Below are 55,261 nucleotides of genomic sequence, written 5' to 3'. Positions count from 1 at the left end.
CGGTGGCCACGTCCCGCATCCAGCCCGACGTCACGCCGAAGTACCGGTCGACGGCCACACACGCCACCCCCAGCAGCAGCGCCAGACACCCCCAGGGCGCGATCCCGCCCGCGACCCCGGTCAGATCCAGCAGGGGAAGCGCGACACCGGTGATCGCCCCCACCGCGGCCCCGCAGCGCAGCACCCGCGCGCACCGCCGCTTCCACACCCGGTCCTCGAGATACCAGGCCGCCGTCCGGAGCGCCCCGCGCTCCACCCACCGGTACAGCTCGTCCAGCCGGACCGCCGGCTCCCCCCAGTCCCCGAGCGGGAAGGCCCGCCCGGTCAGATCGCCCGGCCGCAGCCGGGCCGCCCCCTCGCCCCGTCCGTCCTGAAGCGGCCCCTCGGGCTGCATCTCCGGCTGACCCACCCGGCACTCCCTACTGACCACGCTGCGTGACAAGTGGCACACACGACGCACACGCGCCGGACCCTTCCTACCCCCCAACGCGTGGCGAAGATGTAGCTTTCGCCGCTTTTCCGCCCGGAAGTATTCCTTGATCAGTTATAGGGCGCGAGGGAAACTCACTCGAAAGAGTGCTGGAGCGACGGCAGGCCCGACCACGTAGGCTCGTGCCGAACGGGAAAACGCGTACCGAGCAAGGAGCTGATCGTGATCCCCGGTGGTGGCCAGCCCAATATGCAGCAGCTGCTCCAGCAGGCCCAGAAGATGCAACAGGACCTGGCACAGGCGCAGGAGGAACTGGCGCAGACGGAGGTCGACGGCCAGGCGGGCGGCGGCCTCGTGACCGCGACCGTCACCGGCGCCGGCGAGCTGCGCAACCTGAGGATCGACCCGAAGGCGGTGGATCCGGAGGACACCGAGACCCTCGCCGATCTGGTCGTGGCGGCGGTGCAGGCGGCCAACGAGAACGCGCAGGCGCTCCAGCAGGAGAAGCTGGGCCCGCTCGCGCAGGGTCTGGGCGGCGGCGGCATCCCCGGTCTGCCGTTCTGAGACGCCTACCGCTTCCTCGGACGGGCGGCTGACAACTACGGTACGTACGGGAAGGCCGTACGGCGCGAACGACCTCGATGATCCACGAAAGGCAGTCCGTTGTACGAAGGCGTGGTCCAGGACCTGATCGACGAGCTGGGGCGGCTGCCCGGCGTCGGTCCCAAGAGCGCCCAGCGGATCGCCTTCCACATCCTCCAGGCGGAGCCCACGGACGTACGACGGCTCGCGCAGGCCCTCATGGAGGTCAAGGCGAAGGTCCGCTTCTGCGCGACCTGCGGCAACGTCGCGCAGGAGGAGCTGTGCAACATCTGCCGCGACGTCCGCCGCGACCCCGCCGTCATCTGCGTCGTCGAGGAACCGAAGGACGTCGTGGCGATCGAGCGCACGCGGGAGTTCCGGGGCCGCTACCACGTCCTGGGCGGCGCGATCAGCCCGATCGACGGGGTGGGGCCGGACGACCTGCGGATCAGGGAACTCCTGGCGCGCCTGGCCGACGGCACGGTCACGGAGCTCATCCTGGCCACGGACCCGAATCTCGAAGGCGAGGCCACCGCCACGTACCTCGCCCGCATGATCAAGCCCATGGGCCTGAAGGTCACCCGCCTGGCCAGCGGCCTCCCGGTGGGTGGCGACCTGGAATACGCGGACGAGGTGACCCTCGGTCGCGCCTTCGAGGGGAGACGACTCCTAGATGTCTGACGCCACGCTGCACGCGACCGACCAGAACCCGGATGACTTCGCCGTCCAGATCGCGGACCAGGTCGAGAGCTTCCTGGTCGCCGTCACGGAGATCGCGAAGGGCGACGAGCCGGAATCGGCCGTCCCCTTCCTCCTCCTGGAGGTCTCCCAGCTGCTCCTGGCCGGCGGCCGCCTCGGCGCGCACGAGGACATCGTGCCCGACGACCGCTACGAGCCCGACCCGGGCCCCGAGCCGGACGTCGACGAGCTCCGCGAGAACCTGGCGCGGCTCCTCGACCCCGTCGACGTCTACTCGGAGGTCTTCGACCCCTACGAGCCCCGCAAGGCGCCGGTGCCGGCCCGGATCTCCGACGACCTCACCGACGTCATCACCGACCTGCGCCACGGCATGGCCCATTACCGGGCGGGCCGCACCACGGAGGCCCTGTGGTGGTGGCAGTTCTCCTACTTCTCCAACTGGGGCTCCACCGCCTCAGCGTCCCTCCGGGCCCTCCAGTCGGTCCTCGCCCACGTCCGCCTCAACCAGCCCCTGGCCGCACTCGACGGCCTGGACACGGACCAGGACATGGGCGACGACACGCTGGAGATCGAGGCGGGCAGGGTGATGGCGGAGGAGATCGCGGAGCCGCTGGGGCTGCGCCCGGCCAAGTAGCCACCGACCCGCCGGGGCTGCCGCTGCCGTGACCTCACCGTCCCACGGCGGCGGCCAGCGCCCGTGCGTCGACGTACGGAGCGGTCGGCGTCGGCTCGCTGTACCACCTGAGCGGCCAGGTGTTCCCCTCCAGGGCCGGGATCCCGATGTAGGTGACGGTGACCGTACGCGGATCCCGCCCGCCCAGTTGCTGCACGCCGAGCGGCCAGTGCTGTCCGCGTACCGCCCCGGGCGCCAGCAGGAAGTACACCCACCGCGGCCCGCTCGCCTCACACACGATCGGCCCCGCGTCCCCGTCCGCCGCCTCGATCAGCCACTCGGCGACCAGTTCCCCGCGCAGGCCTTCGACCCGGACCGCGTCGAAGTGCACACCCGCGACGTGGAGTTGATGACCTGCCGCCGGGACCCACTCAGGGCGGTGAATTGCGTTCGTCATGGCCACACACTCGTACTCATGCGGCTACTTTCGGTAGCGACTGTTGTGGTACACGCCGTGGTGTAGCCGTCGGAGGTGGGCGCTGTGTCGGGCCAGTACAACTCCAATTCCCAGCCGCCAGTCGCCTGGCGATACAGCGGGAACCAGATGAAGCGCTGGCGTACGAAGGCGAACGTCAGCCGGGAGGAACTGGCCGCCGCCGCCAACTACTCCCTGGACACCATCAAGTCCATGGAGCAGGGCGTACGTATGCCGACGCCACGCGCCCTCGACGCGGCCGACGAGTTGTGCGGGGCCGAGGGCTTTCTGAGCGCGGCCAAGGAGTACCTACAGCGGGAGAAGTTCCCGGCGCGGGCGCAGGACTTCATGGAGAGGGAGCGGGAGGCCATCAGTATGTGGTGGTACGAAGTCTCGCTCGTCCCCGGGCTGTTGCAGACGAAGGAGTACGCGCGAGCGCTCATCGAGAACCGCATCCCGCCCTTGGACGAGGAGACGGTGGAGGAGCGGATCGCGGCTCGTATGGAGCGGCAGGCCATCCTGACCGAGCGGAAGCCGCCCGTGGGGCTGAGCTTCGTTCTCTACGAGGCCGTACTACGCAGCCCTCTGGTGGACACTCATCAACTGCGTCACCTTCTGGACGTTTCCCGTCTGCGGAACGTCGTGGTGCAGGTGCTTCCCTTCGAACGGGCCACCTCAGCCGCGCTCCTGGGGCCCATGGTTCTGCTGGAAACTCGTGATCACGAGCGATTCGCCTTCACAGAAGGCCCACTGGCCAGTGAACTTTCGGCTGATCCGGGGGCTGTCAGCCGAGTTACCGAGCGAATTAGCATGATCCGTACGCAGGCTCTCGACCCCGACGGGTCGGCCCGTTTCATCGAACGGATGGTGGATCAGTCGTGAGCGACCAGCTGAAGTGGTTCAAGTCCAGCTACAGCGACGACGAGGGCGGCGCCTGCGTCGAAGTCGCCCTGTCCGCCGCCGTCCACGTCCGCGACTCCAAGACCCCCGCCGGCCCCGAGCTCCACGTCACCGTGCCCGCCTGGGCGGCGTTCGTCTCCGCAGTTCAGCCCGAGGCTTGAGCCTCGGGCTTCGAGCCCTTCCATGGGCTTCTGGGCTGGGAAAATCCAACCCAACCAACCAAGCGTGTAGGTGAGTTGCAGCAGCCTACCTCGAACGGGTGACGTTCCGTGACCAGCTTGCGCCGCAGCGTGAAGCACCTCTAGGTTCGCGGCAATAGATCGGCCCCGGTCGGTGCGCCAACACCGGCTCCGGGGCCTGGACCTACGGATCGAAAGCGACTCGATCGTGGCTTGCTCCCACCCTAGTCCCGCCCTGCCGTCCCCGTCCCACCCGATGGCCAAATCGGGCTACGGCAAACGCCCCGCGGGTGACGAAGACCCGCACGCGGACCCGGACTTCGTACACTTGAGCCCACGCGACCGCGAGATCGCCGTCTTCGTCGACCATCTCGAAGAGGGCCACGCGATGGGCTACAAGGCGATCGCGTCCGTGCACCCCCGCTACGGCCAGCAGGCCGTGCGCACCTCGCTGAAGAGTCTGAGCGAGGCCGGCCACTCGCGGCAGATCCGGGAGCACATCACCGTCGAGGACAACTCGATGCGGTGGGTGACCCGGACGTACTGGTCCCGTACGCGCAGGTCACCGGAGTGGTGGGCGGAGTTCGCCCGGGAGCGTAAGGGCAGGATCGTGCCCGACGACTACCGGCCCGGGCTGGCCAGGACGGACGAGCCCGAGTCGCCCGCCGAAGAGCCCGCCCCGGAAGCCGAACCTCAGCCCCGCACTGCCTACCGCACCCTCGCCGACGTCCGCGAGGCGGACCCCCGTATGTCCCTGTCCGAGTCCGACTGCCGGTCCCTCGAATCGCTCGTGGGGGAGTGGCTGTCGCGTGGCTCGACCCCCGAGGACGTCACCAAAGCACTGACCGACGGGCTGCCGCCCGCCGTGACCAACCCGGGCGGCCTCGCCCGCAGACGACTGGAGGACAAGATGCCCCCGAAGAAGGCGAAGATCCGGCAGAAGGCCGCACCGCGCCGGGCCCGCGTGGATCGCGTGGTCATGTGCTGCATCACCTGCGACGCGGACGAGCTGACCACGAAGATCGAGGGCGGCATGTGCCCGGACTGCCGCGCCGAGTACGAGGCGGACCTGGCGGCCGAGGCGGCCGGTGAGCTGGACGCCGGATACGTCCCCGACACGTTTCTGGCCAACCCGGATCCCGTGTACGAGGTCGTGGACGTCGCCCGCCGCGCGGCCGAGGTACGGGCCGCGGGCGGCCTGCGCTCGAAGGCCGAGAGGGCGCTGTGAGCGTGCAGGAGGCCCCGGCCAGGGCACCATGGAGTCGAGGAGGCGACGCCATGACCCCCAGGACCGAGCACCGGCCGCAGATGACCGTCGAGGAGTTCGAGGAGCTGGAACGCCATGCCCCGGAGACCGTGCGGCTGGAGTTCATCAACGGAAAGGTCGTGGTCAAGCCCATGGCGGACGGCAACCACCGCGAGATGATCGCGTGGCTGCAACGCGTGTGCATGCAACATCGCCCTGATCTGTGGCTGCACGCGGAGAGCGGGCTGAAGACGGAGCGTTACCGCAAGGGGCGCGCTCGTGCCGACGGAGTGCTCGTCCGGGTGGGTGGCCTCAAGGGCCAAGGGGAGTGGTCGGAAGCCGACGGCGCACTGATGGCGGTCGAGATCACGTCGTACGACTCCGACACGAACCAGCGCGACCGCGTCGAGAAGCCCGACGGTTACGCGGCAGCCGGCATCCCCGTCTACCTCCTCGTCGACCGGGACGACGCGTCGGTCGTCGTGTTCAACCAGCCCGAGAACGGCCGCTACCGCCACGAGGAGAAGCTGCCCTTCGGCGCCACCCTCAAGCTCCCCGAGCCGGTGAACTTCACCCTGGACACCGAGCCGCTCAAGGAGTTCGTCGACTGAGGCCGAGGCCTCTCAGAGCCGTACGGCCGCGCCGGTCACGCCGATGCCCGTGTCCGCCTCCGCCGGTACCGTCACCGTGATCGTGCTCGGCCGTCCCATGTCCACACCCTGGTGAATGGTCAGTGTCGCGGGGACCGGGACGAGCCCGAGTTCCCGCAGGTAGCCGCCGAACGCGGCGGCCGCCGCCCCCGTGGCCGGGTCCTCGACCACACCGCCGGGCGGGAACGGGTTGCGGGCGTGAAAGACCGTGGGGGACTCCCGCCAGACCAGGTCGATCGTGGTCCAGTCCCTGCGGGCCATGAGGGCGCCGAGCGCGGCCATGTCGTAGTCCAGGCCGTCGGCCAGCCGGTCCCGGCCCGCCGCGGCGATGACCGGGTGCCAGGCTCCGCCGAAGGCCGCCCGGGGCGGCAGCGCCGGGTCCAGGTTCCCGGCGGACCAGCCCAGAATCCCCAGCAGCTCGGCCAGGTCGGCTTCCCCGAGCGGTGCCGTACGCGGTGTGACGCTCACCAGGGTCGCCACGAGCGTGCCGTCGGCCGCCCGGTCGGTGGTGACGGTGACCGGGCCCGCCGCCGTGCGCAGCCGCAGGCGCCCGGTGCCGTGCCGCTCCGCGTGGGCGACGGCCGTGGCGATCGTCGCGTGGCCGCAGAAGGGCACCTCGGCGAGCGGGCTGAAGTACCGCACGTCCAGGGATCCGTCGCCGGACGGCACCACGAACGCCGTCTCGGAGTAGCCGACTTCGGCCGCCGTCGCCAGCATCGTCGCGTCGTCGGCCCCGGTGGCGTCGAGCACGACACCCGCGGGGTTGCCGCCCTTGGGATCCGTGCTGAACGCCACGTAGCGCAATATCTCCATGGACGGACAGTAGCGTCCGGCTCGACGCTCACGCTGTGAGTTTTGGGGGCACCTTGTACGGCCCCTGTACGTGGGCTGCACGGCCGCTAACCGGTGACAGGCGAGTCTGGAGTCACTTCCACCGCAGAAGAAGCGGAGGCAAGTCAACTCCCCTCGATGTCACTGGAGATGTCATGAACCGCCGCCCCGTACGCCGTCGCATAGCCGTCGCCACCGCCGTCGCCGCCCTGGCCGCCGGTACCTTCGCCCTCGGCGCCGGGGCCGCCGGAGCCGACTCGCGCGGCACGTCCGGGAAGAACTCCGCCAAGATGGCCACCGAGGCGCAGGTGCTCGGGCTCTTCGACCAGTGGAACGCGGCGCTGAAGACCGGCGATGCGCAGAAGGTCGCCGACCTGTACGCCAAGGACGCGGTCCTGCTGCCGACGGTCTCCGACAACGTCCGTACGGACAGAGCCGAGATCGTCGACTACTTCGAGCACTTCCTCCAGAACAAGCCGGTCGGCACGAAGATCGAGTCGGTCGTCAACGTCCTCGACCGTGACACCGTCATCGACACCGGGGTGTACGAGTTCGCGCTGACCGACCACGAGACGGGCGCGAAGAACACCGTCAAGGCCCGCTACACGTACGCCTACGAGAAGCAGGCCGACGGCAAGTGGCTGATCGTCAACCACCACTCCTCGAAGATGCCCGAGAGCTGACCGCCCGGAGGGTGATCGTCACGCACAGGCCGCCGCCGGGAGCGTCCGTCAGGGCCACGGTCCCGCCGTCGTCCGTCGCCAGTTGCTTGACGACGGCGAGACCGAGGCCGGAGCCGCCCTTGCCGGTCAGGCCCTGGCCCCGCCAGAAGCGGTCGAAGGCGCGGGACTTCTCGGCGTCCGACATACCGGGTCCCTCGTCCAGGACCGACACCCCCACCACGTCGCCCAGGGGGTCCACCCGAACGGTGATCGTCCCGCCGTCCGGTGAGACCTCCAGGGCGTTGGAGAGCACGTTGTCCAGCATCTGATCCAGATGACCGGGGCTGGACAGCACAGACGGCCGGCCGTCGGTACTCCCCCTGAGCGCGATGGTGACTCCGCGCTCGTCGGCGGCCGGCCTCCACACGGCGAGCCGCTCCCGCAGGATGTCCAGCAGCGGGAGCGGCTCGGCCGCCGTCACCTTCGCCTCGGCCCGGGCCAGCACCAGCAGGCCGTTGACCAGCCGGTTCATGCGTACGACCTCGGCGGTGGCCTGCTCCACGTCCTCCCGTACGAACTCGTCGTCCACACCGTCCGCGATGTTGTCCAGGGACAGCCGCAGGGCCGTGAGCGGGGTGCGCAACTGGTGCGAGGCGTCCGCCACGAAGATGCGCTGGGCCGCGATCAGCGTGTCCAGGCGTTCCGCGCCCTGGTTGAGGGTGCGCGCCAGCGTCTGGGTCTCCGGCGGGCCCGTCACGGGGGAGCGGGCGGTCAGGTCGCCGTCGCTGAACTTGCTCGCCATGTCGTTGAGCTGGCGCAGCGGGCGGGTCAGGCGCCGGGCCACCCCCACGCCGAGCAGGGCGGCCACCACGAGGACCAGCACCGCGAGGATCGCCCGGAAGCCCCAGATGGTCCACAGGCGGTCGGTCATCTCGTTCGTCGAGTAGACGATGCGCACGGCACCGACGACCCGGTCCTCGCCGGCCGTCTCGGCGGGAACCGTGATCACCAGATCGGGGCCCCAGATGAAGGAGGAGCCCCAGTCGGTCGTGGAGTCGTTCCGGTCGAGGGCCGCGGTCAGGGCCGCGTCCTCCGCGGGGCGGAGCAGACCCGGCGCGCAGCCCGGGGCGCCGGCCACCTGGACGTCGCCGGGCGTCTGGTCGGCGTACGCCTCGGCCATCTTCTGGAGCGCCTCGCACGAGGTGGAGTCGCCGTTGGCCAGAAGCAGGGCCATGGTCCTGGCCTCGCGCAGCACGGAATCCTCGGTGTCGCCCCGCAGCTGGGAGGTGAGCGAGAACGCCACCGGCACCGTGAACAGGGCGATGGCGATCGCGACGAGGAAGATGTAGCTGCGGACGAGCTGGCGGATCATGAGGCGTCGCTGCCCGTTCCGGTGCTCGGGTCGCCGCCGCCGTCCTTGTCGCCGCCGTCCTTGACGATCTCCAGCCGGAAGCCGACCCCGCGCACCGCCTCGATCGTGATCGCGCCCGCCAGCTTCCGCCGCAGCGCCGCCACGTGCACGTCGAGCGTCTTCGTCGGCCCGAACCAGTTCGCGTCCCAGACCGCTTCCATGATCTGCTCGCGCGACATCAGCGCCCCGGGCTCCTCGGTGAGGAAGGCCAGCAGGTCGTACTCCTTGGGCGCGAGGGCCACCTCCTCGCCGTCGAGCCGCACCCGGGCCGCCTTGCGGTCGACGGTCAGGCGGGGGCCGTAGCGGTCGGGGCCGTTCCCGGGCGCCCCGGCGGCGGGGCTGCGGGGCTGGGCGCGGCGCATGACCGCACGGATCCGGGCGATGACCTCGCGGACGCCGAACGGCTTGGAGACGTAGTCGTCCGCGCCGATCTCCAGGCCCACCACCCGGTCCGTCTCGTCGCTGCGGGCGCTGATCACGATGATCGGGACGTCGCCGCGCTCGCGCAGCGCCTTGCAGACGTCGAGGCCGTCGGTGTCGGGCAGGCCCAGGTCGAGCAGGACGACGTCGTAGGGGCTCGTGCGGTCGAGTGCCGCCCGGCCCGTGGTGACCCACTCGACCTCGAAGCCGTAGCGCTTCAGGCCGCGTCTGAGGGACTCGGCGACCGGTTCATCGTCTTCCACCAGGAGTACGCGCACAGGCGAACCCTAGTGCTTGAAAGTTGGGGCACAGGGTTCGGGGCGCGTGCAACTGTGACGCCGGGCACTTTCTCGCGTGGCCGGTGCCGAGATGGGCATGAGCAGCTCTGAGCGAGTACCCCGGAAGTCTCACCATGCGATATCGCGGAAGGGATTTTCGGACGCTCGTTAGACTGAGCCGACCGCGGTACGAATGCGTATGAGCGGATAGAGACGGATTGAGCGAGGAGCGCACGTGGGCCTTGTCGTGCAGAAGTACGGAGGCTCCTCCGTAGCCGATGCCGAGGGCATCAAGCGCGTCGCCAAGCGAATCGTGGAAGCGAAGCAGAACGGCAACCAGGTGGTTGCCGTCGTTTCCGCGATGGGCGACACGACGGACGAGCTGATCGATCTCGCCGAGCAGGTTTCCCCGATGCCTGCCGGGCGCGAGCTCGACATGCTGCTGACCGCCGGAGAGCGGATCTCCATGGCACTGCTGGCCATGGCGATCAAAAAGCTGGGCCACGAGGCCCAGTCGTTCACCGGCAGCCAGGCAGGTGTCATCACCGACTCGGTCCACAACAAAGCCCGGATCATCGACGTCACGCCGGGCCGGATCAAGACCTCGGTGGACGAGGGCAACATCGCGATCGTCGCCGGTTTCCAGGGCGTCAGCCAGGACACCAAGGACATCACCACCCTCGGCCGCGGCGGCTCCGACACCACGGCGGTGGCCCTCGCCGCCGCCCTCGACGCCGATGTGTGCGAGATCTACACCGACGTCGACGGCGTGTTCACCGCCGACCCGCGTGTGGTGAAGAAGGCCCGGAAGATCGACTGGATCTCCTTCGAGGACATGCTCGAACTGGCGGCATCCGGGTCGAAGGTGCTGCTCCACCGCTGCGTGGAGTACGCCCGCAGGTACAACATCCCGATCCACGTCCGGTCCAGCTTCAGCGGACTTCAGGGCACCTGGGTCAGCAGCGAGCCGATTACGCAAGGGGACAAGCAGGTGGAGCAGGCTCTCATCTCCGGTGTCGCGCACGACACCTCCGAGGCCAAGGTCACGGTCGTCGGCGTGCCGGACAAGCCGGGCGAGGCGGCCGCGATCTTCCGGACGGTCTCGGACGCCGAGATCAACATCGACATGATCGTGCAGAACGTGTCCGCCGCCTCCACGGGTCTGACGGACATCTCCTTCACGCTCCCCAAGGCCGAGGGCCGCAAGGCCATCGACGCCCTGGAGAAGAACAAGGGCGGCATCGGCTTCGACTCCCTGCGCTACGACGACCAGATCGGCAAGATCTCCCTCGTCGGCGCCGGGATGAAGACCAACCCGGGTGTCACGGCCGACTTCTTCAAGGCGCTGTCCGACGCCGGTGTGAACATCGAGCTGATCTCGACCTCCGAGATCCGCATCTCGGTCGTCACGCGCGCCGACGACGTGCCCGAGGCCGTCCGTGCCGTGCACACCGCGTTCGGGCTCGACTCCGACAGCGACGAGGCCGTCGTCTACGGAGGCACCGGCCGCTGATGACCGGTCTCCGACGGGCCGACCGGCCCGGCCGGTCCGAGCGCCCGACGCTCGCCGTCGTGGGAGCGACCGGGGCCGTCGGCACGGTCATGCTCCAGATCCTGTCCCAGCGGGCGGACGTCTGGGGCGAGATCCGACTGGTCGCCTCCCCGCGCTCGGCCGGCCGCAAGCTGGCCGTGCGCGGCGAGGAGACCGAGGTCGTGGCGCTCACCGAGGAGGCCTTCGACGGGGTCGACGTCGCCATGTTCGACGTCCCCGACGAGGTCGCCGAGCGGTGGGCGCCCCTGGCCGCCGCCAAGGGCGCGGTGGTGGTCGACAACTCCGGCACGTTCCGGATGGACCCGGACGTGCCGCTCGTCGTGCCCGAGGTCAACCCGCACGCCGTACGGATGCGCCCGCGCGGCATCATCGCCAACCCCAGCTGCACGACGCTCTGCATGATCGTGGCCCTGGGCGCGCTGCACGCCGAGTTCGGGCTGCGCGAGTTGGTGGTCAGCTCGTACCAGGCGGTCAGCGGCGCCGGCCGCGCGGGCGTGGCGACGCTGCGGCAGCAGCTCTCCCTGGTCGCCGGCACGGAGCTGGGGACCAGCCCCGGAGACGTACGGCGGGCCGTGGGCGACGGCACCGGGCCGTTTCCGGAGCCGGTCGCGCTGAACGTCGTGCCGTGGGCCGGGTCGCCGCGCGAGGACGGCTGGTCGTCGGAGGAGCTGAAGGTCCGCGACGAGTCCCGCAAGATCCTCGGTCTGCCCGGCCTGCCCGTGGCCGTCACCTGCGTCCGCGTTCCGGTGATCACCACGCATTCGCTGACCGTGCACGCCCGCTTCGAGGGCGAGGTCACCGTCGGCAAGGCCCGCGAGATCCTCGCCACGGCGCCCGGGGTCGTGCTGTTCGACAACCCGGCCGCCGGGGAGTTCCCGACGCCCGCCGACGTGGTCGGCACCGACCCGACGTGGGTCGGGCGGGTGCGCCGGGCGCTGGACGACCCGACGGCTCTCGAACTGTTCGTGTGCGGGGACAACCTGCGCAAGGGCTCCGCGCTCAACACCGCCCAGATCGCCGAACTGGTGGCCGCCGAACTCTCGTGACGTGCCGGGCCGGTGGCCGCCGACCGGTTTCGAGAAGTTTCGCCACGCCGGAAACCCCCGGCCGCTGTCATAGGCGGTTTGTAGGATCTGTGCACGACATGTGAGCCGGTCGATGGTCCGGACCACTTGTCCCGAACCCGATCGGCATCCGAGGATTTACCTCCCCGCCCTCCGCAACCGCGCGGAGGGCGGGGAGCGTCTTTGCGGTCGCCCTTCCGGGCCGCGGGACACATACAGGCGTGGGGACGCCTGGAACCGGGCGTGGGGACGCCCGTTCATATCTGGACATAGGGGAAGAGCGGGACGCATGAGGGCATTTGATGCACCATCGGTTGTGCTGCCTGACGCGGGTAGACCTTCGGCAGCGAAGGTCGGCGTGAAAGTGATGCCCGGCGCGTACAACCCTGACAGGGGTGAGCGTGTCCAACAGGCGTGGCAGAGGTACTCGACTTCAGCGCGGCACGCGGCACGGTCATCCGACCGCCCCGTCCGGCGGCTCTACGACCCCGCATGTCCGGTACGCCCGGCGGCATGCCGGTGATCGCGCCCGTGCCCGCAGCGCGGCCGGCCCGCATCCCGAACCAGCGTGAAGGCGCCGAGGACGGTGTCGCGGCCGGGACCACCGTCGACCACCTCACCGAGACCTACCGGGCGCACTACCGCTCGCTGCTCGGTCTCGCCGCCCTCCTCCTCGACGACACCGCCTCCTGCGAGGACGTCGTCCAGGAGGCCTTCATCCGCGTCCACTCGGCCCGCAAGCGGGTCCGCGACCCCGAGAAGACCCTGGCGTACCTGCGTCAGACGGTCGTCAACCTGTCGCGCTCGGCGCTGCGCCGCCGCATCCTCGGCCTGAAGCTGCTGTCGAAGCCCATGCCCGACATGGCGAGCGCCGAGGAAGGCGCCTACGACCAGCTGGAGCGCGACTCCCTCATCAAGGCGATGAAGGGCCTCCAGCGCCGCCAGCGCGAGGTGCTGGTGCTGCGCTACTTCGCGGACATGACCGAGGCCCAGGTCGCCGAGACCCTCGGCATATCCCTGGGCTCGGTCAAGGCGTACGGCTCGCGCGGTATCGCGGCGCTCAGGCTGGCCATGGAGTCGCCGGTATGAGCGACGGCGACGGCGCGCGCCGCGACGGGCGCGACCGGCACGAGCCCTTCGAGTGGCACGAGCCGACAAAGCTGCACGGGCAAGATCCGAAGCAATCGCACGCTGGGAACGGAACTGTGAACCACGGCCTGGACGAACAGAGCCCCGAAGGGCTCGAATCGGACGAGCTGGACCTGCGCAGGCTGCTGCACGATGCGGTGCAGGAGGTGGAGCCGCGCGACGGCACGCTGGACTATCTGCGGAAGGCGGTGCCCCAGCGGCGGACCCGCAAGCGGCAGGCCGTCGTCGGCATGGCGGCCGCCGCGCTGTTCATCGGCACGGCCGTCCCCGCCCTCGTGCACGTCTCCAACTCCACCGGCTCCGAGGCCAACCCGTCCGCGATCGGCCACGCTTCCGAGGCCCAGGGCGGCGTGAGCCAGGGCAAGGGCCCGGACGGCGGCGAGAGCACCGCGGGCAGCTCCCCCGGCAAGACCGAGGGCAAGGACAAGGACGACAAGAAGCAGAAGGACAAGGAAGGCAAGAGCCCCGGCGTCTCGGCGGGAGCGTCCCAGGGGGCCGGCCCGTCCTCCACGGCCGCCGCCGGCATCCAGGCCTGCACCGCCGCCCAGCTCGGCCCCGCCGCCGGAAGCAGCGTCGCACCCGACTCCACCGGCGCGGTCTACGGCTCCTTCCGCGTCACCAACGTCTCGGCGGCGAGCTGCACGGTCACCGACCCCGGCTCGGTGGGCGCGCTGGCGCAGGGCGCCGCCGACGTCAGCAAGGTCGGCACGGCCCGTCACACGGCCGGGGACGCGGCGGCCGGCCTGCCCGACCCGTCCCTGGAGGCCGCCCAGCTGGTGCTGGCGCCGGGCGCCGCCTACGACGTGAAGTTCGCCTGGGTCCCCAGTGAGACCTGCCCCGTCCCCGGCGGCGACCCCGACCCCGACCCGGACCCCACTCCCGACCCCACCCCGACGGAGGGCAGCCCGGCCGCGGGCGGCACCTCCACCGGCGGCGACACGGGCACGGGTACGGCCCCGCAGCTGGCCAGGGAGGACGGCACGGTCGACGGCAGCGTGGCGGTGACGTACACACCGGCGACCGGCTCGGGCGCGGGCTCGGTGACGGTGTCCAACGCGTGCGCGGGGACGGTCTACTGGACGGGCGTACTGGCGGCGTCGTAGTCACGCCGAGCTGCGGGCAATCGTGCGGCTTGGGTCGGCGCCCGTCCCGAAGAAGCGGCACCCCGCTCCGCCGGGCCGCGGACCCACCCGCCCTCAGCAGCGACGCCGCCTACTTGGCAACGGCGTCCGCGGGGACAGGCTCCTCCTCCTGCACCAACCCCAGCTCCGCGTCCCGCGCGAACTCGATCTCGCGCCGCAGCAACCGGAACCACATGAAGATCACAAACCCCACGAAGGCGAACCACTCGGCGGTGTAACCGAGGTTCTGGAACGCCTTCAGGTCCAGCCCGGTGTCCGGCGGCGCACTCGCCGGCACCGCCTTCATCCCCGAGTCGCCCTTCGCCAACGTGACCCACGCGTCGTACACGTCGTACGGCACCAGGTTCACCAGAGACGCCGCGCTGATCGCCGCGGTCTGCCCGGCCGGCAGCCCGCCCTGCGCGCTGACGCCGTTGTCACCCGGTGTCTCGGACGCCTGGAGCGCCCCCGTGACCGTGACCTCACCGGCGGGCGGCGCGGGCGTCTTCGCCGCGTCGGCGGCACCGGGCAGCCAGCCGCGGACCACCGGCAGCGCCTCGCCCGAGTCGGTGCGCAGCAGCGTCAGGACGTAGAAGCCCTGCCTGTCGTCGAGCTTCCGGCCGGGCACCAGCAGCTGCTTGCCGTAGCGGCCGGTCGCGGTGACCTGCTTCCCGGACGTCGCCTTGGTCACCGGCAGCATCTCCCCGAGCGGCCGGGGCGCCTCGTGCCGGGCCTCGGAGACCTGCTCGGTCGCCGTGCGGTGGTCCTGCACACGGTCCTCGAACCGGCCCAGCTGCCAGGACCCCATGAAGATGCAGAAGGGGATGGACAGCAGCACGAAGACGTTGATCCCCCACCATCGGGGCGTCAGCAGAAACCGGTACACACCCTTACGGTACGGGTCTGCCGGGCGGGTCCGGCCTGCGGGGTCGGTACGACTCGCGGGCGCGAACGCCGCTCCCGGCCGTCGCCCGGTCAGTCCTTACGGGCCCGGATCGAGTACATCAGCGGGATCCGCGGCCGGCCTGCCGGGTAGCGGAAGTAGCCGTCCCGCCGCTCGAAGCACTCGAACCGCCGGAACAGCGAGACGTCGTGCTCGTGCAGGAACTCGATGCGCAGCCCGGCCGCCGCCAGCGCCGAGACGACCTCGCCGACCGGGTGCTGCCACTCCACGCGCCGGTTGTGGACGAACTCGGCGCCCTCGGCCGCGTACGAACCCGGGCTCTCCTCGACCCAGGCGTCCCGGGCGAAGTAGTCGTACATGATCCGCGAGCCGGTCTCGTCGTCCAGGACGTCGGTGAGCGGATGGAACTCGGAGAGGTACAGGAACCCGCCGGGCGCCACGAGCGCGGCGGCCGTCTCGGCCCAGCGCCCGATGTCCGGCAGCCAGCACAGCGCGCCGACGCCGGTGTAGACGATGTCGTACGACGGGTCCGGGACCGCGGTGGCCGCGTCGTACACGTCCGCCGCGACGAAGGCGGCCCGGTCCTGGCCGAGGCCGAGATCGCGCGCGAGGTCGCGGGCGATGTCGACCGCCGGTGCGGAGAAGTCGAGGCCGACGACGCGGGCGGCTCCGTGCCGGGCCCAGGACAGGGTGTCGAGGCCGATATGGCACTGGAGGTGCAGCAGCGAGCGGCCGGAGACGTCGCCGACCTCGGCGACCTCGAAGTCGCGCAGGGGGTCCTGGCCGGCCCGGAAGGCGTCGAGGCCGTAGAAATCGCCCGCCGCGTGCAGCGGGACGCGCTCGTCCCAGTGGGCACGGTTGGCTTCGTGCCAGTCGGCCGGCGTGGGGGAGTACATGGTCACTCCTGACCTGCTGGGAAGGGGGACCGGTGGAGGTTATCCACAGGCTGAGGACCTCGCCAGCGAATTGTCGGCGAGGGCGTGCAGTATGGGGCCATGACTGAGAGCAACGGATCCGACGCGCGGGATCAGCGGGACCAGCACGAGCAAGAGGTACAGGCGGGACGGCAGGAGCGGATGCCGGACTGGGAGAGGCGCTTCCGGGCGCCCCGGGTGTCCCTGCCCGACTGGGCGGAGGACGCGCCGGACCGCTCCCTGTTCGTGTCGAACGCGACGGGGACGTACGAGCTGTACGCGTGGGACCGCAAGACGGGCGAGCAGCGCCAGGTGACGGACCGGCCGAACGGCACGACGGACGGCGTGCTGTCACCGGACGGCGCCTGGATCTGGTGGTTCGACGACAAGGACGGTGACGAGTTCGGCGTCTGGCGCCGCCAGCCCTTCACGGGCGGCCCGGACGAACTCGCCGCCGAGGGCCTGGACGCCTCCTACCCCGCGGGCCTCGCCCTCGGCCGCGACGGGCGCACGGCGGTCGTCGGCCGCTCGACCGACGAGGACGGTACGACGATCCACCTCGTCCGCACCGGCGAGGACCCGGTGGAGATCTACCGCCACCGAGAGTCGGCCGGCGTCGGCGACCTCTCCCACGACGGCTCGCTCATCGCCATCGAGCACACCGAGCACGGCGACGCCATGCACTCCGCCCTGCGCGTCCTGCGCACCGACGGCACGCCGGTCGCCGACCTCGACGACACCGAGGGCGGTACGCGCGAGCTCGGCCTGGAGGTCCTCGGCTTCGCCCCCGTCGACGGCGACAGCCGACTCCTCATCGGCCATCAGCGCCGGGGCCGCTGGGAGCCCCTGGTCTGGGACGTCGCCTCCGGGGAGGAGACGGACCTGGCGCTGGAACTGCCGGGTGACGTCAGTGCCGAGTGGTACCCGGACGGCAGCGGCCTGCTCATCGCGCACAGCTTCGAGGCGCGCAGCGAGCTGTTCCGCTATGACCTGGCGAGCCGCGCCCTGACCGAGATCCCGACCCCGCCCGGCACGGTCTCCGGTGCCACGGCCCGGCCCGACGGCAGCGTGGAGTACCTGTGGTCCTCGGCCGCCGAGCCGTCGGCGGTCCGCTCCACGGCCGGCGGTGTCGTGCTCGACCCGCCCGGCATGAAGTCACCCGGCTCGGTGCCGGTGGAGGACGTGTGGGTGGAGGGCCCCGGCGGCCGCATCCACGCACTCGTCCAGAAGCCGCAGGGCACCACCGGCCCGCTCCCCACGGTCTTCGACATCCACGGCGGCCCGACCTGGCACGACAGCGACTCCTTCGCGGCGGGCCCGGCGGCGTGGGTCGATCACGGCTACGCGGTGATCCGGGTCAACTACCGCGGCTCGACGGGCTACGGCCGTGCCTGGACGGACGCCCTGAAGCACCGCGTGGGCCTCATCGAACTGGAGGACATCGCCGCGGTCCGCGAGTGGGCCGTCACCTCCGGCCTCGCGGACCCCGAGCGTCTCGTCCTGACCGGCGGTTCCTGGGGCGGCTACCTCACCCTCCTCGGCCTCGGCGTCCAGCCCGACGCGTGGGCCCTGGGCATCGCGGCGGTTCCCGTCGCCGACTACGTCACGGCGTACCACGACGAGATGGAAGCGCTGAAGGCGATGGACCGCACGCTCCTCGGCGGCACCCCCGAAGAGGTCCCCGACCGCTTCGAGGCCTCCTCCCCGCTCACCTACGTCGACCAGGTCAAGGCCCCGGTCTACATCTCCGCCGGCGTCAACGACCCCCGCTGCCCCATCCGCCAGATCGAGAACTACGTCAAGCGCCTGGAGGCGAGAGGAGCGGTCCACGAGGTGTACCGCTACGACGCCGGGCACGGGTCACTGGTGGTGGACGAGCGGATCAAGCAGGTACGGCTGGAGCTGGAGTTCGCGGAGAGGTACCTGAATCGACAGTCGTAACCCGCGGGCAGTCGTGCCTCCACCAGTGCCTTGAGGGCCTGGGAGGTGCCCCCAGGGCGGCACGGGTGGGCGCGGGCGGCACCCCGCTGCGCCGGGTTGCGCCACGCCCCGGCCTCAGCCCCAACGCCGAGCACCTTGCAAGCGCCGGGTCGCGCAACACCGCGCATCGGCCCGACGCGGCGCACCTCGTGATCGCCGAGCAGTGAAGCCCACCGCTCGGCGATCACGCCCCCGCCCGCTCCCGCCGCCTCCGTCCCAGCAACTCCGCCAACCCCCGCCGCGTAGCCGCCAGCACCACCCGATCACCGGCCCCCAGCACATACGTAGGAGGCAGATCCCACACCAGCCCCGAAGCCGGCGCGCCCTCCTCCTCCGGACTCTCCCCCTCACCCCGCCGCCCCCCAGGAGGTGCCGTATTGAGCGCCAGCACCCGCCACGCCCCCGCCCGGAAGGCCTGCCCCACCGTCCGCCCCTCCAGCTGTGGATGCCCGCCGACCTCCACCTCCGCGAACAGCAACACCCGCCGCTCCACCGGAATCGCCCCCAGGATCTGCCGCCCCATCATCGCCCCGGCGAACGCGGGTGCGGCCAGGTGCGACACACTCCGGCTCCGCGTGAGGGCGAACGGATGCGCGGCCCGGAGCGTCCGGTACACCGCGGTCGCGAAGTCGTCGTCGTACAGCCGCAACACCACCCGCAGATCGGGCCGCACGGACCGCGCGTACAACGCGGCCTCCAGATTCGTCGTGTCCGCACTGGTCAACGCCAGCAACGCATGCGCCCGATGGATCTTCGCGGCCTCCAGCACCCCCTCCTGCGTGACGTCCCCGAGTACCACCGGCACCCGCAGCCGCCGCGCCGTGGCCATCCCCCTGGCCTCCGGGTCGGACTCGACGCACACCACGGGAATGTGCAGCTCCCGCAGCCGCGTCAGCACCCGCGTCCCGATCTTGCCGAGCCCGAGCAGCACCACATGCCCGCCCAGCCCCCGCGGCGGCTTCCGGAGCGCGGAGGCGCTGCGGAACGTGCCCAGTGCCTCCAGCACAGCGGCCAGCAGCACCGGCAGCAGCAGCAACCCCACCAGCCCGGACAGCAGTTGCAGCACCTGCCGCCCGGTCGACTCGTGGAAGGCGGGATCGTTGATGCCGAACAGGTCGAGGAGCGTGACGTACGTGGCGTACAGCGGATGCTCCCCGGTCACGAACATCAACGCGACGGCGAGCGCGAGCACACACCCACAAGGCCGGCCAGCGACCACCGCAGCCGGCGTGAGAACAGCGAGGCGAACGGCGGCACACCGCCCCGCCCCGAGGGCAGGGACGGCCCGGAGTACGACACCTGCTCCAGGACGACGGTCCCGCGCCCGGTCGCCGACGCCACCGCGGCCTCGTCCGGCAGCAGCTGCGGCCCCTGCTCCCCGCTGCCCTCGGAACCGTCCGCGCCGGCCGGGTCGTTGCTCGTCGCGGACAGCAGCGCCAGGGTGCACAGGCCGGGGTCGGCCACCTCACCGGGCCGCGGCGGCTGCCGCTCCACGGCACGCAGGACGAGCCCCTCGGTCTGGACGACCTTGCTGGTCCCGACGAGGGCCGTGGCGGCCAGCGCGGGAGCGGCCGTGTCGGCGTCGGACAGCACGGTGGTCGACGCGTCCAGCCCCGCCGTTCCGGGCCCCGTGCCGGAGGCCACCGCCGCGGTCTGGTCGAGGAGTTCCTCGATGTGCTGGCCCAACCGGCGGTTGTACAGGCGGAGTACGAGCCTGAGACGGGGATTGAGCCGGCGGGCGGTGAGCGCGGCGCGGATGTTGGTCTCGTCGTCGTCGTACACGAGCGCCAGGGCCGCCGCCCGGTCGGCGCCCGCCTCGGTGAGCACGGCCTCGGTGACCTCGGCGGCCTCCACGACCTGCTCGTTCGCGGCCGGTTCGGCGCCGCCCGCACCCGTCCGGTTGACGGCCGCGCTGAACCGGTCGAGCAGGGCCGCCGAAGCGGCCCGGGCACGTCCGACCACCGGCTGCCGCACCCGGCGCACCGAGGGCGGCACCACGAGCGTGACCTGTTCGCCGTACACACCACGGAGTTCGGCGGCCAGCCGGTGCGCGAGCCCGTCGTCCCCGCACACGATCATGTGCGTGGCCGGATCACCCGGCAGACCTTGGTTCGGAACGCTCCCCACAAGGGAGAAGACTGCCTCACCGGGACGGCTGGTTCCAGAAGGGAACCACGGTGACTGAACACCCGACGTGGCGCGGCCGTACAGAAGGGGAGGCAATGCCCGTGCGCACGAGCGGAGGTACCGGGCCCGTGGCCACCACGAAACCCGCCCCGCAGACGACCGACGAGACGGCCGGGAACGAGACCACCCCACCGGTCGCCGGCAAGGGTCCGGGCCCGGACGACGCCCGCCACCTCAACTCCCCCCTCCTGCTCACGCTCCTGCTGCTCACGGCCGTGATGCTCCAGGACCCGATCCGCGCGGCCCTGTCCGCACCCGTGATGCAGAGCTGGATGACGGTGTTCGTCGCGGTCATGGTGCAGGCGCTGCCGTTCCTGGTGCTCGGGGTGCTGCTGTCGGCGGCGATCGCGGTGTTCGTGCCGCCGTCCTTCTTCGCCAAGGCCCTGCCGAAGCGCCCTGCCCTGGCGGTCCCGGTCGCGGGCGCGGCGGGCGTGGTGCTGCCGGGCTGCGAGTGCGCGTCGGTGCCGGTGGCCGGGGCGCTGGTCCGCCGAGGAGTCACACCGGCGGCGGCGCTGGCCTTCCTCCTCTCGGCGCCCGCCATCAACCCGATCGTGCTGACGGCGACGGCCGTGGCCTTCCCCGGCAACCCGGAGATGGTCCTGGCCCGCTTCGTCGCCAGCCTCCTGGTGGCCTGCCTGATGGGCTGGCTCTGGCACCGCCTCGGCCGCACGGACTGGCTGCGCCCGCCCGACAGACCGTCGTACGAGGGACGGGGCAGGGGAGCGGCGTTCTGGGGCTCGGTGCGCCACGACGTGATGCACGCCGGCGGTTTCCTGGTGGTCGGTGCGATGGCCGCGGCGACGCTGAAGGCGGTGGTGCCGGAGGAGTGGCTGCGCGTGGCGGCCGGGCATCCGGTGCTCTCGGTGCTGGCTCTCGCGGTGCTCGCCGTCCTGCTGTCCATCTGCTCGGAGGCGGACGCGTTCGTGGCGGCGTCCCTGACCCAGTTCTCGCTGACGGCCCGGCTGACGTTCCTGGTCGTGGGACCGATGATCGACCTAAAGCTGTTCGCGATGCAGGCGGGCACCTTCGGCCGTGCCTTCGCCCTGCGCTTCGCCCCCGCGACGTTCGCCCTGGCCGTCGTCGTGTCGGCCCTGACCGGAACGGTCCTGCTGTGAACCGCCTGGCCCAGACGGCCCTCCTCTTCCTGCTCGGCGCGACGCTCCTGCACGCAGGCCTCACCGACCTCCACCTGCGCTACGTCAAGGCGGGCCTGCGCCCGCTGGTCCTGCTGGCGGGCGTGGTGCTCATCGCGACGGCGGCGGCGACGCTCTGGTACGAACGCCGCCACGCAGCCGCACGACAGCACCACCACCACGAGCCCCGCATCTCCTGGCTCCTCGCCCTCCCCGTCCTCGCCCTGATCCTGGTCGCCCCGCCGGCCCTGGGCTCCTACAGCGCGGCGCACACGGGCACGGCCCTGACCAAGCCCTTCGGTTTCCCGGACCTCCCCGCCGGCGAGCCGCTCCGCCTCGGCGTGGCCGACTACGCCGGGCGCGCGGTCTTCGACGACGGCCGCTCCCTCCGCGACCGCGAGCTGAAGATCACCGGCTTCGTCACCCTGGACCGGGCGGGCGCCCCCTACCTGGTCCGCATGGGCCTCAACTGCTGCGCGGCGGACGCCCAGCCGGTCAAGATCGCCCTGACCGGCAACGTCCCCCCGGTCCTGAGCCCGGACACCTGGCTGGAGATCACCGGCCGGTACACACCCCGCCGGACCAAGGACCCGGTCAACGACGGCCCGATCCCGTACCTCGACGTCACCAGAGCCAGGCCGGTACCGGCACCGGCCGACCCGTACGACGAGACGTGGAACAGCTGAGCCCCGCGTAGCCCGCGTACTCCGCGAACTCGCGTACTAGAAGAGCGACTTCCGGGTACTCGGGAATGCCGCTGATCAGCGAGGGGGAGGTATGACCACACCGAGCGGCGAGACCGGGACGGTGAGGGGGACCGGGACCGGGACGCAGACCGACCGCGCGGCGGAACTCAGCCGGGACCTCCTGACCGAGGCCCGAGAGCAACTCGCGAAGGCCGACAGCAAGGCCGGACTGACGCTGGCGACCCTGGGCGCGGCCCTGACCGCCCTGCTCGGCGCGATCGCCGGCGGCCTCATCGCACCCGGCCAGTACGCCGTGATCCCCCAGCTCCTGGTATGGGCCGGCTGCGCCGCCTGCGCCCCGTCCCTCGTCCTCCTCGGCCTGGCCGTATCCCCCCGGCGCCCCTCCCAGGTCTCCTCCTCCGGCTCTTCTGGTTCTTCCGGCTCCTCCGGCGACGCGGCACAGCTGGAGGTCCTGTCCCGCACCGCATGGATCAAGTACCGCTGCATACGCCGGGCGATGGCCTGGGGCGCGGTCTTCCTCACGCTCACCCTGGCGGGGACGCTGGCCGGGGTCCTGTCTTAGCAGTCCTGGACGTGGAGGTTGTACAAGCGCGGCGCGGCGGTCGTCCCCCGCACGACAAGCCGGGGCGCGACGACGTCCTCCCCGGCCGCGTCCTGTTCACCCTCCGGGCGTGCGCCACCCGCCAGGGGCGCGACGCCTTCCAGGCGTGCGACGGCCCGACCGACCGCGAGCCGGGCGAGGCGCGTGCTGTCCTGACCGACGGTGGTGAGGTCGATGTGGGCCAGCCGAGCCAGGTGGCTGTCGTCGAAGCCGACGACGGAGATGTCGCCGGGAACCGTCACGCCGGAACGGAGGAACACGTCGAGAACGCCGGTCGCGCAGCGGTCGTTGAAGGCCAGCACGGCCGTGGGGCGCGGGCGGGCCGCCAGCAGTACCCGGGCGGCCGAGGCGCCTTCCTCCTCGGTCAGCCCACCGGGCAGGACGCGGATGTGTTCGCCCAGGCCGTGGCGGTTCATGGCGGTGCGGTAGCCGCGGCGCCGGTCGGCCGCGCCCGGCGCCCGGCCGCCGTCGACATGGGCGATGTCCCGGTGCCCGAGGCCGACGAGATGGTCCACGGCTTGGCGGGCCCCCTCGTCGTCGGCGGTCCGTACGACCTCCAGCCCCGGGATCGGTGACCGCAGCCGGCGGGCCACGGAGACGACCGGCAGCTGCCGGGCGAGTTCCGCCAGGCGCGCGGCGGGGGCCTGCGGCCCGAGCAGGACCAGCGCCTCGCAGCGGTCGGCGAGCAGCGTCTCGGCGGCACGCTGCTCGCCGCGCCCGGCGGCCACGGCACTCAGCGCGATCTGGTACCCGGCCGGTTCCGCCGCCGCGTAGATGCCCTCGATCAGGTCGGCGTGGAACGGCTGGTGGAGGCCGAACTGCACCCCGAGCAGCCGGGAGCGCCGGCTGCGCAACAGCCGCGCCCGGGCGTCGGGACGGTAGCCGATGTCCCGCGCCGCCCGGAGGACGCGCTCCCGTGTGGCCGCACTGGCGCCCTTCGCCTCCCGCATCACGATGGAGACCAGCGCCGTGGACACACCGGCCCGCTCCGCGACGTCCGCGAGCGTCGGCCGCCTCCCCTCGGGGGCCGCCGGGGCCTCTGGCACGGGTCCTCCCTGGTCGCTCGTCGTCGGGTCGCCGGACAGCTGCTGGCGGCCTCGATTGTAGAACGTTCTAGCAGCGGGTCTTCTGTTCCTGCTAGAACGTTCTAGTGCCTAAGTCACTGAAGTCACCGCCGCGAGAGGAACCGGCCATGTACACACTGGCGGCCTGCGCCGAAATGCTCTTCCTGGACCTGCCGATGGACGAGCGGGTCCGGCGCATCCACGACGCCGGCTTCCAGGCGGAGATCTGGGACTGGACCAGGCACGACCTCGACGCACTCGCCCGCACCCCGGCGGAGTTCTCCTCGATGACCGGCTACATCCGAGGCAGCCTGACCGACGAGGAGGGCGCGGCGGAGCTCCTGCGCACCGCGGAGGAGTCGATCCGGGCGGCAGAGCAACTCGGCTGCCCCCGACTGAACCTGCACGGCACCGGCCTGGACGACAAGGGCCTGCCGGTCACGCCCGCGACCGGCGACCCCACGGGCCCGATGTGGATCGCCGCCCACCACACCCTCACCCGCCTCGCCGACCTGGCCGAGAGCGCCGGCGTGGTCTTCACGCTGGAGAACCTCAACACGGCCGTCGACCACCCCGGCGTCCCCTTCGCGACCGCGGCCGACACCCTGGCCCTGGTCCAGGCGGTGGACCGGCCCGGGCTGCGGATGAACCTGGACCTGTACCACGCCCAGATCGGCGAGGGGAACCTGATCGAGCTGGTCCGCAAGGCCCACGCCCTGAACCTGATCGGCGAGATCCAGGTGGCCGACGTCCCCGGCCGCCGCGAGCCCGGAACCGGCGAGATCAACTACCCCGCCGTCGCCCGTGTCCTGAAGGAGATCGGCTACGAGGGCACGGTCGCGATGGAGGCGTGGGCCTCCGGGGACAGCGAACTCGCGCTGGAACGCTTCGGCTCGGCTTTCACGCTCTCATAGCCGGACAGCGGAAACGGTTCAATGCCCCTCCCTTAACTCACCAGTAATAAGGCTGGCCCCTGTTCTCGCAGGAACGCGCGTTCGGTCAATTCCGGCTGGGAAGCTAGAAAAGAGGCCACATCCCGTCCCGCCTGTTTGCCGGGGCACGGCTCGGCGGCAGCATGGTCAGACGCTTGAAAGGCGCACTGTGCCGCGGAGTGAGATCGTCGGGGGTGCTGGTGAATCACGTGTGGCCGCCGTCCACCTTTCTTGGCCGGCTGCGGAACACGACACGCGAAGAACTCCGGGGGCAGGGCACCCCGATCGCCTATCCGCCGCATCGCGCCCTGCTTCAGCAGGGCGACGAGAGCCGGCACGTCCTGTTGCTCACGAGCGGTGTGGTGAAGGTCGTCGCCAGCACAACCCGTACTGATACGGAATCACTTCGCGCACTCTCTCCTAGCCTCTCGGGCAGCACATTCGTGGGCAGTGAGGTTTTCTCAGAGGCTAAGTTCAGCGTCTCTGCGGGATCCGGTGTGGACCACTTCGAGTATGCGCGGCCTTCGCCGGTAGGGAGTCACACCGGGTCCGGCAGGTCCATGAGCGCGAGTTTGGCCGGGTCGACCACGGCGGTGATCTCGGTGATGTGGCCGTCGGCGACGGTGAAGACCAGGAGGGAAAGGGGGGTGTCGTCCTCGCTCCAGGAGATGACGCCGGGGCGGCCGTTGACGGTCGCCGCGTGGCCTCGTGCCGCGCTGCCGGCCACTCGCGCGCGAGTGGCGACTTCGGTGGCTCCGAGCGTGACGAACGTGCCGTTCGGGGTGTGGACGGTGAACTTCACTTCGGGGTGGAGAACCTGCAGCAACTGCTCGAACCGGCCGTCGCGGGCTGCGGCCAGGAAGGCTTGGACCACCTCGCGTTGTTGTCGTCCAGCGCTTGCCGGCTGCTGGGCGGCCTGTATCTTCCTGCGGGCGCGGCTGGCGAGCATCTTGGTCGCGTCGGCGGATTTGCCGAGAATGGTGCCGATCTCCGCGAAGGGCACGGCGAACACGTCGTGCAGCACGAACGCCAGTCGTTCGTCAGGGCGCAGCGAGCCGAGGACCGTGAGGAGCGCGAGGCCGACGGAGTCCCCGACAAGGGCTACATCGGCGCCGGCATCGGCATTCACGTGCCCGTACGCCGCCCCAAAGGCCACTCCGAGGCCGCCCTGGACCGAGGAACCCGCGCCACGAATGCGCTGATCAGACACGTGCGGGCACGCGGCGAGCGGACCGCGGCGGAACTGAAGGAACGCTGGCGAGCCCTCAAGCGCGTCACTCTCAGCCCGAGCAGAATCGGCGACATAGCCCGCGCCGCGCTTGTTCTCAATGGGCACTGGAAATGATCTTCAGTTCCCGATGGAAGCCAGCGACCAGGGGCTGACCTCTTGGCCGCGACAAGCCGTCGGTAATCGCGAGGCAGAGTGTTTGCACCGGGAATGGGAAGATGCAAGAGCGGGAGGGAGGACAGGAGACAACCGTGACCGTCCTCGCGATCTTTCTCCTTACCATCGGGACGCTCTTGGTCCTGATTGGGACGCTTCTGGTCCTTATCGGCATGCTTCTGATCGCCGTCGGGGTGGCCCTGATCGTCACGGGCACGTTCTTGCTAATTCGGAGACTTTTCGGCCGTGACCGAACACGATCTCACTCCTGGTGAGCCTTGGGTGACACCTCAGCACCTGCGGCCGCCTTAGCCGCACGTTGGTTACCACTGAGCGCCCTCCACGGCCCGGGGATGGCCCGGGAGGGCGCTCGTCTGTTTGTGTCGAGGTTCTCCGGCAGCACTTTGAAGACCATGGCTGGGAGCGGCTCGCTGCTGGCGACAAGTGAGAGGAGCACGGCCTGGTCTTCTCGTCGGCTGTCTGTAAGCCGCTCGATGCGACCAACGTCCGGCGCGCCTTCCGCCAGGCGCTCAAGGATGCCGAGGGGATCAACGCGGACGAGTGGACGCCGAGGTTTTGGTCCAGGACCGTCCGATCGCGGCTGTGACGTTTGGCCTCCTGTTTGGCCCCCGGGAAATTGCGGTGACGCTGCATTCGATGCTGGTCAGAGCTGCGATCAGGCAGGGCGACCGACCTTCCGACGTGGCATGGCCCCGGACGCCAGTCGCGCGGTCAGCGCCTGGTCTCGTACCTGGTCAGCACCATGCCCTCGGGAAAGGTCCGGGTCTCCACCAGGCTCAGGTTCACCCAGTTGTCCAGGGCTGTGAAGAACGGGGTGCCGCCGCCCACCAGGACCGGATGGGTGACGATCGCGTACTCGTCGATCAGCCCGGCCCGCATGGCCGCCGCGGCGAGTGTGGCACCGGCGATGTCCATGGGGCCGCCGTCGTCGGCCTTGAGCCTGGTGATCTCGGTGACCGCGTCGCCGGTGACCAGACGGGTGTTCCAGTCGACCGTCCTGGTCGTAGAGGAGAACACCACCTTCGGCATGTCCCGCCAGCGGCCGGCGAACTCGATCGCCGCCGGTGTGGCACCCGGCTGCTTGTCGGCGGTCGGCCAGTGGGAGCTCATCGTCTCCCACAGCTTGCGCCCGTACAGGGCCAGGCCCGTCGCGTCCACCCGGTCTGACCACCACTGGAACAGCTCGTCGCTCGGCACGCTCCAGCCGAGGTCGTCGCCGGGCGCGGCGATGTAGCCGTCCAGGCTCATGTTCATGCCGAAGGTCAGTTTCCGCATGGCGTCAGCCTCCCGTGAATCGGTATTCGGCGTACAGACCGGCACGGCGCGCAAAACTCATCGGTCAGGACTTCACCGCGGCAGGAAACCGGGCTTCTCCTCTGCCAGGGTGTGGAGTCGGTTGAGGTAGTCCTGCGCCGCAGGTTCTGCGGCGTTAGCGGCGCCGCATCTCGGCAGCAAGTTCCCGGCTGGTCATGATTCGAGCATCCGCCGCCCCTTGTCCACGGCCACCTCGACTTGCCGGCGGTCTCCGAGTCGCGCCCATGCCTTGGCTTCCTGGGCAGCGAGCTGTCCGGCCACGCTGTGGTGCGCCGCCGTCTCGGCTCCGGCCCGCGCCGCCGCGATGACGCCGCGGTAGTCGCCGGCCGTGAGGGCGAACCATGCCCGCATCTCGTGCGCCCACCCGGCGATCTCTGCATGGTCCGCTTCGGTCGCGAGCGAGAGCGCGGCCTGTCGCGTCGACTCGGCCGCGTGGCGGGCGCCCCGTTTGGCCCCCCGCTTGGCTCCCTGGGCATGAAAGAGGCCCATTCGCGATCAAGCGAATGGGCCTCTGACCAGCGTCGGGGTGGCGGGATTTGAACCCACGACCTCTTCGTCCCGAATAAGGTCAGGGTGAGATCGAGACCTGAGTATGAGGCTATCTGCGCAGTTCAGAGGCTTGGGATGAGTTGGTCTCGCATGGCCCGTGGGAGCGGCGGGGAGAAGATCTTCTCCCAGTTTTCTCCCAGCGTCTCGCGTCGGACGGCAGCCCGCGGCACCGTTCGCTCTGCTGGCTACTCCTCGATCCAGTCTTCCGCCACCGCGCGAATGAAGGCCACCAGATCGGTTTCCTGGGGAGGGATTCGCGTGAGATGGCGCGCAGCGAAGACGAAGTAGTAGCGCTCGACTCGGGATCGAACCGTCTCCTCCTGCGGTTCTGTCGTCGCCAAGGCTAGGGCGACGTGCCCGGGCTCTCCGTACGCGCGGACAGGGCGTCCGCGGCCGTCGTAGCCTTCGAAGAATTCGTCTACCGACTCGATCAGTTCATCAGCCACGGCTGGCTCATGCAGGATGAACATGCGTCCGTCCTCGTCGAAGAGCAGCACAGGATCTGCCGGATCTGTCATCGCTGGTCCTCTTGAGTGACGGAAGGTGCTGCCGCCTCGCCGCGTTGCTTCCCGATCACGGAGGCACCGCGGCGTAGCGATGCGCGGCGGTGCTCGATGTCGGCTCTCAGCTCCTCAGGAGTTGGCCAAGGTGCACAACGATGGATCATGCGATGGCAGTTTGCGCAGATGAGCGCAAGGTCACTGAGCTTGGTCTTACCTTCGCCGGCCTCGTGCAGAGGCACGACGTGATGGCATTCGACGTAACCGGCTCCGCGCTCGCCGTAGACCTCTTCGAAGTCGAATCCGCAAGCCTCGCACGCCAGACCGCCCCCCTTGCGGAGGGCCGATTCGATCTTCCTCTTCCGCAACCCCTTATTCCGTTCTCTCGCCCGGTGTCGGCGCAGCAGCAACCGCCCCTCGGGTGCGCTGAAGTCGTCGTCAAGCGCCTCGTCGTCAGTCTGAGCGAGGTCCTGAAGCTCGCCAGTGCTGATGCCTTCCCGGATGAGGCGGGCCACCTCGGTCATCTGGTCTGGCCGTGCAAGAAACTCGTGCAGGACCTCGACATCGAGGGCGCCGCCGTTGGTGGGCTTGCCGCGGTAGTCAGGGTGTCGGGTAGCGATGTCGAACGTCTTGCGAGCGACCCCGTTGGGATTGCGGAACTTGTCGTTGCGGTCCGCGTCAGCGTGGATGGGCAGCAGTTGAAGCAAGGCAGACAACTCAATGACTCGGCTGTCCTGCGCGTCCAGGCCCTTCCAGTCGTTCGTCATGACGAGATGGCAGGCAAGAATGACTTCGTCGCGCGCCCAGTCCGGGTTCTTGACGGCCTTGACTTGAAAGCCGAGGCGCTTCAACCAGGCGGCTGCATGGTCCTTGCCACCGCTGAACTCGCTGGGGGCCAGTGCCCGCCCCTGGACCCACTTGTGCGCCACTCCGGTGATCGCTTTCGAGTCGTACTCCCGCCCCTCGTGTACGAGAACGTACGAGCGGGCCTCACCGAAGCCGTACTTCGACAGGAAGGCTTCACGTCCCAACTCGTCATGCTCAACGACTGCCTTGAGCACGGACTCCCGTGTGATCGCTCCTTTACGCATGGCAGAAGGCTACGACTGGCGACTGACAGCCGTGGTCGCGATCCGGAGGGGCAACATCCATGAACCGGGATCGGCCCGACACGATCCGAAGACTCTCGCGGAGTGGCCAATCGTGCGTCGAGTGTGGTGTAGATCACAACGAGGAGGGTGGCTCCTGCATGCGTAGGCGCCTGACCCGCATCCGAAATGGCCGTCACGTGCCGCTGAGCTGCACTGCCGGCGGAAAGCGCGAAAGCGGACGCTCGCGTCGAGGTGAATTATCCCCCCGAGACCGTGAACGGAATAGGTCTGCCGTCGCCTTTACCTGCTTTCTGGTGGTGTAACGTAATCGACATCCCTAACGGCTGTCCCGTATTTACGGGCCGGAGGCGGAAGGGAGGTGAGGCGGTGGCCGGACACCAGCCCGATGAGGGCCAAAAGCCGGCATGGACGGAGCGTCGCCGCCGCTGGGTGCGTCTATCGCGTGCCCTGCGGCCTGTGGTCGTGATTATCCAGCTTGTGTACTACGCGATTCGCGTGGGACGGGAGCTGTGAGGCACTGACCTAGGGAAACGGCGATGGGGACCCACCAGGAGGCGGGTCCCCGGAGTCCACGCCTGCCGTGTGGGTCCCGCGCGACGCTTGGCGGCTGTACGCGGGGCCCACACCCTTAGGTGGGCTACTGACCGCTACGGTAGCACGTTCTTAAATCCAATTAAGCAATTCCCGGAGGAACATTGCCGGGGATCTTTTGCGTCCGTGATCCGGCTGACATTCGCGGCGGAAGATTTCAAATCTGACTGTTGAAAAATTTCCGGGCCGCCAAAACAATTTGACTGTCGCAGAGCAAAGTTCACGGAAGACCAAGCTTCTTCCGCCGTGGTAGATGAGTCAGGTTGAGGGTGCCCAGACGGTGCGCTGCGACGTACGGGCCTGCCGTGCGCTGCCATTCATGCAGGTCTGGAGCCTGTAAGGGCTCACCGCGGCATGAATCCGGGCTTCTGCTCAGCGAGCGAGTGAAGTCGCGCAAGGTACTCCTGTGCCGCCGGCTCGGAGCGGTACCGGCCGCGCATCTCGGCAGCAAGCTCGCGGCTGGTCATGATCAGTGAAGGCACCGACTTACGGTCCCCTTCGAGGGCTCGCTCCCCCATGATGAGTGCCTGCTCCAAGTCGCCCTCACGTGCCGCCGTGACGCCCAGCGTGACGCGAGCTTCAGCGTTACGCATCGGCGAGCGGTCGGTGCCGTCGAAGTCCGTTCCTACCCTCAGTACCTCTTCGGCGAGCGTGCGGGCGAGCTTGTCCTCACCGACCAGGCGGTAACAGTCCATCGCGTAGAAGTCGAACTTGGCAGGGTCCACCACGAAGTGGTTGTCCAGGTTCTCGGGGTGCGGCATCCCTTCGAGCATTCGCCGCCCTTTGTCCAAGGTGACCTCGACCTGCCGGCGGTCTCCGAGCCGTGCCCATGCCTTTGCTTCCTGGGCAGCGAGCTGCACGGCCACGCCGTGGTGGGCTGCCGTCTCGGCTCCGGCCCGTGCCGCCGCAATGACGCCGCGGTAGTCGCCGGTCGTGAGGGCGAACCATGCCCGCATCTCGTGCGCCCACCCGGCAACCTCTGCGTGGTCAGCCTCGGTCGCGAGCGAGAGCGCAGCCTGTCGCGTCGACTCGGCCGCGTGGCGGTCGCCCGTGTCGTACTCGACACATCCGACCAGTAGAGCGAGCCAGCCGGACAGCGCGAGAACCTCGCGGTGTTGCGCGAGCGTGAGGCTCTTCGAGTGAAGTTCAACGACACGGCGAAGCCACTGCCGCCCCTCGATGAGAAGTTGCTCGCTCGGCATGAACGGGTACTCCGAGGCGAGTCGGTCCGTCGTGATGCGCAGAGCGTCAAGCGTGGCGTTGTCGACGTCGGACCGGTTGAGGCGGCTCACGATCTCCAGTGTCTCCATGCCGGACGCTGCCAAGATCTCCTTGTCTCCGTCCCGCCGTGAGGGCGCCGGGAAGAGCGCGTGCGTCACGGTGCCGAACGTGGCCGCGATGATCGGTTGGTAGAAGTCGTTCGGTGCCTGGCCGGACTCCCAGCGCTTCCACTGGCGAATCATGCTCTCTTCTGCGGGCAGCTCCGTGGGAGCATGCGCTCGCAGGGCCCTGACTGCGTCACGCTGCGACCAGTCGCGCGCCATCCGCTCGGCCGCGATGCGCCGCGCCCATGCGGGCCTGTTGTCGGTCATGCGCCCTCCTCCGAGTGCCTGCTCCGAGTCTCGCGCGCGAGCCCGGGGGACAGGGAAGGTGACAGGCGGGTGTCACCGAACATGTCCCCTCCTCCGGTTCGCCGTCCCCAGGCTGTCACTTACCTCTCAACTCCCGTTCTGCGCATGCTGGTTGCAGATCACGCACCACCCGGCACGGAGCGGTTTTCGAGCGCTTCGAGCCTGCCGCGGAGTTCCGAGACTTGGGAGGTGAGATGTTCGAGCTGACGCAGGACTTCGAGAAGGTCGACGCCGGCGTCGGCTTCGCTGGCTTCGGTGGCCTGCTCGGGGTCACGGGCGTAGCTGCCGCGCGACGTGGTCAGGATGAGCCCATCCTCGCGGAGGATCGTAAGGGCGCGCTGCACCGTCATTCCCGAGATCTTGAAGCGCGTAGCCAAGTCTCGCACGGAGCCCACATGGGCCCCCGGCTTGATGTCGCCACGCAGGATCTCTTGCCGCAGGATGTCGGCCGCCTGCTCGGACTCCGGTCTGGGGTCGTCCTTCGAAATTTCAGCGCTCATCACGCCATCGAGCGTACCCACCCCTAGTACGACCTAGCACGAATCTCCGCGGTCCCCTTGCGTCGTGGTACGTGCTAGTACATGCTGTTACATGTCAGCACGGTAGGCCCGAAGGGCTTCGCCGGCTGTGTCTGCAAGTGCTTGACCTGCAAGACCGCACGACCAGGAGCCCCGCATCGGACGGGGGGAGGCGACCCGGCGCCTTGTCATTAACCGGAGGGCTTAGACCGAAAGGTCACGTCTCCATACGCCTACTTCGAGGCCGGACAGCTCTACCTGATACGGGAGCGCGGTCGCGATGAAGGAGACATGCACTACCGCCCCGATGGTCGTACGGACCGTTCGACTCGGTCCGGGGGCGCCGCCCCGCCGCATCGCGGCATGGGGGCTTCGCGGTACGGCCGCCGTCTCACCACTTCAATGCCGCGGCCGTCCCGCTCCTTCGCTCATCCCGTGCTCCACTCCAACAAGCCTTGGGAGCTTGACCATGACTGAGCGCACCTTCGTCTCCGAGACCTCCGGCCCCATCATGCTGGGCCTGTCGCTGCCGGTCGGCAGCGTCCGCGTTCAGGTCCTCGACAGCCTGACCACCGCCCGCGTCGTACTGCGTACCGACGACGCCACCGGGCCCGCTGCCGACGCCATCAACCGCGCCCGCAGCATGCAGAGCGGTCAGGCGTTCGGCATCGAGGTGCCGGAGATGCCCGGCAACGTGATGGTGCAGAGTCGGCGCGGCAACCGCATCGTGCAGAACGTCGGCACGGTTTATGGCTCGGTTGCCGGCGTGACCATCATCAACGGCCGCGTCGTCTCCGGCGGCATGAACACCATGCCGACCGTCAGCCCGATCGAGGCCACGGTGTGCCTGCCCCCGCACTCCTCCCTCGCGGTCGTCTCCCAGTCCGCCGACGCGGAGGTCTTCGGTTACGTCGACCGGATGGAGTTCCGTTCCGTCTCTGGCAGCGTCGACGCCGATGGCGTCCGGGAACTGCGCGCCAACACCACCTCCGGCGACATCCACGCCGGCCGCGTCACCGAGCTGATCAGCGCACAGTCGGTCTCCGGTGACATCGAGGTCGACCTGTACGACGGTCGCGGCGCGACCCTGAGCACTACCTCGGGGGACATCAGGGTGCAGGCCACCAATGGCGCCGCCGGGCACGTCAGCGCCAACAGCGTCTCCGGTGACGTGCGCATCTCCGGTGCCCGGCACCTGAACGTGTCCGCCAACACCGTCTCCGGCCGCGTCCGCAACGGCTGACCTGCACCACTGCCCCGATGGTCGTAGACCGGGTTCGACTCCTGGTCGGGGCACTTTCCCCTGCCGTGCTGCGGCTCGGGTTCTTCCGGAGTAGTCGCCGTCTCACCAAACGCCTGCGGCTCTCCGGCTCCGTGTCCCTCCCACTTCAGGAGCTGTCATGCGTACGTACATCGGCCACCAACAGGCCATCTCTGCCGCGGACTTCGCGGAGCTGGCGCTCGGCACCCCGGTTGAGCTGTGGCTCGGGGTCGAGGGCGAGACGGACGAAGAGCGCGCGGCCCGCGAGGACGCGGCGCGCGACATCCTCGCCGACAACCCCGACCTTCCCGACGACCTGATCCGCATCGCCGCGCAGGTCATCGAGGAGAACCCGGACCTGTTCGACGTCATCCCCCTGACCCGCCCCGCCCGGCGCCGCCGCGCGGCACGCAAGGGGGTAGCGGCATGACCACCAACCCCGCTCCCGAGGCGCCTGTGTCCGGGGTGCCGCCGCTGACTAAGCCGGAGATGGGACTCGCCGGAGTCGGCGCGCTCGCCGCGGCCGGCGTCGGCGCGCTCGGTCTGATCTCTTCCTTTGACGCCGTGTCGGCCGCCGCTGCCCGATGGGGCTTCCACGTTCCGTGGATGCTGCCGGTCGGGATCGACGTGGCCATCCCGGTGTTCACCGTCGCCAACCTGCTGTTGATCCGGATGGACATGGCGCTCGCGTGGGTGCGGTTCGTGCCGTGGGTGCTCACCCTGATCACCTGCGGGCTGAACGTCGCCGCCGGACAGGGCATGTGGGCCAAGGTCGCCCACGGCACGATGCCGCTGCTGTGGGTGGTGTTCTCCGAGATCGGCGCGCACATCTACGCCGTGCGGATCGGCGCGGCCACTGGTCGGCGCATGGAGAAGATCCGGTTCTCTCGCTGGCTGTTGGCCTTCCCCTCCACCTTCGCGCTGTGGCGCCGCATGACGCTGTGGGAGGTCACCTCCTACTCCGAAGCGCTGGCACGAGAGAAGGAACGGCAGTTGGCCCGCGCGGACCTACGCGAGCGCTACGGCCGCAAGTGGCGCTCGAAGACCCCGCGGCGCGAGCGCGTGATGCTACGCATGGGCGACCTGGCCCCCGCCGCCGAGCAGGAGGCGCCCGCACCGCCCCCGGCGGACAATCCGCCGGCACCGGTCGACTCCAAGTCGCGCCCGCGTCGCCGGACACCCGTCAAGGGCAAGGCAAAGACACAGCGCACCTTCGAGGAGGCGCTGACCGAGGCGCGCACGGTCACCGCAGAGTGGACCGGGGCGGAGCTGACCGCGGACCGTCTGCGTGCCACGCTGCACGTCTCGCAGGCCAACGCCCGAAAGCTCCGCGACCAGTTGAAGGCGGAGCGGGTCGACGGCCGTCCGCTGCACTCCGTGGATGACGCGGAGGGCGACGGCACGACGGCTGAGGCTGCCTGATGTTCGCCAAGTGCTTCGATCCGACTGGCGCGAGGTACGGACTGCCTACCTATCCGTGGCGCTATGCGCCCGACGGGCTCGCCACCAAGCGCCAGTTACGGGCGCGCGGCTTACGGCCCGGTGGGCAGTCGATCGCGGCGCAGATCATGCGCCCGCGCTACCGGCGCGGCCCACTGGTCGCCTACCTCTACCGCGTCGACCGAGCCAAGCCCGTACGGCCGATGACGCCGGGCAAGTGGGCCGCGCTCGCCAAGGCGAACCGTGCCCGCCGCACTTGCCCCGCCTGCCGACGGGACGCCGGATACGTCATTCCCACGTCACTCGGCATGTGCGTGCCCTGTGCCTACCCCGAGGAACAGCCCGCCGCCTGACCTGCACAACACGATCCGGCGGGGTCCGTCCGCCCACCTCCTACAGCGACGGCCGGACCCCGCCTTTCCTCCCATTGGAAGGGCCTTTCAGTGAAGCACCCCGACGACGACAACGAACTGTTCAACCGACTCGAAGCGGAGATGAGCGCCGACTCCGGGGGCGAGGTAGTCGACCTCGACAAGGCGCGGTCGGCCCGTTCGGAGTCGGCCGACCCGACCGCCCGACCCGACTCCGACCCGTCGGCCGACTCCGAGACCGCGCGGTCGGGTGCCGAGTCGGGCGACCCGACCGCGCGCGTGATGGTCGATCTGCCGACCCCGACGGCCACCGGTCCGGGCTACCTCGGTCGGCTGCTCGGTGCCCAGCGCCGTGCGGTCGTTCCCGTGTGGCTGCGGTCGGTGGCGGAACTGCGGACTGCCACGGCGTGGGTGGCCCGTCACTACGCCCACGCTGCCGGGTATCACGCGCTGCGTGCCCCGGTCTACGCCGCCCGGCTCGCCCTGCAAGCCCCAACCGGCGCCGCCCGATTCGTGGGCGGCACAATGCGATGGGTGGCCGACCGTGAGGGCGAACCGGTCCGACTCGCCGCGGTCCGGCGTGAGGACGCCGCGGAGTACCTGAAGCTGTCGCGGCAGCGCGACGGACGCGTCCGACTGCGCACCCTCGTTGCCGTGCTCGCCATGTTCGTCGGGCTCGGCTCCGCGCTCGCCATCTACGTGCTCGCCCCCGACTGGCTTCAGGCGGTGTCGGTGAGCGCGGTCGTGATGGCGCTCGGGTTCGCCGGACGCCGCGCGGATGCCCCGGTCATCCACCGCGCGGTGGAGCTGCCCAAGGCGGTCAAGCTCACCAGTGACATCGTGCTGCGGGCGCTGGGTGCTCTCGGCATCCCCGCCATCAACCAGGTGCAGGCCAAGGGGCGCGACGGGTTCGAGTTCACCGCCCCGATCACCCGTGACGGCCCCGGATGGCGCGCGGAGGGCAACCTCCCGTACGGCGTCACGGTGACCGACGTCATCGAGCGTCGCGACCGGCTCGCTTCCGGCCTGCGCCGCCCGCTCGGGTGCGTGTGGCCCGAGGCGGTACCGGATGAGCACACCGGTCACCTCGTGCTGTGGGTGGGGGATCAGGACATGTCCCGCGCCAAGCAGCCCAAGTGGCCGTTGCTCAAGTCGGGTTCCGTCGACCTGTTCAAGCCGGTCGCCTACGGCACCGACCAGCGCGGACGCTGGGTCGAAGCGACGCTGATGTACATCGCGGGCGTCATCGGCGCCATCCCGCGCATGGGCAAGACGTTCCTGCTCAGGCTGCTGCTGCTCATCGCCGCGCTGGACCCGCGGGCGGAGCTGCACACCTACGACATGAAGGGCACGGGCGACCTGGACCCGGTCGGCGACGCCGTCTCGCACCGCCACGCGGCGGGCGACGACGACGAGTCCATCGAGTACTGCCTGAACGACTTCCGGGCACTGCGCGAGGAACTGCGGCGCCGCACCAAGGTGATCCGCTCGCTTCCGCGGGATGTCTGCCCGGAGTCGAAGGTGACCAGCACTCTCGCCGACAAGCGTTCCTTGGGTCTGCACCCGATCGTGATCGGAGTGGATGAGTGCCAGGTTCTGTTCGAGCACCCCGAGCACGCCAAGGAGTTCGAGGAGATCGCAACCGACCTGGTCAAGCGCGGTCCGGCCACCGGCATCGTGCTGCTGCTCGCCACGCAGCGCCCGGACGCCAAGGCGCTGCCCACTGGCATCAGCGCGAACGCGTCGGCGCGTTGGTGCCTGAAGGTCATGGGTCAGCTCGAAAACGACATGGTGCTCGGCACGTCCGCGTACAAGCGCGGGGTACGGGCGACCATGTTCGCCTGGGGTGACAAGGGCATTCACTACTTCGTTGGTGAAGGCTCGGACGCCCGGATCGTGCGCGCCATCTACATCGACGGCCGCGCCGCCGAAGACGTCGGCGCCCGCGCTCGCCGCATGCGCGAGGAAGCGGGCACCCTGTCCGGGCACGCGCTCGGGGAGGCACCCGAGCCGGTCACCAGCGCGTATGACCTGCTGCGCGACATCCTCGCCGTTGTGCCGGCCGATGAGCCCAAGGTGTGGTCCGAAACCGTCGTTGCCCGGCTCGCAGAGCTGCGCGAGGAGGTCTACGACGGCTGGGACCCCGAGGGACTGGCCGCGGCCCTGAAGCCGCACGGCGTCTCAACCATCCAGGTGGGCCGCCGGGTCAAGGGCAAGGTCGTCAACCGGCGCGGCATCGACCGCTCCCACATCGTCGCCGTGATTGCGGAGCGTGACGGAAAGCGGGACGCGGGCTGAGGCTCCGGGCCGCTAGCGCTAGCGGCATGCCTCGCTAACGTTAGCGGCCCCGCTAGCGCCACAAACCCGCTCTGATCAGGCCGCTAGCGGATAGCGGCCCACCTGCGGAAACCCCTGAAACCCGCCTGGAAGGGCCCGTCATGACCCCTGCCCTGCTCGCTATCACCCTGATTCTGGGCGTAACGCTGTGTTACTTCGCCGTGTGCGCTGCCTCGCCGTTCGGCAACTGCCGCAAGTGCAACGGCTGGGGCTTCGCGATGAAGACCGACCGCAAGGGCCGCATGAAGCGCGGCAAGGACTGCCGCCGCTGCAAGGCCACCGGCAAGCGCATACGCGTCGGCCGCTGGCTCTACAACCGCTGGGCCCGCATCTACCGCGCCGGCACCGACACCCCCTGACGGAGGGCTCCCAATGATCCTGAACATCTCCGCCGTGCTGCTGTTCGGCGCCGCGTCCGCACTCGCCGTCAAGACCAAGTCCGCCGGAGGCGGCGCGGCCATCGTCCTGTTCCTCTTCGGGTTCTTCGCCGCCGGGACCGGCGCGTACGAGCCCATCCACAACCTCGTGCAGGCGTCCGCCGACGCTCTGTCCGCCCTCGGGAACTGAAGGAGGCTCGCTGTGCACGAGCACGCCAACCTCGTACCCGGCCGTCGTGAAGCGGCCGTGGAAGTCCACCGGCCCACTCCGCTCGCCCCGGTGCCGGTTGTACCGGTACAGCCGGGCGCCATCCCTTCGGTGACGAGTGTCGTCCTGCCGGACGGTCGCGTCGTGACCGGCTACGCCCTCGAACCCCCCAAGCCCGAACCCGCCGCGACCAAGCCGCCCGTCTCCCGCGCGGCGGTGAACATCGCCCTGGGGGGCATCGGGTTCGGCGCCGTCTGCGGCGGGCTGTTCCTGCTGACCGCGTTCATCACCGCGCTGACCGCGCTCATCACTCAGCTCATCACACTCGCCGCCGTCGTCTTCGGCGGATGGGTCGCCGTACAGGTCTTCAGCGCGAGCGGCCACAGCGGCGGCAACACGTTCAACATCCGCAAGGCCGTCTTCAAGCGCAACCACTTCCACGGCTAGCTACGCCCGAGGCGGGCGCCGTCTCACCACAAGCCTGCGCCCGCCCCGGTTCTCCTGTCCCTCCAACAGAACAAGGAGACCTCCAGCATGACCCAACGTCGTGCATTCGGCGAGGGCCGTCCGGCCCATGCCACCCAGATGAGGCGCGGCCGACGTCGGCCGCGCGTGCTTGACACCTTCTGCTGCCAGGGTGGCGCCGACATGGGCTACCGCCTGGCTGGCTTCGACGTCGTGGGCGTCGACATCGCCCCGCAGCCCCGTTACCCCTTCACCTTCATCCAGGCCGAAGCGGTGGCGTTCATCAGCGAGCACGGTGCGGAATTCGACTTCATCCACGCCTCCCCGCCGTGCCAACACGACAGCGAGTGCCAGCGCATCCGCGGCAACGCTCACCCCGACCTGATCGCCCCCACCCGCGCCGCCCTGGAGTCCACAGGCCGCCCCTGGGTCATCGAGAACGTGAAGGGCGCGGTGCCGAAGCTGCACGGTCCTGTGATGTTGTGCGGGACGATGTTCGGGCTGGAGACCTACCGGCACCGGTACTTCGAGACCGACGGCTTCACCCTTCCTCAGCCTGCGCACCCCGCTCACCTGGTGCCGCAGGCCAAGATGGGCCGCCCCATCCCACCCGGTCACTTCGGGCAGTTCGTCGGCAACTTCTCCGGCGTCGACCACGCCCGCCGCGTGATGGGTGTGCCGTGGATGAACCGCGACGGCATCCGAGAGTGCGTACCCCCGGCCTACACCCAGTGGCTCGGCACCCACGCGCTCGCCAACCTGACCACTGAGGCGGTGGCCGCATGAACCGTCACCTCCTCTTCGCCGCGTTGGACGCTGCGGAGCGCGGATGGGCCGTCCTCCCGCTCCGGCCTGGCGACAAGCGTCCGGCCCTGCACGGTGAGGACGTCTGCCCCGGTATCGGGGACTGCGCCGGCGGTCACCGCAAGTGGGAAGAGCGCGCCACCATCGACCCGGATCGCATCCGCCGTGCGTGGGGCGACCTGCCGTTCAACGTCGGCATCGCGACCGGACCGTCCGGGCTGGTCGTCGTCGACCTCGACATGCCCAAACGGAAGAGCAGTACGGACACGCCTAACGGCGTGACGACCTTCACGGCGCTCTGTGAGCGCGCCGGACAGACTGTCCCTGCCACCCGCACGGTGCGGACCGCGAACGGCGGAGTCCACCTGTACTTCACCGCCCCGCCCGGCGTCCGGCTCGGCAACACCGCCGGACGGCTCGGCAAACGCATCGACACCCGCGCGTGGGGTGGCTACGTCGTCGCCCCCGGCAGCCTCACCCCCACGGGCGCCTACGCGGTCGTCAGTGACATGCCGCCCGCGCCCCTGCCCGATTGGCTGTACGCCCCCCTGACGGTCCGACAGGCTTCGCGGGCACTAACGGCTGCACCATCGTCCGTACGGGCGACCAGCTACGCCGCAGCGGGCTTAAACGCGGAAACCGCGTCCGTACGGCAGGCACCGGAGGGCGAGCGCAACGCCACGTTGCTGCGGGCGGCGCGAGCCCTGGGGCGGTTCATCGCGTGGGGCGACCTTCCCAGGGAGCAGGTTGAGGAGGCTCTTCAGTGGGCGGGGGAGCAGGCCGGTCTGTCGCCGCGGTCGTGTGAGGCGACCATTCGCAGCGGTCTGAACTGGTCCATTGCTCACAACGGTCAGGGGAAGGCGGCATGAGCACCCCGCCCCGCCCTGCACTGAAGAGCCTCGCAGTCACCCCGACCGGTCCGCGTGCTGCAGCTCAAGCCGCGCCCGGTCCGGCCGTGGGCGAGCCGAAAGGCGCCGCCCGTGAGGGCGTCCGAACTGTTCTTCGTCCTGTCCCGCAGCGGGGCGGCGGCCGGTACCCGGTCGCGTGGCTGTGCATCTCCGCGCCGCGCGGCGCCGTGCCTACCGCCACCTCGAAGTGCCTGTGCGGCAGGGACCGCAGCGCCGTCGGTCACACGAAGGTGCTCGCCCTGATCGAAGACCACACCGCCCACCGCGGCGTATGCCCGCTCCGCACCAACCAGGAAGGGAGGCAGGCGGCATGAGCGCCAATCTGCCGGCACCTGCCATGGACGGCTCCGCACTGCTCGATGAGGTGGAATCCTTCCACCGCCGCTTCAACATCTTCCCCCTCGAAGCCGCGTACGTCGCCGTGACGCTGTGGGATGCACACGCGCACCTGCTCGACTGCTTCGACTCCACACCGCGGCTCGCGTTCCTGTCGCCGGAGCCGGGCTCCGGCAAGTCCCGCGCGTTGGAGATCGTGGAAACCCTCGTGCCGCAACCGATGGTGGCGGTCAACGCCTCGGCCTCCGCGCTCTTCCGCGCGGTGTCCGGGATGGAGGGACGGCCGACCATCCTGTTCGACGAGATCGACACTGTCTTTGGCCCCAAGGCCGGAGAGAACGAACAGCTCCGCGGATTCCTGAACGCTGGGCACCGCCGTTCCGGCGTCATGTGGCGCTGCGTGGGCGACGGTTCCAATCAGCAGGTACAGGAGTTCCCGTCGTTCTGCGGGGTCGCGGTCGCTGGTCTCGGCTCGCTGCCGGACACGATCCTGACCCGCTCCGTCATCGTCCGCATGCGCCGCCGCGCACCGAACGAGCGGGTTGAGCCGTTCCGGCAGCGCATCCACGAGAAGGAGGGCCACGCGCTGCGTGACCGGCTCGCCGCATGGGCACAGTCCGTGCGCCACCTGGTCGACGGGGTGTTCCCGGCACTGCCGGAGGGCATCAGCGACCGGCCCGCGGACGTCTGGGAACCCCTGCTCGCCATCGCGGACGCCGCGGGCGGCGCGTGGCCGGACCGGGCCCGCACCGCGTGCATCGAGCTGGTGAACGCGGCGAAGACCAGCGACAAGGGCAGCATCGGTATCCGCCTGCTCACGGACCTGCGCGACTACGTGTTCAACGGCATCGACCGCCTGCCCACCGTCGCCATCCTCGACCGGCTGCACAGCCTCGAAGAGGCGCCGTGGGCGGACATGAGCGGCAAGCCGCTTGATGCCCGCGGGCTGTCGCGGATGCTGCGGGAGTACATGACCGCGGACAACACCCCCATCGCGGCCCGCAACATCAAGGCAGGCGGGAGCGTCATGAAGGGCTACTACGCGAGCGATCTGCACGACGCGTGGCAGCGCTACTGCCCACCCCCCGCCGAAAGTCCGCTACTTCCGCTACCTCCGCTACCGGGCAGCTCAGAGGCGGTTTCCGGGTAGCGGCAAGCTGCTCCGCATCCGCTACCGCAACACCCCATCCGCTACCCGCCCCGCGGCCACGAACCCGGGGCCGGTAGCGGCTCCATCCGCTACCGCTACCCCTATCCGCTACTTGGATCACGCGCCTGACCAGGGCGGTAGCGGAGGTAGCGGAAGTAGCGGACCTGAGAGGAAGAGGAGCCATGAACTCGGGTGAGATGAACTCCCCCCTTCCCAAGTCCTATTCGGCTGCGGAAGTGGCCGCAGCACTCGACTGCTCCGAGTGGTGGGTGAAGGAGCAGGCACGGCGACGCCGCATCCCGTTCCTTCGGAGCGGCAGCGGTTACCGCTTCACTCGGAGTCACGTCGAAGAGATCTTCCACATCCTTGAAGAACGTCCCGATGCGGTGAACGTGCCACAGATCAGGAGCGCTTCGACTCGCCCGCGGACGTTCGTTCCCTTCGAGGAACCCGCGCCGCAACTGACGGCGCGGCGCCCTCGACGTATGCGCAACGCCGTCTGACGAACTGACGAAAGATCGCGATGGGCGGGAGCCGTATTCGGTTCCCGCCCATCGCTTGTGATGAGAGGAAACATGGGGTTCCCGGAGAACCGCGGCACGTACTGGCGTGGCCGCTTCAAGATCTCAAAGGGCAAGTACGGCACGGTCCTCGACGAGAAAGGCAACGCCATTCGCTTCCGCACGAAGCGCGAAGCCAAGCAGGCTGCCGATGCCGAAGAGGCGAAGGTGCGAGGAGGCACATGGAAAGACCCGGCAGCCGGGCAGATCACCTTTGGTGAGTACGCCTCACGATGGTATGCGGCGCAGGATCTAGCTGCGTCCACGATGCAGAACTACCGTCGCCACCTGGAAGAACACCTACTTCCAGAGTTCGAGGACCGGCCGCTTGCCGCGATCCAACGCACAGACGTCGACGCGTGGGAGAAGAAGGAGAAGGCTTTCTACGCCGTGTCGAGTGTGAAGACGTGGCGAGGCACGCTGCACCTGATCCTCGAAGACGCGGTGGACGACGAACTCATCAGCGCCAACCCTGCCACCAAACGGCGTGGCAGGGGAAAACGCGCGGGCCGGTCGCGCGACCGCGGACCAGAGAAGGTCGTCACAGATCCGATCGGAATCCTCCTGTGCGCTGAGCGAGCCTCTCTCCTTTCCGGGCGTGACGACGAGTTCGTTGCCGTCGTCACCAAGGGCTACACAGGCATGCGGTGGGGCGAAATCGTCGGACTAGAAACCGAGTTCATCCGGCACGCTGCCGTACGCGTGGAATGGCAGCTCTACGAACTCGACTCGGGGGAGTTCGAGCGCTGCCCTCCCAAGGACGACAGCTATCGCACGATCGACGCGCCGCGGTGGCTCACTCGCCTCTGGACCGGTCATATCGCGCGTACTCAGCCCAAGCCTTGTTCCTGCCACGGCAACATCTACATGTTCCGCGGACAGGGCGTGTCCCGCACGGGAGAGACCGGCGCAAAGGTGGTCGACGTGGCAAGACGCGCCGGCGTCTCGACGGGCACCGTGTCCAACGTCCTCAACCGGCCGGACGTTGTAGCCGAAGCCAGCAGAGCGCGTGTGCGGGAGGCCATCGAGGCTCTCGGATTCACGCGTGGCGGGGGCGCCGTCGACCAGGCCGAGCATTGGCGACGGAACGGGTTCGCTACGTGGCTCTTCACGCCAGCCGCCTCCGGCTGGTACCCCAAGAAGGCGCCGCAGGAGGCACGGCCCGTACCAGTGCTTGCCGACCCTTGGCCCGGTGTACCGGCCAGGGGGAGGGGGGCGTCGGCGCGCGCGGACTCCTGCTGGGTACCGATCGCGAAGGGACTCACGCCTCACGGGCTGCGCCACACGCACAAGACGCGTATGGAGGGGTTCCGCACCCCGCCTAAGTTGATGGATGAGCGCATGGGGCACATGGACGGCTCGGTGCAGGCACGCTACACGCACATCACGCGAGAGATGCGAGAGGAACTGTTGGCCAACCTCACAGCCGAGTGGGAGGCATCCTTGGACGCCCGGCTAGCGATGTGTCCGACGTCATCCGTCACCGTACTGAACGGCCTTTTGGCGGAGCGTCTTTCCGGCCGTCCCTGAGCCCATTCCTCCGAGGCCCAGTGCCGTGGGCCTCGGAGGAATTCCTGCGCACACTATGGAAGCATGCGAGAAACCACCCAAGAGTGCAGGTCGTCTACCAGCTTCTTGTAGGTGGCTACGGTCATTTGGCCGCCTTGATAGCTTTGTCCGTGCGCCACCTTATTTCGGATCTCGATCAGCTTGCCTAGCGAGTTTCTCCGTTCGTCCCGACCCAGAAAATCGGCGATCTCCGACTTCCATGGATCCCCGAAGCGCGCTACGAGTTCTTCCAGCGCGGTCGGCCCCAGGTTTGGGGCCCTTTTGAAGAAGGACATCACGAAGTTTTGTGGACTTCCGCCGACGGCGCCACCTAGGTAACCGGTGATGGATATGAACATCAGTTGTTCTAAGTATCCGGAAAGTCGGATGCACATGTACTTGTGCATGTCGTCGTGCAGGGGAATTGACATCGAAAGGAGTCCTTGGGTGTACCTCTGATAGGAGGCATCCAACTCGGACTTCAGCGAGCTGATTTGTCTGCGTGCGTCACTCCTGCTCAGCGCCAAGGGGTTCTCCCTGGAAGGCTGCCGTCGCGAGTCGGATACGCAGCCGCACTTGGTCGGCGTGAGAGGTGCTCTCTGCTACAGCTTTCTGGTACATGGTGTTTGCCTTGAGCTGGCTTAGAGCTGTGGTCACAGACTCTGGGGTATGGGATTTGCCGTTCTCAAGGGCGGTCATAAGTCCGACGAGCACCGCGTCAGTGTGCGCGGCGTTCACCTGAGTGCCCTTGATTCTCAGTGCCGATTCCCCGGTCTCCCCGGTCTCCCCGCCCTCCCCGGTCCCTTCCCTGAGCAAAGCGGTGGCCTTTGTGAACCGATCACGGATGCCCTCGTGGTCTGGGGGAAGTTCGTCTTGATACAACTCCAGATAGTTGTTCAGGAACTGCGCCATTGGCGGCCGGAAAGACTGCGATCCGTGGCCTGTGGGAATGAGGGCGATGGCGCGCAGGATTAGTTCGTGGTCTTTCAGGTCCCGGTTGTGCTCACCGAAGATGGCTCGCCAGTTCGGGTCCTTGTTCAAATCCCGAACGAAATTTACGGTCGCGCCCGCGTAGAGGGCAACTCGGATCTGCTGCGGCTTGAGGTTGGTCCCGCCACTGTTGATGCGCTCAAAGAGCGAGTACACCCCTCGCCTGCCCTCGGGTCCTCTCGGAACGACGATGGTCGCCTGGATGAACGTGTTGTCGAAGAGCCTGCGATCTTTCGGATCAAGCGTTTCATACGTGGCACCCTTCGCGTCATCGCCGACGTATCGAAGGGAAAACTTGCGCGCTCCAGCTTTTGTCCAGTACTTACCGTGCTTGAATGCTTGGAATGTGGAGAGGCGCTGTTGCCCATCAAGTACCAAGTAACGGCGGTCTGACAGTTCGACGAGGAAGATGCCCGGGACTGGGTAGCCGAGCAGGATGGACTCGATGAAGCGGTCCATCTGCTTCTTCTTCCAGACAAGGCCGCGCTGGAACCCTTCGTAGCCGGCGATGTCATCCTCAGCCAGCGGCTCGAACGTCGGGATTATGAAGGTCCCGTCGTCGAGCCGTTTGACAAGACCGTCGACATCAAAGTCCGCGCCGAAGTATCGGAGCGCGTCCTCCGCGCGTACAGGCTCAGTCTCGATTGCGCCTGCATCCGAGTCGTCTACAGGAGACTCCTCTGGAACCTCGCTCTCGCTCGGGTCCTCGTGCTCATCGGGCTCGGCGGCTGCTGGTTCTTCTGCCATGGCGAGAGCTTAGTAGCTTGCTACTGGGACATGTTGGGCCCTCACGGAAGCTATGTGAGCGCGCCGTCGTCGGGCACTGCGTGCGGTACCTCACGCTGTCGGAGCGCGATGGGGACGCAACGTCGGCCTTCCGCTGCCGAGTGCAGATTCCAAGATCTTCTCCCAGATTTCTCCCAGGAGGCACCGGAAACCACTCAGGGGCCCGACCCGCTGAGCGGATCAGGCCCCTGACCTGGTACTTCACTGTCGGGGTGGCGGGATTTGAACCCACGACCTCTTCGTCCCGAACGAAGCGCGCTGCCAAGCTGCGCTACACCCCGATGTCGCTGCTGTCGCGGCGACGACGTTTACTTTAGCCCACTGGTGGCTAGAGACGAAATCCGGTTTTCCAGGGGTGGCGGAGGGGGTTCGGGCGGGCGCGGTCGAGGGCCACGAGGAGCGTCGCGAGGGCGTAGAAGGAGAGGCCGAGGAGGAGGGCGTTGCCCAGGACCTTCTTGTAGCCGTCCTGGTCGACGTCCAGGAAGGGGTAGAGGTAGCGGTCGGGGGTGCCCGGGAGGAGCAGTTCGCCTCGGATGAGGGAGAAGGCCAGGTAGGCCAGGGGGTAGAGGAGCCAGATGCTGGCCTGGCGCAGGTGCAGGCGGCCCGGGGTCGTGAGCAGGAGCCAGTCCAGTACGGCCGCGATCGGGATCAGCGTGTGGAGGGTGTGGTGGGCGACGGCCTGCCAGCCCGTCGGAGCGGCCGCGGCCTCGCCCGTGAGGGAGAAGGGGCTCGCCTCGTTCGCCAGGAGCAGGTGGTGCACCAGGCCGGCGATGACGACGTAGAGCAGGGTCGCGCCCAGCACGGAACCCGGTAGCGGGCGGCTGGCCGTCCAGGCGCGGCGGGCCGAGAAGGCCATGACCAGCGCGAGCAGGATGTTGCTCTGGATCGCGAAGTAGCCCAGGGTTCGGGACGGGTCTCCCAGGAGCAGTTCGAGCGTCACGCCGGCGGCGGCCGCCAGGGCGACCAGCAGCCGGAAGGCCGCGGCAGCCGGGCGGCGGACCGGGGTGACGACAGCCGTGGCGGGGACGGGGGAGGGCTTCAGTGCGGGCTTGCCCGGAATCGCTGGGAGGTCCGGTATGTCCCTGGGTATCGGGGCGGTCATGCCCCCACGCTGGCAGAAGCGGATATAGGGGGCGATTCGGGCGGGCTGTGTGGGTTAACAGCCCCGCCGTCTCTCACCGTCTGCCACGGCCTCTCGATTCTCAGGAGCCCTACCGCCCACACGGGCCCTACCCGCGGGCAGTGGCTCCGCTACTCCCGCCCCACCAACGTCAGCAACGTCGCCTCCGGCGGGCACGCGAACCGCACGGGTGTGTAGCGGCTCGTGCCGCAGCCCGCCGAGACGTGCAGGTACGACGTACGGCCCTCCGCCGTGTGCGTGGACAGGCCCTTCACGCGGTCCGTGTCCAGGTCGCAGTTGGTGACCAGGGCGCCGTAGAAGGGGATGCACAGCTGGCCGCCGTGGGTGTGGCCGGCGAGGATCAAGGGGTAGGCATCGGCGGTGAAGGCGTCCAGCGTGCGCAGGTACGGCGCGTGGACCACGCCCATGGAGAAGTCGGCCGAGTCCGACGGGCCGCCGGCCACCTGCTCGTAGCGGTCCCGCTTGATGTGCGGGTCGTCCAGGCCCGTCAGCTCCAGCGAGACACCCTCGATCTTGAGCGTGCCGCGCGTGTTCGTCAGGTTCAGCCAGCCCGCCGCGTCGAAGGCGTCCCGCAGGTCCTCCCACGGGTTGTGCACCACGCCGACGGCCGGCGGGTTGCCGTTCAGGCCGTGGCGGCCCTGCACCTTTTCCAGCAGGTAGCGGGCGGGGTTGCGGAACATGGGGCCGTAGTAGTCGTTGGAGCCGAAGACGTACGCGCCCGGGAACTCCATCAGGGGGCCGAGCGAGTCCAGGACCTCCGGGACGCCCTCCGAGTCGGAGAGGTTGTCGCCGGTGTTGATCACGAAGTCGGGGCGCAGGCCCGCCAGGGAGCGCAGCCAGCGCTGCTTCTTGCGCTGACCACTGACCATGTGGATGTCGGAGACCTGGAGCACGCGCAGGGGGCGCATTCCCGAGGGCAGGACCGGGACCGTGACCCGGCGGAGGCGGAAGGAGCGGGCCTCGAAGCCCGCCGCGTACAACAGACCGGCGGCACCAGCCGCCGCGATTCCCAGGGGGACTCCGTATCGCGCGTGCATATGACCATCGTGTCAGACTGCGGGGGTCGCCTGCCTCCGGCGGTGCGCGAAATGCCCCGGCGGTACCGGCCCCTAAACCGTCCCCAGGATCACGGCCCCACAAATCAAGGGGCGTCTTTCTGTCCGCACCTGCGACAATCAACCCCATGACCACGCTCAAGTCGAAGCTGCAGGATGACCTCAACGCCGCGATCAAGGAGCGCGACGAGCTGCGCTCCTCGACGCTCCGGCTGACGCTCGCCGCGATCACCAAGGAGGAGGTCGCGGGCAAGGAGAAGCGCGAGCTCTCCGACGACGAGGTGCAGAAGGTGATCACCCGCGAGGCGAAGAAGCGTCGCGAGGCCGCCGAGGCCTTCGCGCAGGGTGGTCGTGCCGAGAGCGCCGAGCGCGAGAAGGCCGAGGGCGAGGTGCTCGCCGAGTACCTGCCCAAGCAGCTGTCCGACGAGGAGCTCCAGCAGATCGTGGCCCAGGCCGTCGAGGAGGCCAGGGCCGCAGGTGCGGAGGGGCCGCGGGCCATGGGTGCCGTCATGAAGATCGTGAACCCGAAGGTGGCCGGTCAGGCCGAGGGCGGCCGCGTCGCCGCCGCGGTGAAGAAGCTGCTGGCCGGCTGACCCGGCCCTGGACCGCAGAGGGCGGCCCCCACTCCCCGAAGAAGGGGAGCGGGGGCCGCCCTCTGTCAGTCACGCCCCGCTCAGTCACACCGGCGGATCAGCCGAACCGCCCGCCGTTGCCGTTCCCGCCCCCGTTGTCCTGGCCCCGGAAGAAGCCCTCCGGAATGGAGAAGGAAGGCGTCGGGAAGGGGTCGTCGCCCCCGCCGCCGTTGTTGCCGCCGACCAGGCCGCCGATGAAGCCGTTGCCGTTGCCGTTGTCACCGTCGCCGCGGCCCTCGTCGTCGCCGTGCCCGTCGCCGCGGTCCCGGTCGATGCCGTCGGGGATGTGGACGGTGTTGAACTGCTCGACGGGCTTGCCCTCCAGCGCGCCGCTCATCATGTCGCTCCAGATCGGGCCGGGGACCTCACCGCCGAAGACCTTGCCGTACGACCGGCCGCCGATGGTGATGTTGGTCATCTTCCGCTTGTGGGCCGGGTCTCCGACCCACACGGCACCGGCCATGTTCGGCGTGTAGCCCACGAACCAGGCCGCGTAGCGCTCGTCCGTCGTACCGGTCTTGCCGGCGCTGGGGCGGCTGTCGAGGCCGGCCTTCTTACCCGTGCCGTCCTCGACGACGCCCTTCAGCAGCGCGTTGATGGTGTCGGCGGTCTTCTCCGACATCGCTCGCGAGCAGGTCGACTTCGGGACCTGGAGCGACTTCTTCTGGTCTCCGACGCGCTGGGTGACCGACTCGATGGCGACCGGCGTGCAGTGCATCCCGCGCGAGGCGAAGGTCGCGTACGCGTTCGCCATGGTCAGCGGGGACATCTCCTGGGTGCCGAGGGCGATGGAGGGCACCTGGGGCATCTTGTCGCCGTCGGCCCGCACCACGCCCATCTTCTTCGCCATCGTCGTGACCGGGCAGATGCCGATGTCGCTGATCATCTGCACGTAGTAGGTGTTGACCGACTTGGCGGTCGCTTCCTTCATGTCGTACGGGCCGACCTCGGACTCGTTCTCGTTCTCGAGCTTGGCGGGGTCGGTCCGGCTGTTCTTCCAGACCTTGCCGTCGCACGCCGAGACGGGGCTCGGGTACGCCATCTGGTACGGCGAGGAGTACACCTTGTTCGCCGGCATGCCGTCCTCGAGGGCCGCGGCGGCCACGATCGGCTTGAACGTCGAACCGGGCTGGTAGCCCATGCCGCCGCCCATGTCGCCGTCGACGGACAGGTTGAGGGTCGTCTCGCCCTTCTTGATGTCGACGCCGTACGGACGCGACTGGCCCATGGCGAGGACCTTGCCGGTGCCGGGCTGGACGAGGGTGGCGGCGGTGGCCACATCGTCGCTCCGGTAGACGTGGTCCTTGATGGACGCCTGTGCCGCGTCCTGGGCCTGGGGGTCCATGGTGGTGCGGACGGTGAGGCCGCCCTGGTTCCAGACCTTCGCCCGCTTCTCCTTGGTCTTGCCGAAGACCGGGTCGTTCAGGAAGACCTCGCGCACGTAGTCGCAGAAGAAGCCAGCGCCCTTGACCGCCGTGATGCAGCCGTTCTTGGGCTTGCTGACCTTCAGGCCCAGCGGCGCCTTCATCGCCTCGGCGGCCTGCGCCCGGGAGATGTCGCCGACGTCGGCCATGCGCCGGAGCACGATGTTGCGGCGCTTGGTGGCCTCCGCCTCGTCGTTGACCGGGTCGTACCGGCTGGGCGACTGGACGATGCCCGCGAGGAGGGCCGCCTCCTGGACGTTCAGATCCTTGGCGGACTTGGAGAAGTAGCGCTGGGCCGCGGCCTCGATGCCGTAGGCCTGCTGGCCGAAGAACGTGATGTTCAGGTAGTTCTCGAGGATCTTCTTCTTCCCGAGCTCCTCCTCGACCTGGATCGCGTACTTCAGTTCGCGGATCTTGCGGCCGATGGTCTGCTGGGTGGCCTGCGCGACCTTCGTCGGGTCGTTGCCGGCCTCCTCGACGAAGACGTTCTTCACGTACTGCTGCGTCAGGGTCGAGGCGCCCTGGGCGACCTCACCGCTGCGCGCGTTCTTGTTGAGGGCGCGCAGGACGCCCTTCAGGTCGACCGCGCCGTGCTGGTAGAAGCGCGAGTCCTCGATCGCGACGATCGCCTTCTGCATGTACGGCGAGATGTCCTTGAGGGGGACCACCGTGCGGTCGCGCGAGTAGACCGTGGCGATCTGGCCGCCGTCGGCGTCGAGGATCGTGGTGCGCTGGCTCAGGGGCGGGGTCTTCATGTTGGCCGGGAGCTCGTCGAAGCTCTCGACCGATCCCTTCGCCGCCAGCCCCAGCGCTCCCACCGCGGGCAGCGCGATACCGGCCAGCACGGCTCCCGCGAGAACACTGACACCGAGGAACTTGGCGGCCTGCTGCGTGGGTGACAGACCACCGCCCGAGCGCTTCTTTGGCATGAGGGCAGCCTACGTTGCCATTCGCCGGACAGGCGTATAGGCCTTGGCCTAAGCTGCTCTCAACTGTCACAGCAGTGAGGCCACGTATCAATACGTCCGGCGACCCCGAATCGTTCCGGGTGTTCCCCAACTTTTTTGATGGGGTCGTGTCCGAATCCGCCTTGTGTGTCATACGGCGTCCGTTGTGACGCAACTGAACTGTCCTGGTTTGCCGGGAAGGTTACGTATGTCGCCAGCTCACTCCCCCGGGTGATCTGCCGCTTACCCATAGTCCGTTCGGACCATTCAAGATTGGGCCCGCTGGGGGTGTTGCGCTGTGCCCACCTTCCGTAACGTCCTCAACTGGCGGCGGTGAATATGCCGCTGCCGCCGTGGGGGAGCCTCGATTCGGGAGAGGACGGCGCCGGTATGGGCTGGGTAGTCGACTGGAGTGCGCAGGCGGCCTGCCGCACTACCGATCCGGATGAACTGTTCGTTCAAGGAGCGGCGCAGAACAGGGCCAAGGCGGTGTGCACCGGATGCCCGGTGCGCACGGAGTGCCTGGCCGACGCGCTGGACAACCGCGTCGAGTTCGGCGTGTGGGGAGGCATGACGGAGCGGGAGCGCCGCGCACTGCTGCGCAGGCGGCCCACCGTGACCTCCTGGCGCCGGCTGTTGGAGACGGCGCGTACGGAGTACGAGCGCGGCACGGGCATCGTGCCCCTCGACGACGACGAGGTCTACGAGAACTACGCGGCGGTGAGCTGAGGGGTTCCCTCCGGGAGCTTCGAAGGTCAGAGGGCCCTCGACGGGCCCTTCGCCATCATCACCGGCTTGCCCGCAGGCACTACCGGCTTGCCCGCAGGCACTTGCTCAGGCGCTCGCCCAGGCTCTCGTCTCGGGCAGGCACTTGCTCAGGCGCTCGCCTCGGGTCGGGTGTCCGCGTCCGGCAGCTCGGAGTCGTCGGCGGGGTCGGGAAGCTCGCGCTCGTTCGCCGCGAGCCGGTCGCCGATGTCGCGCAGTCCCGCGAGGTCGTGCACGTCGCCGGGCAGCGCGCCCACTTCTGTCACGGCCACCTCCGGGTGGAGCGCGGTGAAGCGGTCACGCGTGCGCTGCTCACGGGAGAGCAACTGCATACGGTCGGCGTGCAGCCGCAACAGACCTGCCGTGAGCTGGTCGACGGAGCGCTCGGTGTTCTCGGCGTCCTCGGCGGGGGAGCCACCGTCAGAAGCCTCAAGCGCAGCCGGAGCTGGTGTTTCGGTTGTGGGAGAGCCTGAACTGTCGTACGTGTCGGGGGAGTTACGAAGTACTGCTTTCCCGCCCTCCTGATCCACAATGCGGGGTTCTTCAAGATTTTCGGCGGCGGCGAGCGCCCGCTCGGCCGACAGCCGGTCGGCGCCGCTGCCGTGCACCCGGTTGAGCACCAGCCCGGCGAGCGGCATGTCCTCCGCGGCCAGCCGCTCCACGAAGTACGCGGCCTCGCGCAGCGCGTCCCGCTCCGGGGCCGCGACCACGAGGAACGCCGTGCCGGGCGCCTGGAGCAGCTTGTACGTCGCGTCCGCACGCGTGCGGAATCCGCCGAAGGTCGTGTCCATCGCGGACACGAACGTCTGGACGTCCTTGAGGAGCTGGCCGCCGAGGAGCTTGCCGAGGGTGCCGGTCATCATCGACATCCCGACGTTCAGGAACTTCATCCCGGCCCGGCCGCCCAGCTTCGCCGGCGCCGTCAGCAGCCGGATCAGCCGCCCGTCCAGGAACGACCCGAGCCGCTTGGGCGCGTCCAGGAAGTCCAGCGCCGAGCGGGACGGCGGGGTGTCGACGATGATCAGGTCCCACTCGTCCCGGGCCCGCAGCTGCCCGAGCTTCTCCATCGCCATGTACTCCTGCGTGCCCGCGAAGCCCGCCGAGAGCGACTGGTAGAAGGGGTTGCCCAGGATCGCGGCGGCCCGCTCGGGGTCCGCGTGCGCCTCGACGATCTCGTCGAAGGTGCGCTTCATGTCGAGCATCATCGCGTGCAGCTCGCCGCCCGCGGAGTCGTCGATGCCCTTCACGCGGCGCGGGGTGTTGTCGAGGGAGTCGATGCCCATGGACTGGGCGAGCCGGCGGGCCGGGTCGATGGTGAGGACGACCACTTTGCGGCCCCGCTCGGCCGCGCGCAGCCCCAGGGCCGCCGCGGTCGTGGTCTTGCCGACCCCGCCCGAGCCGCAGCACACCACGATGCGGGTCTTCGGGTCCTCCAGCAGCGGATCGATGTCGAGCACGCGCGCGGGGGACAGGTGGTGGCGGGCCGGGTCGTGGGTGTGGGCCGGGTCCGGACGACTCATGACATCCCCTGCTTCCGACTCAAGACGGGCCTTGCCTGTGTGCTGTTCCGGGGGCAGCGGCCTGCCCGGCTCATGACACGCCCTGCTCGCGCAGCTCGCGGGCCAGCTCGTACAGCCCCGCCAGGTCCATGCCCTCGGCGAACAGCGGCAGTTCGTGCAGCGGCAGGCCCAGCTCGGTGAGCACCGCGCGCTGCTCGTGCTCCAGCGTGTACCGCTCGGCGTACTCCTCGGCCTGGGTGAGCAGCGGATCCACCAGCCGCTCCGCACGCCCGCCGCGCCTCGCCCCGCCGAGCCCGGCGGACGACAGCGACCGCGCAACCGTGGAACGCGGGACCGTCCGTACGAGTTCCAGGTCGGCCGCGTCCAACACCTCCGGCCGCACCATGTTCACGATGATCCGCCCCACCGGCAGCCGCGCCGACCGCAGCTCGGCGATGCCGTCCACGGTCTCCTGGACGGGCATCTCCTCCAGCAGCGTCACCAGGTGCACGGCCGTCTCCGGCGACTTCAGCACCCGCATCACTGCCTGCGCCTGATTGTGTATCGGGCCGATCTTGGCGAGACCGGCCACCTCGTCGTTGACGTTCAGGAAGCGCGTGATGCGCCCGGTGGGCGGGGCGTCCATGACGACGTAGTCGTACGCGAACCGCCCGCTGCGGTCCTTGCGCCGCACCGCCTCGCATGCCTTGCCGGTGAGGAGTACGTCCCTCAGACCGGGCGCGATGGTGGTGGCGAAGTCGATCGCCCCGAGCTTCTTCAGGGCCCGTCCGGCGCTCCCCAGCTTGTAGAACATCTGGAGGTAGTCCAGAAGGGCCAGTTCGGGGTCGATGGCCAGCGCGTACACCTCCCCGCCCCCGGGAGCGACGGCGATCTTCCGCTCCTCATAAGGCAGCGCCTCCGTTTCGAAGAGCTGCGCGATGCCCTGACGGCCCTCGACCTCGACGAGAAGCGTCCGCTTCCCCTCCGTGGCCAGGGCCAGCGCTAGGGCCGCGGCCACCGTCGTCTTGCCGGTACCGCCCTTGCCACTGACGACCTGGAGCCTGCTCACGTATTCGAGCCTAACCAGTCCGTGCCCGGGCTACGCGGGAGGCTGTGGATAACCATCGCCGAGGAGGGCGGGCGTCCGGGGGCGTGGTCGGCCGTGTGACCCCTCTCCGGCAGCGGCTAGAGTCGGCCGCATGACCAAGTGGGAATACGCAACCGTGCCGCTGCTCGTCCACGCCACGAAGCAGATTCTGGACACCTGGGGCGAGGACGGCTGGGAGCTCGTCCAGGTCGTGCCCGGGCCGAACAACCCCGAGCAGCTCGTGGCCTACCTGAAGCGGGAGAAGCAGTAATGAGCGTCGTCGAGGCGAAGCTGGCCGAGCTCGGCCTCAGCCTGCCCGACGTCGTCCCGCCGCTCGCCGCGTACCAGCCGGCCGTGCAGTCCGGGCCGTACGTCTACACCGCCGGGCAGCTGCCGATGGTGGACGGCAAGCTTCCGGTCACCGGCAAGGTCGGTGCGGAGGTCACCCCGGAAGAGGCCAAGGAGCTGGCACGCACGTGTGCGCTGAACGCCCTGGCCGCCGTCAAGTCCGTCGCCGGTGACCTGGACCGCATCGCACGCGTGGTGAAGGTCGTCGGCTTCGTGGCCTCGGCCTCCGACTTCACGGGCCAGCCCGCGGTGCTGAACGGCGCCAGCGAGCTGCTCGGCGAGGTCCTCGGCGACAAGGGCGTGCACGCGCGCAGCGCGGTGGGTGTGGCGGTGCTGCCGCTGGACGCACCGGTGGAGGTCGAGATCCAGGTGGAGCTCGCGTAACACCGTTTCGGCGGTCCTAGGGCGTGTCCGCAAAGTCCCGCCTGCCCCGCGACGCCCGGCACGCCCTCTCGCCGCACCGGGCGAACACCCACGTACAACCAGTACGCGGGCGTCCGCCCGGCACTCCCCCAGCC

At 69.3% G+C, this 55,261-nt stretch carries 57 protein-coding genes, 1 tRNA gene and 2 pseudogenes (1 of these 60 cut by a window edge); 36 read left to right on the top strand and 24 right to left on the bottom strand.

Going from position 1 to position 55,261, the window contains the following annotated elements; translation table 11 throughout:
- Positions 1-409 carry the 5' portion of an SLATT domain-containing protein gene (locus QC385_RS41110; RefSeq protein WP_279546522.1) on the bottom strand. Its footprint begins 347 nt before the window's first position, so only the first 409 of its 756 coding nucleotides appear in the window; it begins with the start codon at positions 407-409; its stop codon lies beyond the left edge, outside the window.
- Between the two features lie 243 nt (positions 410-652).
- Between QC385_RS41110 and QC385_RS41105 the strand changes: the two genes are divergently transcribed.
- The 3 genes from QC385_RS41105 (at position 653) to QC385_RS41095 (ending at position 2,345) form a co-directional block, all read left to right on the top strand.
- On the top strand, positions 653-994 hold the full coding sequence (locus tag QC385_RS41105) for a YbaB/EbfC family nucleoid-associated protein (RefSeq protein ID WP_086848809.1): 342 nt from the start codon (positions 653-655) through the stop codon (positions 992-994).
- Positions 995-1,093: 99 nt separating this feature from the next.
- Positions 1,094-1,693: a recombination mediator RecR gene (gene recR, locus QC385_RS41100; protein ID WP_279546521.1), complete on the top strand. Its 600-nt coding sequence runs from the start codon at positions 1,094-1,096 to the stop codon at positions 1,691-1,693.
- On the top strand, positions 1,686-2,345 hold the full coding sequence (locus tag QC385_RS41095) for a DUF5063 domain-containing protein (protein ID WP_279546520.1): 660 nt from the start codon (positions 1,686-1,688) through the stop codon (positions 2,343-2,345). The genes recR and QC385_RS41095 overlap by 8 nt, the downstream gene beginning before the upstream one ends.
- 34 nt (positions 2,346-2,379) lie before the next feature.
- Here QC385_RS41095 and QC385_RS41090 read toward each other — a convergent pair whose 3' ends face one another.
- Complete coding sequence (locus QC385_RS41090) at positions 2,380-2,781, bottom strand: hypothetical protein (RefSeq protein WP_279546519.1); 402 nt, start codon at positions 2,779-2,781, stop codon at positions 2,380-2,382.
- 147 nt (positions 2,782-2,928) lie between these two features.
- On the opposite strand from QC385_RS41090, the gene QC385_RS41085 reads away from it, so the two are divergent.
- The 4 genes from QC385_RS41085 (at position 2,929) to QC385_RS41070 (ending at position 5,735) form a co-directional block, all read left to right on the top strand.
- Positions 2,929-3,681 (top strand): helix-turn-helix domain-containing protein, encoded by a 753-nt coding sequence (locus QC385_RS41085; RefSeq protein ID WP_279546518.1) that lies wholly within the window; start codon positions 2,929-2,931, stop codon positions 3,679-3,681.
- Entirely contained in the window at positions 3,678-3,860 is a 183-nt protein-coding gene (locus QC385_RS41080) for a DUF397 domain-containing protein (protein WP_279546517.1), read from the top strand. Before QC385_RS41085 ends, QC385_RS41080 begins: the two co-directional genes overlap by 4 nt.
- Positions 3,861-4,206: 346 nt before the next feature.
- Positions 4,207-5,106, top strand: coding sequence for a hypothetical protein (locus QC385_RS41075; RefSeq protein WP_336621352.1), 900 nt, complete (start codon positions 4,207-4,209; stop codon positions 5,104-5,106).
- A gap of 50 nt (positions 5,107-5,156) precedes the next feature.
- Positions 5,157-5,735, top strand: coding sequence for a Uma2 family endonuclease (locus QC385_RS41070; RefSeq protein ID WP_279546515.1), 579 nt, complete (start codon positions 5,157-5,159; stop codon positions 5,733-5,735).
- A gap of 12 nt (positions 5,736-5,747) precedes the next feature.
- On the opposite strand, the gene QC385_RS41065 is transcribed toward QC385_RS41070, so the two are convergent.
- Positions 5,748-6,587, bottom strand: coding sequence for a PhzF family phenazine biosynthesis protein (locus QC385_RS41065; RefSeq protein ID WP_279546514.1), 840 nt, complete (start codon positions 6,585-6,587; stop codon positions 5,748-5,750).
- A gap of 173 nt (positions 6,588-6,760) precedes the next feature.
- Between QC385_RS41065 and QC385_RS41060 the strand changes: the two genes are divergently transcribed.
- Complete coding sequence (locus QC385_RS41060; RefSeq protein ID WP_279546513.1) at positions 6,761-7,288, top strand: SgcJ/EcaC family oxidoreductase; 528 nt, start codon at positions 6,761-6,763, stop codon at positions 7,286-7,288.
- On the opposite strand, the gene QC385_RS41055 is transcribed toward QC385_RS41060, so the two are convergent.
- Both QC385_RS41055 and QC385_RS41050 read right to left on the bottom strand, forming a co-directional pair.
- On the bottom strand, positions 7,254-8,639 hold the full coding sequence (locus QC385_RS41055) for a sensor histidine kinase (protein ID WP_279546512.1): 1,386 nt from the start codon (positions 8,637-8,639) through the stop codon (positions 7,254-7,256). The genes QC385_RS41060 and QC385_RS41055 overlap by 35 nt on opposite strands.
- Positions 8,636-9,376 (bottom strand): response regulator transcription factor, encoded by a 741-nt coding sequence (locus QC385_RS41050; RefSeq protein WP_279546511.1) that lies wholly within the window; start codon positions 9,374-9,376, stop codon positions 8,636-8,638. Before QC385_RS41050 ends, QC385_RS41055 begins: the two co-directional genes overlap by 4 nt.
- 235 nt (positions 9,377-9,611) lie before the next feature.
- Here QC385_RS41050 and QC385_RS41045 point away from each other — a divergent pair, with 235 nt between their 5' ends.
- The 4 genes from QC385_RS41045 to QC385_RS41030 all read left to right on the top strand — a co-directional run bounded on the left by QC385_RS41045 (position 9,612) and on the right by QC385_RS41030 (position 14,244).
- Positions 9,612-10,889 carry an aspartate kinase gene (locus tag QC385_RS41045; RefSeq protein WP_279546510.1) on the top strand — a complete coding sequence of 426 codons (1,278 nt, stop codon included), beginning with the start codon at positions 9,612-9,614 and terminating at the stop codon, positions 10,887-10,889.
- On the top strand, positions 10,889-11,974 hold the full coding sequence (locus tag QC385_RS41040) for an aspartate-semialdehyde dehydrogenase (RefSeq protein ID WP_279546509.1): 1,086 nt from the start codon (positions 10,889-10,891) through the stop codon (positions 11,972-11,974). Before QC385_RS41045 ends, QC385_RS41040 begins: the two co-directional genes overlap by 1 nt.
- A gap of 531 nt (positions 11,975-12,505) precedes the next feature.
- A complete protein-coding gene (locus tag QC385_RS41035) occupies positions 12,506-13,081 on the top strand; it encodes a SigE family RNA polymerase sigma factor (protein WP_279546526.1) in 576 nt (191 codons plus the stop codon).
- Positions 13,082-13,197: 116 nt separating this feature from the next.
- On the top strand, positions 13,198-14,244 hold the full coding sequence (locus QC385_RS41030; protein WP_443033111.1) for a hypothetical protein: 1,047 nt from the start codon (positions 13,198-13,200) through the stop codon (positions 14,242-14,244).
- A 109-nt stretch (positions 14,245-14,353) separates the two neighbouring features.
- Here the strand turns inward: QC385_RS41030 and QC385_RS41025 are convergent, their stop codons facing one another.
- Both QC385_RS41025 and QC385_RS41020 read right to left on the bottom strand, forming a co-directional pair.
- Positions 14,354-15,148, bottom strand: a complete 795-nt coding sequence (locus tag QC385_RS41025; RefSeq protein ID WP_279546507.1) for an SURF1 family protein — start codon at positions 15,146-15,148, stop codon at positions 14,354-14,356.
- An 89-nt stretch (positions 15,149-15,237) separates the two neighbouring features.
- Entirely contained in the window at positions 15,238-16,062 is an 825-nt protein-coding gene (locus QC385_RS41020) for a class I SAM-dependent methyltransferase (RefSeq protein WP_279546506.1), read from the bottom strand.
- Between the two features lie 99 nt (positions 16,063-16,161).
- Here QC385_RS41020 and QC385_RS41015 point away from each other — a divergent pair, with 99 nt between their 5' ends.
- Complete coding sequence (locus QC385_RS41015; protein ID WP_279546505.1) at positions 16,162-18,021, top strand: S9 family peptidase; 1,860 nt, start codon at positions 16,162-16,164, stop codon at positions 18,019-18,021.
- Between the two features lie 223 nt (positions 18,022-18,244).
- Here the strand turns inward: QC385_RS41015 and QC385_RS41010 are convergent.
- Positions 18,245-20,139, bottom strand: a pseudogene (locus QC385_RS41010) (potassium channel family protein).
- Positions 20,140-20,315: 176 nt separating this feature from the next.
- Here QC385_RS41010 and QC385_RS41005 point away from each other — a divergent pair.
- The 3 genes from QC385_RS41005 to QC385_RS40995 all read left to right on the top strand — a co-directional run bounded on the left by QC385_RS41005 (position 20,316) and on the right by QC385_RS40995 (position 22,649).
- Positions 20,316-21,362, top strand: a complete 1,047-nt coding sequence (locus QC385_RS41005) for a permease (protein WP_279546504.1) — start codon at positions 20,316-20,318, stop codon at positions 21,360-21,362.
- A complete protein-coding gene (locus QC385_RS41000) occupies positions 21,359-22,066 on the top strand; it encodes a TIGR03943 family putative permease subunit (protein ID WP_279546503.1) in 708 nt (235 codons plus the stop codon). The genes QC385_RS41005 and QC385_RS41000 overlap by 4 nt, the downstream gene beginning before the upstream one ends.
- Before the next feature lie 91 nt (positions 22,067-22,157).
- Positions 22,158-22,649 carry a hypothetical protein gene (locus QC385_RS40995; RefSeq protein ID WP_279546502.1) on the top strand — a complete coding sequence of 164 codons (492 nt, stop codon included), beginning with the start codon at positions 22,158-22,160 and terminating at the stop codon, positions 22,647-22,649.
- Here QC385_RS40995 and QC385_RS40990 read toward each other — a convergent pair.
- Complete coding sequence (locus QC385_RS40990) at positions 22,646-23,734, bottom strand: LacI family DNA-binding transcriptional regulator (RefSeq protein ID WP_279546501.1); 1,089 nt, start codon at positions 23,732-23,734, stop codon at positions 22,646-22,648. The two genes, QC385_RS40995 and QC385_RS40990, sit on opposite strands and share 4 nt — an antisense overlap.
- Positions 23,735-23,880: 146 nt before the next feature.
- On the opposite strand from QC385_RS40990, the gene QC385_RS40985 reads away from it, so the two are divergent.
- Complete coding sequence (locus QC385_RS40985; RefSeq protein WP_279546500.1) at positions 23,881-24,666, top strand: TIM barrel protein; 786 nt, start codon at positions 23,881-23,883, stop codon at positions 24,664-24,666.
- Positions 24,667-25,222: 556 nt separating this feature from the next.
- On the opposite strand, the gene QC385_RS40980 is transcribed toward QC385_RS40985, so the two are convergent.
- Positions 25,223-25,813 carry a sigma factor-like helix-turn-helix DNA-binding protein gene (locus QC385_RS40980; RefSeq protein ID WP_336621351.1) on the bottom strand — a complete coding sequence of 197 codons (591 nt, stop codon included), beginning with the start codon at positions 25,811-25,813 and terminating at the stop codon, positions 25,223-25,225.
- Between QC385_RS40980 and QC385_RS40975 the strand changes: the two genes are divergently transcribed.
- Together QC385_RS40975 and QC385_RS40970 are read left to right on the top strand one after the other, a co-directional pair.
- Positions 25,700-26,029 (top strand): transposase family protein, encoded by a 330-nt coding sequence (locus QC385_RS40975; RefSeq protein ID WP_336621350.1) that lies wholly within the window; start codon positions 25,700-25,702, stop codon positions 26,027-26,029. The two genes, QC385_RS40980 and QC385_RS40975, sit on opposite strands and share 114 nt — an antisense overlap.
- Positions 26,030-26,447: 418 nt before the next feature.
- Positions 26,448-26,642 (top strand): annotated as a pseudogene (locus QC385_RS40970) (site-specific integrase); the annotation flags it as partial.
- Positions 26,643-26,800: 158 nt separating this feature from the next.
- Here the strand turns inward: QC385_RS40970 and QC385_RS40965 are convergent.
- From QC385_RS40965 to QC385_RS40940, 6 genes are all read right to left on the bottom strand, one after another.
- Positions 26,801-27,364, bottom strand: a complete 564-nt coding sequence (locus QC385_RS40965; RefSeq protein ID WP_279546495.1) for a dihydrofolate reductase family protein — start codon at positions 27,362-27,364, stop codon at positions 26,801-26,803.
- Positions 27,365-27,556: 192 nt separating this feature from the next.
- Positions 27,557-27,892: a hypothetical protein gene (locus QC385_RS40960; protein WP_279546494.1), complete on the bottom strand. Its 336-nt coding sequence runs from the start codon at positions 27,890-27,892 to the stop codon at positions 27,557-27,559.
- Positions 27,893-28,137: 245 nt separating this feature from the next.
- On the bottom strand, positions 28,138-28,470 hold the full coding sequence (locus tag QC385_RS40955) for a hypothetical protein (RefSeq protein ID WP_279546493.1): 333 nt from the start codon (positions 28,468-28,470) through the stop codon (positions 28,138-28,140).
- Positions 28,467-29,543, bottom strand: a complete 1,077-nt coding sequence (locus tag QC385_RS40950) for an HNH endonuclease (RefSeq protein WP_279546492.1) — start codon at positions 29,541-29,543, stop codon at positions 28,467-28,469. Before QC385_RS40950 ends, QC385_RS40955 begins: the two co-directional genes overlap by 4 nt.
- A 956-nt stretch (positions 29,544-30,499) precedes the next feature.
- Positions 30,500-31,747, bottom strand: coding sequence for an XRE family transcriptional regulator (locus QC385_RS40945; RefSeq protein WP_279546491.1), 1,248 nt, complete (start codon positions 31,745-31,747; stop codon positions 30,500-30,502).
- Between the two features lie 158 nt (positions 31,748-31,905).
- Positions 31,906-32,286 (bottom strand): GntR family transcriptional regulator, encoded by a 381-nt coding sequence (locus QC385_RS40940; RefSeq protein ID WP_279546525.1) that lies wholly within the window; start codon positions 32,284-32,286, stop codon positions 31,906-31,908.
- A 487-nt stretch (positions 32,287-32,773) separates the two neighbouring features.
- Here QC385_RS40940 and QC385_RS40935 point away from each other — a divergent pair, with 487 nt between their 5' ends.
- From QC385_RS40935 to QC385_RS40870, 13 genes are all read left to right on the top strand, one after another.
- On the top strand, positions 32,774-33,547 hold the full coding sequence (locus tag QC385_RS40935) for a DUF4097 family beta strand repeat-containing protein (RefSeq protein ID WP_279546490.1): 774 nt from the start codon (positions 32,774-32,776) through the stop codon (positions 33,545-33,547).
- A 157-nt stretch (positions 33,548-33,704) separates the two neighbouring features.
- A complete protein-coding gene (locus QC385_RS40930) occupies positions 33,705-33,995 on the top strand; it encodes a hypothetical protein (protein WP_046707695.1) in 291 nt (96 codons plus the stop codon).
- Positions 33,992-34,987 (top strand): DUF2637 domain-containing protein, encoded by a 996-nt coding sequence (locus QC385_RS40925; RefSeq protein ID WP_279546489.1) that lies wholly within the window; start codon positions 33,992-33,994, stop codon positions 34,985-34,987. Before QC385_RS40930 ends, QC385_RS40925 begins: the two co-directional genes overlap by 4 nt.
- Positions 34,987-35,358 carry an RRQRL motif-containing zinc-binding protein gene (locus QC385_RS40920; RefSeq protein WP_279546488.1) on the top strand — a complete coding sequence of 124 codons (372 nt, stop codon included), beginning with the start codon at positions 34,987-34,989 and terminating at the stop codon, positions 35,356-35,358. Before QC385_RS40925 ends, QC385_RS40920 begins: the two co-directional genes overlap by 1 nt.
- 90 nt (positions 35,359-35,448) lie before the next feature.
- A complete protein-coding gene (locus QC385_RS40915) occupies positions 35,449-37,674 on the top strand; it encodes a cell division protein FtsK (protein WP_279546487.1) in 2,226 nt (741 codons plus the stop codon).
- A gap of 140 nt (positions 37,675-37,814) precedes the next feature.
- Positions 37,815-38,072, top strand: coding sequence for a hypothetical protein (locus QC385_RS40910; protein ID WP_279546486.1), 258 nt, complete (start codon positions 37,815-37,817; stop codon positions 38,070-38,072).
- Positions 38,073-38,085: 13 nt separating this feature from the next.
- Positions 38,086-38,280, top strand: a complete 195-nt coding sequence (locus QC385_RS40905; RefSeq protein WP_073492950.1) for a hypothetical protein — start codon at positions 38,086-38,088, stop codon at positions 38,278-38,280.
- 12 nt (positions 38,281-38,292) lie between these two features.
- Positions 38,293-38,745 carry a hypothetical protein gene (locus QC385_RS40900; protein WP_279546485.1) on the top strand — a complete coding sequence of 151 codons (453 nt, stop codon included), beginning with the start codon at positions 38,293-38,295 and terminating at the stop codon, positions 38,743-38,745.
- 138 nt (positions 38,746-38,883) lie between these two features.
- Positions 38,884-39,549 carry an SAM-dependent methyltransferase gene (locus QC385_RS40895; RefSeq protein WP_279546524.1) on the top strand — a complete coding sequence of 222 codons (666 nt, stop codon included), beginning with the start codon at positions 38,884-38,886 and terminating at the stop codon, positions 39,547-39,549.
- Entirely contained in the window at positions 39,546-40,436 is an 891-nt protein-coding gene (locus tag QC385_RS40890) for a bifunctional DNA primase/polymerase (protein WP_279546484.1), read from the top strand. Before QC385_RS40895 ends, QC385_RS40890 begins: the two co-directional genes overlap by 4 nt.
- Before the next feature lie 349 nt (positions 40,437-40,785).
- Positions 40,786-41,961 carry a DUF3631 domain-containing protein gene (locus tag QC385_RS40880; RefSeq protein WP_279546482.1) on the top strand — a complete coding sequence of 392 codons (1,176 nt, stop codon included), beginning with the start codon at positions 40,786-40,788 and terminating at the stop codon, positions 41,959-41,961.
- A gap of 182 nt (positions 41,962-42,143) precedes the next feature.
- Positions 42,144-42,464: a helix-turn-helix domain-containing protein gene (locus QC385_RS40875; RefSeq protein ID WP_279546481.1), complete on the top strand. Its 321-nt coding sequence runs from the start codon at positions 42,144-42,146 to the stop codon at positions 42,462-42,464.
- Between the two features lie 72 nt (positions 42,465-42,536).
- Positions 42,537-44,051, top strand: coding sequence for a LacI family DNA-binding transcriptional regulator (locus QC385_RS40870; RefSeq protein WP_279546480.1), 1,515 nt, complete (start codon positions 42,537-42,539; stop codon positions 44,049-44,051).
- A gap of 53 nt (positions 44,052-44,104) precedes the next feature.
- Here the strand turns inward: QC385_RS40870 and QC385_RS40865 are convergent, their stop codons facing one another.
- The 5 genes from QC385_RS40865 to QC385_RS40845 all read right to left on the bottom strand — a co-directional run bounded on the left by QC385_RS40865 (position 44,105) and on the right by QC385_RS40845 (position 48,023).
- Complete coding sequence (locus tag QC385_RS40865) at positions 44,105-44,596, bottom strand: HEPN domain-containing protein (RefSeq protein ID WP_279546479.1); 492 nt, start codon at positions 44,594-44,596, stop codon at positions 44,105-44,107.
- On the bottom strand, positions 44,577-45,806 hold the full coding sequence (locus tag QC385_RS40860; RefSeq protein WP_279546478.1) for a DUF262 domain-containing protein: 1,230 nt from the start codon (positions 45,804-45,806) through the stop codon (positions 44,577-44,579). The genes QC385_RS40865 and QC385_RS40860 overlap by 20 nt, the downstream gene beginning before the upstream one ends.
- A gap of 246 nt (positions 45,807-46,052) precedes the next feature.
- Positions 46,053-46,126: transfer RNA gene (locus QC385_RS40855), tRNA-Pro, on the bottom strand.
- A gap of 47 nt (positions 46,127-46,173) precedes the next feature.
- Positions 46,174-46,947, bottom strand: a complete 774-nt coding sequence (locus QC385_RS40850; protein ID WP_279546477.1) for a Pr6Pr family membrane protein — start codon at positions 46,945-46,947, stop codon at positions 46,174-46,176.
- 149 nt (positions 46,948-47,096) lie between these two features.
- Entirely contained in the window at positions 47,097-48,023 is a 927-nt protein-coding gene (locus QC385_RS40845; protein ID WP_279546476.1) for a metallophosphoesterase, read from the bottom strand.
- Between the two features lie 146 nt (positions 48,024-48,169).
- Between QC385_RS40845 and QC385_RS40840 the strand changes: the two genes are divergently transcribed.
- Positions 48,170-48,634, top strand: coding sequence for a GatB/YqeY domain-containing protein (locus QC385_RS40840; RefSeq protein WP_150482206.1), 465 nt, complete (start codon positions 48,170-48,172; stop codon positions 48,632-48,634).
- Positions 48,635-48,731: 97 nt separating this feature from the next.
- Here QC385_RS40840 and QC385_RS40835 read toward each other — a convergent pair whose 3' ends face one another.
- Positions 48,732-51,026 (bottom strand): transglycosylase domain-containing protein, encoded by a 2,295-nt coding sequence (locus QC385_RS40835; RefSeq protein ID WP_279546475.1) that lies wholly within the window; start codon positions 51,024-51,026, stop codon positions 48,732-48,734.
- A 408-nt stretch (positions 51,027-51,434) separates the two neighbouring features.
- Here QC385_RS40835 and wblA point away from each other — a divergent pair, with 408 nt between their 5' ends.
- Positions 51,435-51,773 (top strand): transcriptional regulator WblA, encoded by a 339-nt coding sequence (wblA, locus tag QC385_RS40830; protein ID WP_010031964.1) that lies wholly within the window; start codon positions 51,435-51,437, stop codon positions 51,771-51,773.
- Positions 51,774-51,919: 146 nt separating this feature from the next.
- Here the strand turns inward: wblA and QC385_RS40825 are convergent, their stop codons facing one another.
- Both QC385_RS40825 and QC385_RS40820 read right to left on the bottom strand, forming a co-directional pair.
- The gene (locus tag QC385_RS40825; protein WP_279546474.1) at positions 51,920-53,329 is read right to left on the bottom strand and encodes an ArsA family ATPase; all 1,410 of its coding nucleotides are present in this window, start codon (positions 53,327-53,329) and stop codon (positions 51,920-51,922) included.
- A gap of 70 nt (positions 53,330-53,399) precedes the next feature.
- On the bottom strand, positions 53,400-54,377 hold the full coding sequence (locus QC385_RS40820; RefSeq protein ID WP_150482209.1) for an ArsA family ATPase: 978 nt from the start codon (positions 54,375-54,377) through the stop codon (positions 53,400-53,402).
- A 130-nt stretch (positions 54,378-54,507) separates the two neighbouring features.
- Between QC385_RS40820 and QC385_RS40815 the strand changes: the two genes are divergently transcribed.
- Together QC385_RS40815 and QC385_RS40810 are read left to right on the top strand one after the other, a co-directional pair.
- Positions 54,508-54,666: a DUF4177 domain-containing protein gene (locus QC385_RS40815; protein WP_003991873.1), complete on the top strand. Its 159-nt coding sequence runs from the start codon at positions 54,508-54,510 to the stop codon at positions 54,664-54,666.
- Positions 54,666-55,127: a RidA family protein gene (locus tag QC385_RS40810; protein WP_279546473.1), complete on the top strand. Its 462-nt coding sequence runs from the start codon at positions 54,666-54,668 to the stop codon at positions 55,125-55,127. Before QC385_RS40815 ends, QC385_RS40810 begins: the two co-directional genes overlap by 1 nt.
- The last annotated feature ends 134 nt before the right edge of the window (positions 55,128-55,261 follow it).

This window comes from Streptomyces sp. DH10 (assembly GCF_029813805.1).
Taxonomy (GTDB): domain Bacteria; phylum Actinomycetota; class Actinomycetes; order Streptomycetales; family Streptomycetaceae; genus Streptomyces; species Streptomyces coeruleofuscus.
Note: the sequence above shows the minus strand (reverse complement) of the source record. Positions and strands in the feature narration are given on the sequence as shown.

Excerpts from the sequence above, each read along its gene's own strand:
- QC385_RS41095 (WP_279546520.1), top strand. The coding sequence starts at position 1,686 with ATGTCTGACGCCACGCTGCACGCGACCGACCAGAACCCGGATGACTTC.
- QC385_RS41090 (WP_279546519.1), bottom strand. The coding sequence starts at position 2,781 with ATGACGAACGCAATTCACCGCCCTGAGTGGGTCCCGGCGGCAGGTCAT.
- QC385_RS41085 (WP_279546518.1), top strand. The coding sequence starts at position 2,929 with ATGAAGCGCTGGCGTACGAAGGCGAACGTCAGCCGGGAGGAACTGGCC.
- QC385_RS41070 (WP_279546515.1), top strand. The coding sequence starts at position 5,157 with ATGACCCCCAGGACCGAGCACCGGCCGCAGATGACCGTCGAGGAGTTC.
- QC385_RS41065 (WP_279546514.1), bottom strand. The coding sequence starts at position 6,587 with ATGGAGATATTGCGCTACGTGGCGTTCAGCACGGATCCCAAGGGCGGC.
- QC385_RS41060 (WP_279546513.1), top strand. The coding sequence starts at position 6,761 with ATGAACCGCCGCCCCGTACGCCGTCGCATAGCCGTCGCCACCGCCGTC.
- QC385_RS41055 (WP_279546512.1), bottom strand. The coding sequence starts at position 8,639 with ATGATCCGCCAGCTCGTCCGCAGCTACATCTTCCTCGTCGCGATCGCC.
- QC385_RS41040 (WP_279546509.1), top strand. The coding sequence starts at position 10,889 with ATGACCGGTCTCCGACGGGCCGACCGGCCCGGCCGGTCCGAGCGCCCG.
- QC385_RS41035 (WP_279546526.1), top strand. The coding sequence starts at position 12,506 with ATGCCGGTGATCGCGCCCGTGCCCGCAGCGCGGCCGGCCCGCATCCCG.
- QC385_RS41020 (WP_279546506.1), bottom strand. The coding sequence starts at position 16,062 with ATGTACTCCCCCACGCCGGCCGACTGGCACGAAGCCAACCGTGCCCAC.
- QC385_RS41015 (WP_279546505.1), top strand. The coding sequence starts at position 16,162 with ATGACTGAGAGCAACGGATCCGACGCGCGGGATCAGCGGGACCAGCAC.
- QC385_RS40995 (WP_279546502.1), top strand. The coding sequence starts at position 22,158 with ATGACCACACCGAGCGGCGAGACCGGGACGGTGAGGGGGACCGGGACC.
- QC385_RS40985 (WP_279546500.1), top strand. The coding sequence starts at position 23,881 with ATGTACACACTGGCGGCCTGCGCCGAAATGCTCTTCCTGGACCTGCCG.
- QC385_RS40965 (WP_279546495.1), bottom strand. The coding sequence starts at position 27,364 with ATGCGGAAACTGACCTTCGGCATGAACATGAGCCTGGACGGCTACATC.
- QC385_RS40960 (WP_279546494.1), bottom strand. The coding sequence starts at position 27,892 with ATGGGCCTCTTTCATGCCCAGGGAGCCAAGCGGGGGGCCAAACGGGGC.
- QC385_RS40955 (WP_279546493.1), bottom strand. The coding sequence starts at position 28,470 with ATGACAGATCCGGCAGATCCTGTGCTGCTCTTCGACGAGGACGGACGC.
- QC385_RS40950 (WP_279546492.1), bottom strand. The coding sequence starts at position 29,543 with ATGCGTAAAGGAGCGATCACACGGGAGTCCGTGCTCAAGGCAGTCGTT.
- QC385_RS40945 (WP_279546491.1), bottom strand. The coding sequence starts at position 31,747 with ATGACCGACAACAGGCCCGCATGGGCGCGGCGCATCGCGGCCGAGCGG.
- QC385_RS40940 (WP_279546525.1), bottom strand. The coding sequence starts at position 32,286 with ATGAGCGCTGAAATTTCGAAGGACGACCCCAGACCGGAGTCCGAGCAG.
- QC385_RS40935 (WP_279546490.1), top strand. The coding sequence starts at position 32,774 with ATGACTGAGCGCACCTTCGTCTCCGAGACCTCCGGCCCCATCATGCTG.
- QC385_RS40930 (WP_046707695.1), top strand. The coding sequence starts at position 33,705 with ATGCGTACGTACATCGGCCACCAACAGGCCATCTCTGCCGCGGACTTC.
- QC385_RS40925 (WP_279546489.1), top strand. The coding sequence starts at position 33,992 with ATGACCACCAACCCCGCTCCCGAGGCGCCTGTGTCCGGGGTGCCGCCG.
- QC385_RS40920 (WP_279546488.1), top strand. The coding sequence starts at position 34,987 with ATGTTCGCCAAGTGCTTCGATCCGACTGGCGCGAGGTACGGACTGCCT.
- QC385_RS40910 (WP_279546486.1), top strand. The coding sequence starts at position 37,815 with ATGACCCCTGCCCTGCTCGCTATCACCCTGATTCTGGGCGTAACGCTG.
- QC385_RS40905 (WP_073492950.1), top strand. The coding sequence starts at position 38,086 with ATGATCCTGAACATCTCCGCCGTGCTGCTGTTCGGCGCCGCGTCCGCA.
- QC385_RS40895 (WP_279546524.1), top strand. The coding sequence starts at position 38,884 with ATGAGGCGCGGCCGACGTCGGCCGCGCGTGCTTGACACCTTCTGCTGC.
- QC385_RS40890 (WP_279546484.1), top strand. The coding sequence starts at position 39,546 with ATGAACCGTCACCTCCTCTTCGCCGCGTTGGACGCTGCGGAGCGCGGA.
- QC385_RS40880 (WP_279546482.1), top strand. The coding sequence starts at position 40,786 with ATGAGCGCCAATCTGCCGGCACCTGCCATGGACGGCTCCGCACTGCTC.
- QC385_RS40875 (WP_279546481.1), top strand. The coding sequence starts at position 42,144 with ATGAACTCGGGTGAGATGAACTCCCCCCTTCCCAAGTCCTATTCGGCT.
- QC385_RS40870 (WP_279546480.1), top strand. The coding sequence starts at position 42,537 with ATGGGGTTCCCGGAGAACCGCGGCACGTACTGGCGTGGCCGCTTCAAG.
- QC385_RS40860 (WP_279546478.1), bottom strand. The coding sequence starts at position 45,806 with ATGGCAGAAGAACCAGCAGCCGCCGAGCCCGATGAGCACGAGGACCCG.
- QC385_RS40850 (WP_279546477.1), bottom strand. The coding sequence starts at position 46,947 with ATGACCGCCCCGATACCCAGGGACATACCGGACCTCCCAGCGATTCCG.
- QC385_RS40845 (WP_279546476.1), bottom strand. The coding sequence starts at position 48,023 with ATGCACGCGCGATACGGAGTCCCCCTGGGAATCGCGGCGGCTGGTGCC.
- QC385_RS40840 (WP_150482206.1), top strand. The coding sequence starts at position 48,170 with ATGACCACGCTCAAGTCGAAGCTGCAGGATGACCTCAACGCCGCGATC.
- QC385_RS40835 (WP_279546475.1), bottom strand. The coding sequence starts at position 51,026 with ATGCCAAAGAAGCGCTCGGGCGGTGGTCTGTCACCCACGCAGCAGGCC.
- wblA (WP_010031964.1), top strand. The coding sequence starts at position 51,435 with ATGGGCTGGGTAGTCGACTGGAGTGCGCAGGCGGCCTGCCGCACTACC.
- QC385_RS40825 (WP_279546474.1), bottom strand. The coding sequence starts at position 53,329 with ATGAGTCGTCCGGACCCGGCCCACACCCACGACCCGGCCCGCCACCAC.
- QC385_RS40815 (WP_003991873.1), top strand. The coding sequence starts at position 54,508 with ATGACCAAGTGGGAATACGCAACCGTGCCGCTGCTCGTCCACGCCACG.
- QC385_RS40810 (WP_279546473.1), top strand. The coding sequence starts at position 54,666 with ATGAGCGTCGTCGAGGCGAAGCTGGCCGAGCTCGGCCTCAGCCTGCCC.